This window comes from Sphingomonas sp. P4_G3 (assembly GCF_056401105.1).
Genome location: NZ_JBFUJZ010000012.1, coordinates 1 through 53888 on the forward strand (window position 1 = coordinate 1; position 53888 = coordinate 53888).

At 65.7% G+C, this 53888-nt stretch carries 59 protein-coding genes (1 of these 59 running past the window's edge); 31 read left to right on the forward strand and 28 right to left on the reverse strand.

Features of this window, described 5'->3' with window-relative positions; genetic code table 11:
• Both AC1DQQ_RS20070 and rarD read left to right on the forward strand, forming a co-directional pair.
• On the forward strand, nucleotides 1–364 hold a 364-nt coding region (locus AC1DQQ_RS20070), incomplete at its 5' end, for a M10 family metallopeptidase C-terminal domain-containing protein (RefSeq protein ID WP_478046556.1).
• 443 nt (nucleotides 365–807) lie between these two features.
• Nucleotides 808–1689, forward strand: a complete 882-nt coding sequence (rarD, locus tag AC1DQQ_RS20075) for an EamA family transporter RarD (RefSeq protein ID WP_478046557.1) — start codon at nucleotides 808–810, stop codon at nucleotides 1687–1689.
• 99 nt (nucleotides 1690–1788) lie between these two features.
• Here rarD and AC1DQQ_RS20080 read toward each other — a convergent pair whose 3' ends face one another.
• Together AC1DQQ_RS20080 and AC1DQQ_RS20085 are read right to left on the reverse strand one after the other, a co-directional pair.
• Nucleotides 1789–3093, reverse strand: coding sequence for an MFS transporter (locus AC1DQQ_RS20080; protein WP_478046558.1), 1305 nt, complete (start codon nucleotides 3091–3093; stop codon nucleotides 1789–1791).
• A complete protein-coding gene (locus AC1DQQ_RS20085) occupies nucleotides 3090–3413 on the reverse strand; it encodes an antibiotic biosynthesis monooxygenase family protein (protein WP_478046559.1) in 324 nt (107 codons plus the stop codon). The genes AC1DQQ_RS20080 and AC1DQQ_RS20085 overlap by 4 nt, the downstream gene beginning before the upstream one ends.
• A gap of 132 nt (nucleotides 3414–3545) precedes the next feature.
• On the opposite strand from AC1DQQ_RS20085, the gene AC1DQQ_RS20090 reads away from it, so the two are divergent.
• Nucleotides 3546–4160, forward strand: coding sequence for a class I SAM-dependent methyltransferase (locus AC1DQQ_RS20090; protein ID WP_478032458.1), 615 nt, complete (start codon nucleotides 3546–3548; stop codon nucleotides 4158–4160).
• 42 nt (nucleotides 4161–4202) lie between these two features.
• On the opposite strand, the gene AC1DQQ_RS20095 is transcribed toward AC1DQQ_RS20090, so the two are convergent.
• Together AC1DQQ_RS20095 and AC1DQQ_RS20100 are read right to left on the reverse strand one after the other, a co-directional pair.
• On the reverse strand, nucleotides 4203–4619 hold the full coding sequence (locus tag AC1DQQ_RS20095; protein ID WP_478041278.1) for a GFA family protein: 417 nt from the start codon (nucleotides 4617–4619) through the stop codon (nucleotides 4203–4205).
• Nucleotides 4616–5779, reverse strand: a complete 1164-nt coding sequence (locus AC1DQQ_RS20100; RefSeq protein ID WP_478041279.1) for a phospholipase D-like domain-containing protein — start codon at nucleotides 5777–5779, stop codon at nucleotides 4616–4618. The genes AC1DQQ_RS20095 and AC1DQQ_RS20100 overlap by 4 nt, the downstream gene beginning before the upstream one ends.
• Before the next feature lie 156 nt (nucleotides 5780–5935).
• Between AC1DQQ_RS20100 and rpoZ the strand changes: the two genes are divergently transcribed.
• Nucleotides 5936–6280: a DNA-directed RNA polymerase subunit omega gene (gene rpoZ / locus AC1DQQ_RS20105; RefSeq protein WP_066584135.1), complete on the forward strand. Its 345-nt coding sequence runs from the start codon at nucleotides 5936–5938 to the stop codon at nucleotides 6278–6280.
• A gap of 135 nt (nucleotides 6281–6415) precedes the next feature.
• On the opposite strand, the gene AC1DQQ_RS20110 is transcribed toward rpoZ, so the two are convergent.
• Nucleotides 6416–7576, reverse strand: a complete 1161-nt coding sequence (locus AC1DQQ_RS20110; protein ID WP_478046560.1) for an aminotransferase — start codon at nucleotides 7574–7576, stop codon at nucleotides 6416–6418.
• A 115-nt stretch (nucleotides 7577–7691) separates the two neighbouring features.
• On the opposite strand from AC1DQQ_RS20110, the gene AC1DQQ_RS20115 reads away from it, so the two are divergent.
• From AC1DQQ_RS20115 to AC1DQQ_RS20135, 5 genes are all read left to right on the forward strand, one after another.
• Nucleotides 7692–8765, forward strand: coding sequence for a type III polyketide synthase (locus AC1DQQ_RS20115; RefSeq protein WP_478046561.1), 1074 nt, complete (start codon nucleotides 7692–7694; stop codon nucleotides 8763–8765).
• Nucleotides 8762–9451, forward strand: a complete 690-nt coding sequence (locus AC1DQQ_RS20120) for a methyltransferase domain-containing protein (protein ID WP_478046562.1) — start codon at nucleotides 8762–8764, stop codon at nucleotides 9449–9451. The genes AC1DQQ_RS20115 and AC1DQQ_RS20120 overlap by 4 nt, the downstream gene beginning before the upstream one ends.
• Entirely contained in the window at nucleotides 9430–10536 is a 1107-nt protein-coding gene (locus AC1DQQ_RS20125) for an NAD(P)/FAD-dependent oxidoreductase (RefSeq protein WP_478046563.1), read from the forward strand. The genes AC1DQQ_RS20120 and AC1DQQ_RS20125 overlap by 22 nt, the downstream gene beginning before the upstream one ends.
• Before the next feature lie 25 nt (nucleotides 10537–10561).
• Nucleotides 10562–10960, forward strand: a complete 399-nt coding sequence (gene msrB / locus AC1DQQ_RS20130) for a peptide-methionine (R)-S-oxide reductase MsrB (protein WP_478046564.1) — start codon at nucleotides 10562–10564, stop codon at nucleotides 10958–10960.
• A 71-nt stretch (nucleotides 10961–11031) separates the two neighbouring features.
• Entirely contained in the window at nucleotides 11032–13179 is a 2148-nt protein-coding gene (locus AC1DQQ_RS20135; RefSeq protein WP_478046565.1) for a transglycosylase domain-containing protein, read from the forward strand.
• Here AC1DQQ_RS20135 and AC1DQQ_RS20140 read toward each other — a convergent pair.
• Genes AC1DQQ_RS20140 through AC1DQQ_RS20150 form a run of 3 tightly spaced genes read right to left on the reverse strand, consistent with a single transcriptional unit; the run spans nucleotide 13155 to nucleotide 14850 of the window.
• Nucleotides 13155–13784: a M48 family metallopeptidase gene (locus tag AC1DQQ_RS20140; RefSeq protein WP_478046619.1), complete on the reverse strand. Its 630-nt coding sequence runs from the start codon at nucleotides 13782–13784 to the stop codon at nucleotides 13155–13157. The two genes, AC1DQQ_RS20135 and AC1DQQ_RS20140, sit on opposite strands and share 25 nt — an antisense overlap.
• A 41-nt stretch (nucleotides 13785–13825) precedes the next feature.
• Entirely contained in the window at nucleotides 13826–14263 is a 438-nt protein-coding gene (locus tag AC1DQQ_RS20145; protein WP_066819991.1) for a YcgN family cysteine cluster protein, read from the reverse strand.
• Nucleotides 14260–14850 carry an SCO family protein gene (locus AC1DQQ_RS20150; RefSeq protein WP_478032445.1) on the reverse strand — a complete coding sequence of 197 codons (591 nt, stop codon included), beginning with the start codon at nucleotides 14848–14850 and terminating at the stop codon, nucleotides 14260–14262. Before AC1DQQ_RS20150 ends, AC1DQQ_RS20145 begins: the two co-directional genes overlap by 4 nt.
• Nucleotides 14851–14923: 73 nt before the next feature.
• Between AC1DQQ_RS20150 and AC1DQQ_RS20155 the strand changes: the two genes are divergently transcribed.
• Nucleotides 14924–15547 (forward strand): ankyrin repeat domain-containing protein, encoded by a 624-nt coding sequence (locus AC1DQQ_RS20155; RefSeq protein ID WP_478046566.1) that lies wholly within the window; start codon nucleotides 14924–14926, stop codon nucleotides 15545–15547.
• Nucleotides 15548–15715: 168 nt separating this feature from the next.
• Here the strand turns inward: AC1DQQ_RS20155 and AC1DQQ_RS20160 are convergent, their stop codons facing one another.
• The 5 genes from AC1DQQ_RS20160 to nadB form a co-directional block, all read right to left on the reverse strand.
• Nucleotides 15716–17284, reverse strand: a complete 1569-nt coding sequence (locus AC1DQQ_RS20160; protein ID WP_478046567.1) for a lipopolysaccharide biosynthesis protein — start codon at nucleotides 17282–17284, stop codon at nucleotides 15716–15718.
• Between the two features lie 42 nt (nucleotides 17285–17326).
• Nucleotides 17327–20110 carry a DNA polymerase I gene (gene polA, locus AC1DQQ_RS20165; RefSeq protein ID WP_478041285.1) on the reverse strand — a complete coding sequence of 928 codons (2784 nt, stop codon included), beginning with the start codon at nucleotides 20108–20110 and terminating at the stop codon, nucleotides 17327–17329.
• 250 nt (nucleotides 20111–20360) lie between these two features.
• Nucleotides 20361–21053, reverse strand: a complete 693-nt coding sequence (locus tag AC1DQQ_RS20170) for a 2OG-Fe(II) oxygenase (RefSeq protein ID WP_478032440.1) — start codon at nucleotides 21051–21053, stop codon at nucleotides 20361–20363.
• A 56-nt stretch (nucleotides 21054–21109) separates the two neighbouring features.
• A complete protein-coding gene (bla, locus tag AC1DQQ_RS20175; RefSeq protein WP_478041287.1) occupies nucleotides 21110–22174 on the reverse strand; it encodes a class A beta-lactamase in 1065 nt (354 codons plus the stop codon).
• Nucleotides 22175–22357: 183 nt separating this feature from the next.
• Nucleotides 22358–23944 (reverse strand): L-aspartate oxidase, encoded by a 1587-nt coding sequence (nadB, locus tag AC1DQQ_RS20180; RefSeq protein ID WP_478046568.1) that lies wholly within the window; start codon nucleotides 23942–23944, stop codon nucleotides 22358–22360.
• Between the two features lie 95 nt (nucleotides 23945–24039).
• Here nadB and AC1DQQ_RS20185 point away from each other — a divergent pair, with 95 nt between their 5' ends.
• Nucleotides 24040–24462: a nuclear transport factor 2 family protein gene (locus AC1DQQ_RS20185; RefSeq protein WP_478041289.1), complete on the forward strand. Its 423-nt coding sequence runs from the start codon at nucleotides 24040–24042 to the stop codon at nucleotides 24460–24462.
• Here the strand turns inward: AC1DQQ_RS20185 and AC1DQQ_RS20190 are convergent.
• Complete coding sequence (locus AC1DQQ_RS20190; RefSeq protein ID WP_478046569.1) at nucleotides 24459–25385, reverse strand: ABC transporter ATP-binding protein; 927 nt, start codon at nucleotides 25383–25385, stop codon at nucleotides 24459–24461. The two genes, AC1DQQ_RS20185 and AC1DQQ_RS20190, sit on opposite strands and share 4 nt — an antisense overlap.
• Nucleotides 25386–25471: 86 nt before the next feature.
• Here AC1DQQ_RS20190 and AC1DQQ_RS20195 point away from each other — a divergent pair, with 86 nt between their 5' ends.
• Nucleotides 25472–26038 carry a hypothetical protein gene (locus AC1DQQ_RS20195; RefSeq protein ID WP_478046570.1) on the forward strand — a complete coding sequence of 189 codons (567 nt, stop codon included), beginning with the start codon at nucleotides 25472–25474 and terminating at the stop codon, nucleotides 26036–26038.
• Here the strand turns inward: AC1DQQ_RS20195 and AC1DQQ_RS20200 are convergent.
• Complete coding sequence (locus AC1DQQ_RS20200; protein WP_478046571.1) at nucleotides 26031–26651, reverse strand: hypothetical protein; 621 nt, start codon at nucleotides 26649–26651, stop codon at nucleotides 26031–26033. The genes AC1DQQ_RS20195 and AC1DQQ_RS20200 overlap by 8 nt on opposite strands.
• 84 nt (nucleotides 26652–26735) lie before the next feature.
• On the opposite strand from AC1DQQ_RS20200, the gene AC1DQQ_RS20205 reads away from it, so the two are divergent.
• The 5 genes from AC1DQQ_RS20205 (at nucleotide 26736) to AC1DQQ_RS20225 (ending at nucleotide 30488) form a co-directional block, all read left to right on the forward strand.
• Complete coding sequence (locus AC1DQQ_RS20205; RefSeq protein ID WP_478032547.1) at nucleotides 26736–26969, forward strand: zinc-finger domain-containing protein; 234 nt, start codon at nucleotides 26736–26738, stop codon at nucleotides 26967–26969.
• A gap of 50 nt (nucleotides 26970–27019) precedes the next feature.
• Nucleotides 27020–28447: a metalloprotease TldD gene (gene tldD / locus AC1DQQ_RS20210; RefSeq protein WP_478032430.1), complete on the forward strand. Its 1428-nt coding sequence runs from the start codon at nucleotides 27020–27022 to the stop codon at nucleotides 28445–28447.
• The gene (locus AC1DQQ_RS20215) at nucleotides 28444–28929 is read left to right on the forward strand and encodes a hypothetical protein (protein ID WP_478046572.1); all 486 of its coding nucleotides are present in this window, start codon (nucleotides 28444–28446) and stop codon (nucleotides 28927–28929) included. Before tldD ends, AC1DQQ_RS20215 begins: the two co-directional genes overlap by 4 nt.
• A 90-nt stretch (nucleotides 28930–29019) precedes the next feature.
• Nucleotides 29020–29547: a dihydrofolate reductase family protein gene (locus tag AC1DQQ_RS20220; RefSeq protein WP_478046573.1), complete on the forward strand. Its 528-nt coding sequence runs from the start codon at nucleotides 29020–29022 to the stop codon at nucleotides 29545–29547.
• Complete coding sequence (locus AC1DQQ_RS20225) at nucleotides 29544–30488, forward strand: DUF5996 family protein (RefSeq protein WP_478046574.1); 945 nt, start codon at nucleotides 29544–29546, stop codon at nucleotides 30486–30488. The genes AC1DQQ_RS20220 and AC1DQQ_RS20225 overlap by 4 nt, the downstream gene beginning before the upstream one ends.
• Before the next feature lie 33 nt (nucleotides 30489–30521).
• Here AC1DQQ_RS20225 and AC1DQQ_RS20230 read toward each other — a convergent pair whose 3' ends face one another.
• Nucleotides 30522–31871, reverse strand: a complete 1350-nt coding sequence (locus AC1DQQ_RS20230) for a DUF1552 domain-containing protein (protein ID WP_478046575.1) — start codon at nucleotides 31869–31871, stop codon at nucleotides 30522–30524.
• A gap of 142 nt (nucleotides 31872–32013) precedes the next feature.
• Here AC1DQQ_RS20230 and AC1DQQ_RS20235 point away from each other — a divergent pair, with 142 nt between their 5' ends.
• The 5 genes from AC1DQQ_RS20235 to AC1DQQ_RS20255 all read left to right on the forward strand — a co-directional run bounded on the left by AC1DQQ_RS20235 (nucleotide 32014) and on the right by AC1DQQ_RS20255 (nucleotide 35657).
• Nucleotides 32014–32733, forward strand: coding sequence for an AraC family transcriptional regulator (locus AC1DQQ_RS20235; protein WP_478046576.1), 720 nt, complete (start codon nucleotides 32014–32016; stop codon nucleotides 32731–32733).
• 157 nt (nucleotides 32734–32890) lie between these two features.
• Nucleotides 32891–33472 (forward strand): pyridoxamine 5'-phosphate oxidase family protein, encoded by a 582-nt coding sequence (locus AC1DQQ_RS20240; protein WP_478032423.1) that lies wholly within the window; start codon nucleotides 32891–32893, stop codon nucleotides 33470–33472.
• Nucleotides 33469–33684: a putative signal transducing protein gene (locus AC1DQQ_RS20245; RefSeq protein ID WP_478046577.1), complete on the forward strand. Its 216-nt coding sequence runs from the start codon at nucleotides 33469–33471 to the stop codon at nucleotides 33682–33684. The genes AC1DQQ_RS20240 and AC1DQQ_RS20245 overlap by 4 nt, the downstream gene beginning before the upstream one ends.
• A 142-nt stretch (nucleotides 33685–33826) precedes the next feature.
• Nucleotides 33827–34165: a P-II family nitrogen regulator gene (locus AC1DQQ_RS20250; protein ID WP_478032421.1), complete on the forward strand. Its 339-nt coding sequence runs from the start codon at nucleotides 33827–33829 to the stop codon at nucleotides 34163–34165.
• A 13-nt stretch (nucleotides 34166–34178) separates the two neighbouring features.
• The gene (locus tag AC1DQQ_RS20255; RefSeq protein ID WP_478041302.1) at nucleotides 34179–35657 is read left to right on the forward strand and encodes an ammonium transporter; all 1479 of its coding nucleotides are present in this window, start codon (nucleotides 34179–34181) and stop codon (nucleotides 35655–35657) included.
• 308 nt (nucleotides 35658–35965) lie between these two features.
• Here the strand turns inward: AC1DQQ_RS20255 and AC1DQQ_RS20260 are convergent, their stop codons facing one another.
• Genes AC1DQQ_RS20260 through AC1DQQ_RS20270 form a run of 3 tightly spaced genes read right to left on the reverse strand, consistent with a single transcriptional unit; the run spans nucleotide 35966 to nucleotide 38263 of the window.
• Nucleotides 35966–37492 (reverse strand): tryptophan halogenase family protein, encoded by a 1527-nt coding sequence (locus AC1DQQ_RS20260; protein WP_478046578.1) that lies wholly within the window; start codon nucleotides 37490–37492, stop codon nucleotides 35966–35968.
• Nucleotides 37493–37510: 18 nt separating this feature from the next.
• On the reverse strand, nucleotides 37511–38002 hold the full coding sequence (locus tag AC1DQQ_RS20265) for a PIN domain-containing protein (protein WP_478046579.1): 492 nt from the start codon (nucleotides 38000–38002) through the stop codon (nucleotides 37511–37513).
• A complete protein-coding gene (locus AC1DQQ_RS20270; protein ID WP_478046580.1) occupies nucleotides 38003–38263 on the reverse strand; it encodes a type II toxin-antitoxin system Phd/YefM family antitoxin in 261 nt (86 codons plus the stop codon). It abuts the gene before it with no gap.
• 210 nt (nucleotides 38264–38473) lie between these two features.
• Here AC1DQQ_RS20270 and AC1DQQ_RS20275 point away from each other — a divergent pair, with 210 nt between their 5' ends.
• Together AC1DQQ_RS20275 and AC1DQQ_RS20280 are read left to right on the forward strand one after the other, a co-directional pair.
• A complete protein-coding gene (locus tag AC1DQQ_RS20275; protein WP_478046581.1) occupies nucleotides 38474–39868 on the forward strand; it encodes a cation:proton antiporter in 1395 nt (464 codons plus the stop codon).
• Between the two features lie 5 nt (nucleotides 39869–39873).
• Nucleotides 39874–41097: an alginate export family protein gene (locus AC1DQQ_RS20280; RefSeq protein ID WP_478046582.1), complete on the forward strand. Its 1224-nt coding sequence runs from the start codon at nucleotides 39874–39876 to the stop codon at nucleotides 41095–41097.
• Nucleotides 41098–41258: 161 nt separating this feature from the next.
• Here AC1DQQ_RS20280 and AC1DQQ_RS20285 read toward each other — a convergent pair whose 3' ends face one another.
• From AC1DQQ_RS20285 to recQ, 5 genes are read right to left on the reverse strand one after another with little or no spacing between them, the layout of a single operon-like run.
• The gene (locus tag AC1DQQ_RS20285; protein ID WP_478046583.1) at nucleotides 41259–42848 is read right to left on the reverse strand and encodes a GMC family oxidoreductase; all 1590 of its coding nucleotides are present in this window, start codon (nucleotides 42846–42848) and stop codon (nucleotides 41259–41261) included.
• Complete coding sequence (locus AC1DQQ_RS20290) at nucleotides 42758–43780, reverse strand: sterol desaturase family protein (RefSeq protein WP_478046584.1); 1023 nt, start codon at nucleotides 43778–43780, stop codon at nucleotides 42758–42760. Before AC1DQQ_RS20290 ends, AC1DQQ_RS20285 begins: the two co-directional genes overlap by 91 nt.
• A 24-nt stretch (nucleotides 43781–43804) precedes the next feature.
• Entirely contained in the window at nucleotides 43805–44203 is a 399-nt protein-coding gene (locus AC1DQQ_RS20295) for a hypothetical protein (RefSeq protein ID WP_478046585.1), read from the reverse strand.
• Nucleotides 44200–44628: a protein tyrosine phosphatase family protein gene (locus AC1DQQ_RS20300; RefSeq protein ID WP_478046586.1), complete on the reverse strand. Its 429-nt coding sequence runs from the start codon at nucleotides 44626–44628 to the stop codon at nucleotides 44200–44202. The genes AC1DQQ_RS20295 and AC1DQQ_RS20300 overlap by 4 nt, the downstream gene beginning before the upstream one ends.
• Nucleotides 44629–44663: 35 nt before the next feature.
• Nucleotides 44664–46454 (reverse strand): DNA helicase RecQ, encoded by a 1791-nt coding sequence (recQ, locus tag AC1DQQ_RS20305; protein WP_478046587.1) that lies wholly within the window; start codon nucleotides 46452–46454, stop codon nucleotides 44664–44666.
• 404 nt (nucleotides 46455–46858) lie between these two features.
• On the opposite strand from recQ, the gene AC1DQQ_RS20310 reads away from it, so the two are divergent.
• Nucleotides 46859–47146: a GNAT family N-acetyltransferase gene (locus AC1DQQ_RS20310; protein ID WP_478032407.1), complete on the forward strand. Its 288-nt coding sequence runs from the start codon at nucleotides 46859–46861 to the stop codon at nucleotides 47144–47146.
• Nucleotides 47147–47155: 9 nt separating this feature from the next.
• Complete coding sequence (gene ung / locus AC1DQQ_RS20315; RefSeq protein ID WP_478046588.1) at nucleotides 47156–47854, forward strand: uracil-DNA glycosylase; 699 nt, start codon at nucleotides 47156–47158, stop codon at nucleotides 47852–47854.
• Between the two features lie 72 nt (nucleotides 47855–47926).
• Here the strand turns inward: ung and AC1DQQ_RS20320 are convergent, their stop codons facing one another.
• On the reverse strand, nucleotides 47927–48427 hold the full coding sequence (locus AC1DQQ_RS20320; RefSeq protein ID WP_478046589.1) for a hypothetical protein: 501 nt from the start codon (nucleotides 48425–48427) through the stop codon (nucleotides 47927–47929).
• 513 nt (nucleotides 48428–48940) lie between these two features.
• Between AC1DQQ_RS20320 and AC1DQQ_RS20325 the strand changes: the two genes are divergently transcribed.
• Nucleotides 48941–49390: a hypothetical protein gene (locus tag AC1DQQ_RS20325; protein WP_478046590.1), complete on the forward strand. Its 450-nt coding sequence runs from the start codon at nucleotides 48941–48943 to the stop codon at nucleotides 49388–49390.
• Between the two features lie 604 nt (nucleotides 49391–49994).
• Here the strand turns inward: AC1DQQ_RS20325 and AC1DQQ_RS20330 are convergent.
• Both AC1DQQ_RS20330 and AC1DQQ_RS20335 read right to left on the reverse strand, forming a co-directional pair.
• On the reverse strand, nucleotides 49995–50558 hold the full coding sequence (locus AC1DQQ_RS20330) for an SOS response-associated peptidase (RefSeq protein WP_478046591.1): 564 nt from the start codon (nucleotides 50556–50558) through the stop codon (nucleotides 49995–49997).
• Nucleotides 50559–50593: 35 nt separating this feature from the next.
• Nucleotides 50594–51133 (reverse strand): 2'-5' RNA ligase family protein, encoded by a 540-nt coding sequence (locus AC1DQQ_RS20335; RefSeq protein ID WP_478046592.1) that lies wholly within the window; start codon nucleotides 51131–51133, stop codon nucleotides 50594–50596.
• A 62-nt stretch (nucleotides 51134–51195) separates the two neighbouring features.
• Here AC1DQQ_RS20335 and AC1DQQ_RS20340 point away from each other — a divergent pair, with 62 nt between their 5' ends.
• A complete protein-coding gene (locus AC1DQQ_RS20340) occupies nucleotides 51196–51624 on the forward strand; it encodes a VOC family protein (protein WP_478046593.1) in 429 nt (142 codons plus the stop codon).
• Between the two features lie 78 nt (nucleotides 51625–51702).
• A complete protein-coding gene (locus AC1DQQ_RS20345; protein ID WP_478046594.1) occupies nucleotides 51703–52017 on the forward strand; it encodes a hypothetical protein in 315 nt (104 codons plus the stop codon).
• Nucleotides 52018–52171: 154 nt separating this feature from the next.
• On the opposite strand, the gene AC1DQQ_RS20350 is transcribed toward AC1DQQ_RS20345, so the two are convergent.
• Nucleotides 52172–52660, reverse strand: coding sequence for a hypothetical protein (locus tag AC1DQQ_RS20350; protein ID WP_478032404.1), 489 nt, complete (start codon nucleotides 52658–52660; stop codon nucleotides 52172–52174).
• A 162-nt stretch (nucleotides 52661–52822) separates the two neighbouring features.
• On the opposite strand from AC1DQQ_RS20350, the gene AC1DQQ_RS20355 reads away from it, so the two are divergent.
• Nucleotides 52823–53548, forward strand: coding sequence for a hypothetical protein (locus AC1DQQ_RS20355; protein WP_478032403.1), 726 nt, complete (start codon nucleotides 52823–52825; stop codon nucleotides 53546–53548).
• Between the two features lie 29 nt (nucleotides 53549–53577).
• On the forward strand, nucleotides 53578–53888 hold the 5' portion of the coding sequence (locus tag AC1DQQ_RS20360; protein WP_478032402.1) for a hypothetical protein. Its footprint extends 100 nt past the window's final position; the window shows 311 of its 411 coding nt (coding positions 1–311); the start codon lies at nucleotides 53578–53580; the stop codon falls past the right edge of the window.

Genomic DNA, 53888 nt, shown 5'->3' on the forward strand with positions numbered 1-53888 from the left:
CTATGGCGGCAACGACACGCTGTTCGGCGGCGGTGGTGCCGACAAGTTCGTGTTCGCCCACGGCACCGGCCAGGACAGTATCGGCGACTTCGTCACAGGGACCGACAAGATCGACCTCACCGCTATCGGCTTTGCCAGCTACCAGGACGTGATCAACGCCACGCACGATGTCGGCGGCAATGCGGTGATCGCCCTCGGCAATGGCGACCAGCTGACCTTGACCGGGGTCACTACCGCGCAACTCCATTCGGGCGACTTCATCGGGGTCGGCAACAGCGCGGCGGCGGTCCAGATGCAGCTCTTTGCCGCGGCCACGCACGCCGACACGCCGTCGCTGAATCAGATGGATCATCATACGCTATGATCGACGCGCGCATGACCGACGACGTTTTCGCTTACGGCCGCTAGAGCATCGCGCGGAAAAGTGAGAACCGGGTTTCCACGAAAAGCGATGTGACCACAAATATTTAGAGCATGTGCCCGATTTAGAAATCGGGGACGCCGCTCTAGGCGCGTACTCAGTCAGTGCGTGGACGCTTCGACGTCGCCCAACAATATCCCATCAGCACCAGGCACGCCCGCCCGCCATCAAATAGGGTAGCGAGTGCCAATATTCGTACAGCCGACGGGGTCGGCATCGGTCAGAAAATATCCGGTCGTCTCGCTGAGAGGCGACCGGATCGCCGAATTCGTTACGCGCCGGCAGCCATCGCCGGCGTTCCCAAAGCGGCGCAAAAAGCTTTTCTACTGCGCAGCGCCGGCTTCCTGCCCTCGCCACGCCGCATCATATCGGCCACACGCGCCGGCATGAACCGTCGCGTCAATCCCGGCATCCTGTACGGCGTCGCGGCCTATGCGACCTGGGGCCTGCTCCCGGCTTTCCTCAAGCTGCTCAAGCCGCTCCCCGCGCCCGATATCCTCGCGCACCGCATCCTGTGGTCGCTGCTCCTGCTCGGCGTGCTGGCGGTGGCGCTGCGGCATGGGCCGGCGCTGCGCAAGATCGTTGCTACCCGCAAGCTGATCCTCGCGCTCTCCGCCTCGTCGCTGCTTATCGGGGTCAATTGGCTGGTCTATATCATCGCGATCAACAACGAGCAGGTCGCGCAGGCGAGCTTGGGCTATTTCATCAATCCATTGGTCAATGTGCTGCTCGGCACAATCGTGCTGCGTGAGCGGCTCGGCCGGATTGAGATCGTCGCGGTAGGACTGGCGGCGTGCGGGGTCGCTTTCCTGGCATGGGAAGAAGGTGGCGTGCCGGTGATCCCGCTGACCCTGGCCTTCTCGTTCGGGCTATATGGACTGGTGCGCAAGGTGACTCCGGTCGACGCGATCGACGGATTGCTGGTCGAAACCGCGATCCTGGCACCGCCCTCCTTAGCCTGGCTGCTGTTTGCCGGCACCTCGCTCGCCGGCGGACCGGCCTGGCCGCTGCTCCCCGCCTCGGGGCTGCTGACGGCGACGCCGCTGATCCTGTTCGCTGCCGCGGCGCGGCGCGTGCGGCTGACCGATCTCGGGCTGATCCAATATATGGCGCCGACGCTGCAGTTGATCCTGGCGGTCGCAGTCTATGGCGAAATATTGGTGCCGGCGCAGTGGGCAGCATTTGCGCTGATCTGGGTCGCGCTGGCGATCTATGCCGTTGGCGCAACCCTGTCCGCGCGCCGAGCGGGAGTGGCGATTCCCGACTAGAGCGGAGTGCGTGATTTCTGAATCACGCACTCCGCTCTAGTTATTTGTTGTCGCATCGCTTTTTGCAGAAAACCGGTACCCACTTTTCCGTGCGATGCTCTAGGCGGTCCGGACAGACGGCTTCAGCGCCATCCAGCAATATCCCAGCAGCGCCAAACACGCCGCGCCGGCGGTCAGATAGGGCAGCGAGTGCCAGAACTCGTACAACCCCACCCCGATCGACGGTCCGAGCACGAAACTGGCGCCGTTGATCGAGGTGACCTTGCCAGCGACCGAGCCCTGCGCCGCCGATCCGACCGCGAGCGACGATCCGGCGGTGAAGGCGGGGCGGGTGAAGCCGAAGCCGATGCTCGCCAGGGCATAAGCGGTCGCTAGGCCGTAGAGCGACGTGGCAAGACCAGTCAGCGCACACCCTGCCGCCGCGATCGCGAGCCCGATCAGCATCATCAGGCGCGGCGTCAGGTTGAATAGCGGGATCAATCCCCATTGCACGAGCAACGCCGCACCAGCGCCCATGATCAACACGAGTCCGGTCGGCTGCAGCGCCTCGGCCGGAGGCAAATGAAGACGGTCGATTACCAGAAAGCCGATCGCCTGCCCCGTCATCGCCTGGGCATGGCCGAACACCAGCCCGGCGATCATCCAGGCACGGACGCGCGGATCGAGGAAGCCGACTTCCTCGACATGCTGTCCGGTCGCGGCGGTGATGCTCGCACCCGAGGACTGGCCGCCGATCGAGGGATAGGCATTGGCGGCGCCATGCGCGGCGGGATCGTCCATCGCCGCTTCGTTGCGATCGTTGGGCAGCATGCGCAGCACGGCGAGAAACATCCCCGCTCCGAACAAGGCGAACAGGAACGCCGGACCGGACAGGCCGATCTCCACCCCGCCGACGCTGCCGAGCAGCAGATAGGGCGCGATCGCCGGCCCCAGGATGGTGCCGAGCCCGAACGCCGACCCGAGCAAGGTCAGCGCCTTGGTCCGTTCCTCGCGCGTCGTGCGTCCGGCGACGATCGCCTGCACCGCCGGCGGCGCCGCCGCACCGAACGTGCCGTAGATCAGCCGGCCGACGATGAAGAGCATGAACGCCGCGGTCCCGCCGATCCAGCCATTGATCCCTGCCGCCAGGAAGAGTCCGCACAAGGTCAGCGAGATGGTGAACCCGCCGACCCCCAGCAGGATCATCGACCGCCGCCCGCGCCGGTCCGATCGGCTCGCCCAGAACGGTGCGGCGATTACCCATAACAAGGCCGAGACGGAGAAAGCGGCGGCGACCGCATTGTCGCGGACATGAAGCGAGCGCCCGATCGCGGGCAGGACCGATTGCAAGGCGGTGTTCCCCGCCGCGATCGTCAGCATCACGGTGAACAACAAGGCGAAGTCGCGGTCGAACTTCGCCGTCATTCCTTCTCCCAATCGTAGCTGCGCCCGACTTCGGCGACATGGAGCGAATACCAGCGGTACCAGCGCCCGCGTCCGGCATCGCGAATCTCGCCGTGCCGCGCGTGCTGGCGCCAGGCGATCGCTGCCACCTCGTCCGCCCAATAGCTGACCGTGATGCCGATTCCATCGGTGCCCCGCGCGCTGTCGATGCCGCGATAGCCGGGTTGCGCGGCGGCCAGCGCGTTGGCTTCTGCCGCCGCGGCGACATAGCCTTCGGGATCCTCTCCGGTGACCTCGGACACGAAGATCACCGCGATTGTTCCGGGGGCGAACGTCGTCATTAAGCTGCCGATGGACCCGCGCGCGAGGCGACGCAACCCGTCGCCGACACCTAAAGGCTTGATCAGGCGTTACAGCTTTGCGACAGGGGTTTCCGGTCGCGTACGATTTGGCGCACAGCTACAAGGAATCTCATGTCCCAGCCCCGCTTCGCTCTCGACAATGCGGAGACGCGCGCGCGCAAGCTCCCCTCTCCCTGGGCAATGTTCCTCAGCGGGTTCTTCAAACGGCCCGTGATGGTCGGCTCGATCATCGCCTCGTCCAAGGCGCAGATCAACGCGATGCTCAAGGTGCCCGACTGGCCCAAGGTCAAATTGTTCGTCGAATACGGCCCCGGCGTCGGCACGTTCAGCCAGGCGATTCTCGACCGTCTGCCGGCCGACGGCACCTATATCGCGATCGATACCAATCCGGATTTCATCGACTATCTCCGGATCAAGTTCACCGATTCGCGCTTCATCCCGGTCCATGGTTCGGCCGCCGACGTCGAAAAGATCATCGCCGAACACGGCTTCGAACAAGCCGATTACGTGCTGTCCGGCCTTCCCTTTTCGACCTTGCCCAAGGGTGTCGCCCCCGCCATCGCCGCCGCGACGCACCGCGTGCTCAAGACCGGCGGCGCCTTCCTGGTCTATCAATTCCGTCCCAAGGTCCGCGACTTCCTCGAACCGCATTGGGACCGGATCGACTATTCGATCGAATGGTGGAACATCCCGCCCTCGCACAATTTCTTCGCGTGGAAGGACTAAGGGCGCGGCCTTCGCTTCTGACCGGCTGGTTCGCTGGCAACGTTAACGGCGCGCCGACGGATTGCCTTCGAAGCTGACGACATGGTCGGGCAGGTTCACCCAGCGATGCCCTTCGCTGGACCACACAGCCTGGTCGGGAATCACGAAATCAGGGTCGGCGAAGCCGCCATAGGCGACCCCAACCAGCGCCGGCATCCGTGCCGGGTACCAGAACAAATTGGACCCGCAGGCCTGGCAGAAGCGGAAATCGACCGCGAACCCGCTTGCCGAAGGGCGGACATAACTCGCCGCCTCGCCCTGCACGGCGACCTGGGCCCGATCGTAGAAGACCGCGACGCTGAACGCGCTGCCGGTGCGGCGCTGGCATTGCTGGCAATGGCATAACGAGACTTTGCGCGGCTCGCCCGAGCAGGCGACGCTCAGCGCCCCGCAATGGCAGCTGGCGACCCGCTCGCTCATTTCCGCAATCGCCGCTCGGGTCCGAAATTGAGGCTCCGCGTGACGTTGTAGTCGAGCACGGTCATGACGAAGAACGCCGCCGCCTGCTTGATCCGCGTCCACCAGCCGGTGCGCGACTGGTAAAGCTCGGGCGTGATCCGCTCCGAGTCGGCGATCTCGCCATCGATATAGGCCCGGACATGAGCGGCGAACGCCTTGTCCTCGACGCGCAGCATCAGCTCGAGGTTCAGGAACAGGCTGCGAATGTCGTAATTGGCCGAGCCGATATAGACAGTGTCGTCGATCACGAAGAGCTTGGTGTGGAGCTTGGTCGGCTGATATTCGTAGATCTCGACGCCTTTCCTGAGCAGCCCCGCATAAGTGAAGCGCGACGCCCAGATCGCGGCGCCATGATCGTTCTTCGACGCCAGCACGACGCGCGCGACGCCGCGCATGCCGATCCGGTCGAGCCGGCGCAGCATTCCCGGGCTCGGCGCGAAATAGGCGCTGATCAGGTCGACCCGCATCGCGCGCTCGAGATCGGCGCGCATCGCCTTGGCCCAGGGCGAAGGCTTGCGCGTCGGGCCGCCGAACAGCCAGCGCGTCCCGCCATCGGGTTCGCTCCATTTCGCCAGCAACGCGCGCAGCGTTCGGAGCGGCGCCTGATCGTGCTTCGCCCAGCGATCGAGCGCATCGAAATAGCCGGTCAAATGCGCAGCCGAGGGGCCCTCGATATAGAAGCCGAGATCGCGCCAGGCTTGCTCTTCGTTGGTGCCGAAATAACTGTCCTGGATGTTGAACCCGCCGATGATCACCCGCGCCTCGTCGGCCAGAGCGAGCTTCTGGTGGTTGCGTAACAGATAGCGCCGCCCGAGCCGCGGCACGAAGCGGCAGACGTCGATCCCGGCATGTTTGAGCGGATCGAAGAAGCGGTGATTCTCGGCATGCTCGCTGCCCAGGCCATCGACGATCAGCTTGACCGCGACCCCGCGCGCCGCCGCCTCGATCAGTGCCTGGCGCACCCTCGCCCCGGCATCGTCGTCGACATAGATATAATAGAGGATCCGCAGCGATCGCTCGGCCCCGTCGATCAGGTCGAGCAATGCCGTCAGCCGCTCGGGCCCCTCGGTGATGAGTCGGAGCGTGTCGCCGTCGATCGTGAAGCTGGGTTCGCCGGCCATCGCGCCTCTATTGGAGCGCGACGCCGCGCGGGGCAAGCGCGCGGCTCGGTTCTCGATGGCAACAAGCGGAAAACCCGATTTTCTTGACTCTTCACGCGCCATTGCCCTAAGCGCCAAGGCTTCCCATCTTGGTGTTTTGCTGAAGGAAAGCGTTTCATGGCGCGCGTCACTGTCGAAGATTGCGTCGACAAGGTTTCGAACCGTTTCGATCTGGTGCTGTTCGCGGCCCAGCGCGCCCGCCAGATTTCGGGCGGCGCCGACCTCACCATCGATCGCGACCGCGATAAAAACCCGGTCGTGGCCTTGCGCGAAATCGCCGAGGAAACGGTGCGCCCCGATCATCTGCAGGACGCGGTGATCAGCGGCATGCAGAAGGTCCAGGTCGACGACGACGACACGCCGGACGAAATCGGCTCGCTGTCGCAGTCGGCCGAGGCCCTCCGCCTCACCGCCGCCGCGCCGCCGCGCAACCAGAATCTGGGTGGGGATTATGATGGTTGAGCACGAGGCCCGGATTTAGCGAACGCTAAATCCGGACAAGCCGAGTGCCGGCCGGCGGGCAGAGCCCGACCGACGTCGCGGCTCCGCCGCGACGGCCTGGCAGAGATAAGAGGCCTGCGGAGCGATCCGCGGGCCTTATTCTTGCCCAAGCGCCTTCCGGAACCCCGCCATCCGCTCGATCGCCGCGTCCAGCGTCGCATCGCTCTTGGCGAAGCACAGCCGCACGACATTGGTCACCGGGTCTGCGGCATAAAAGGCCGAGACCGGGATCGCCGCTACTCCCGCTTCGTCGAGCAGGCGGTTGCAGAAGGTGACGTCGTCGAGCGCGACGCCCGAGGCGGTCAGGTCGATCGAGATGAAATAGGTCGCCGCCGACGGCAAGGTGACATAGCCCGCCTCGCGCAATCCCGCCGCGAGCCGATCGCGCGAGCGCTGGAAGCCGGCGCGCTCCTTGTCGAACCAGGCCTTGTCCTTGCCGAGCCCATAAGCCGCGGCCCATTGGAGATTGGGGGGCGTCGTGAAGGTCAGGAACTGGTGCGCCTTGGCCAGGCCGCCCGCGAGGCCGGGCGCGGCGCACATCCAGCCGACTTTCCACCCGGTCAGCGCGAACATCTTGCCCGCAGAGCCGATCTTGACCGTGCGCTCGCGCATGCCGGGTTGGCCGATCAGCGGGACGTGGCGCGCGCCGTCGAACACCAATTCTTCCCACACCTCGTCACAGATCGCGATCAGGTCGCGCTCGATGCAGAATCGCGCGATCACCGCGAGTTCCTCGGCGCCGATCATCGAAGCCGAAGGGTTGAGCGGGCTGTTGAGCACCAGCAGCCGGGTCTTGGGCGACCACGCGCCTTCCAGCATGTCGGCAGTGACGCGCCAGTCGGGCGGACTCAGCCGGACCAACTTCGCCACGCCGCCGGCGCGTTCGACCAGCGGGAGATAGGCGTCGTAGAGCGGCTGAAACAGGATCACTTCGTCGCCCGGCGAGACCAGGGCGAGCAACGCCGCGGCGATCGCCTCGGTCGCGCCTGAGGTGACCACCACCTCGTCGGGCGACAGATCGAGCCCCTGATGCTCGGCATAATGCGCGGCGATTGCCTGGCGCAGTTCGGGCACGCCGATCATCGGCGGATATTGGTTCGATTTCTCGACCAGCGCTTTCGCCGCTGCGTCGATGATATCGGCCGGCCCCTGCGCCTCTGGAAACCCCTGGCCCAGGTTGATCGCCCCGGTCGCCCGTGCGCGCGCTGACATGGCTTCGAAGATTGTCGTGCCCATGCTGGCGTAAATCGGGTTCATGCAAGCCTGATAGCGGCGCAGCGCAGGCGGAGCAAAACTCCACGGCATCTGTTAATGTGGCGTACAGGTTACGAGGCACTAACCCGGTGTCCCTTGCCCCGAAAGGTCGCCAATCGTGCCCGGCAACGTCTATCTCAACGCAATCGGCACCGCGGTGCCGGATCATGAAGCGCATAGCGCGTTCATCGGTTGGGCTCAGCCCAAGATCGCCGACCCGCGCCTGGCCAAATTGTTCGGCCGGATGGTCGCGCGGTCGGGGATCGAGCATCGCTGGACCGTGCTGCCGCGCGCCGACGATGGCGGATCGCCGATCGGCCCGGGCGGGTTCTACGAAGGCGGTTTCATGCCCGGCACCGATGCCCGGATGCGCATCTATGCCGAGGCCGCGCCGACGCTGAGCCTGGCAGCGATCGATCGGCTCGCCGACCAGGTCGAGATCGACCGCATCACGCATCTGGTGGTCGCGAGCTGCACCGGCTTCGTCGCGCCGGGCGTCGATCAGGTGGTCGCGCGCCGGCTCGGCCTGGCGCCGTCGGTCGAGCGGCTGCTGGTCGGGTTCATGGGCTGCTACGCCGCTGTCGCCGCGTTGCGCAGCGCGCGGCACATCGTGCGGTCCGAACCGGGCGCGCGCGTGCTGGTGGTATGCGTCGAACTCTGCTCGCTCCACCTCCAGGATACCGGCGAGATCGAAAAGCTGCTGGCGATGCTTCAGTTCGGCGACGGCGCGGGCGCCGCGCTGGTGACGAGCGATGCCGCCGGCTTCGAACTCGAGGCGCCGTTCGCCACTACACTCCCCGATTCGGATCGACTGATCCGCTGGGACATCACCGACAAGGGGTTCGAGATGCATTTGTCGGGCAAGGTCCCGCAACGCATCGCGCAAGGCCTCGCCGATCCCGACTTCGCCGCCGCCGCGCTCGGCGGGCGCGATGTCGAGGCGATCGACGGCTGGGCAGTGCATGCCGGCGGACGCTCGATCTTAGACGCGGTTGAGACCGCTTATCATCTGCCGCAGGGCGCACTCTGGGCATCGCGCGAGACGCTGCACGATTATGGCAACATGTCGTCAGCGACCCTGATGTTCGCGCTGGGCAAGATGCTCAAGGGGCCGCGCATCGGCCAGGGCATCGCGCTGGCGTTCGGCCCGGGATTGGCGGCCGAAGGGTTCGGGTTCCGGAGCGCGGCGTGAGCCTGAACCAACGCGCCATCGCCGATGAGCTGATGGACGCCGACGACCTCGACGCGGCGACCTATGCCGCCGTGGTCGGCGATCTCGCCAAGGTCAATGTCGTGACGATGGCGGCGCGGCCGACTCTGTCGTTCGTCGAGCGCGCGCTTCACGGCCGCACGGCGTTCAAATTGCTCGATGTCGGGTTCGGCGACGGCGACATGCTGCGCATGATCGCGCGCTGGGCAGCGAAGCGCGGCATCGCGGCCGAGCTGGTCGGCGTCGACCTCAACCCGCGCAGCGAAGCGGCGGCGCGGCAGCATAGCGCGCCCGACACGAGGATCCGCTGGATCACCGGCGATTATGCCGATCTCGCCGGCCAGGGCTGGGACATGGTGATCTCCAGCCTGGTCGCGCATCATATGACGCACGACCAGCTGGTCGCTTTTCTGCGCTTCATGCAGGCCGAGGCGCGGATGGGTTGGCTGGTCAACGATCTCCACCGTCACGGTTTCGCGCATTGGGGATTCCCGGTCCTCGCCCGCACGTTCGGCTGGCATCGCATCGTCCGGCTCGACGGCACCTTGTCGATCGCGCGATCCTATCGTCCCGGCGAATGGCCGCCGATCCTGGCCGAAGCAGGTATCACCGACGCGCGCGTCTATCGCGCTTTCCCCTTTCGCCTGTGCGTCGAACGCCTGCGCTGATCGTCGGCGGCGGGCCGGCAGGCGCGGTCACGGCGCTGCTGCTGGCGCGGGCGGGCGTGCCGCATCTGCTGGTCGAGCGCGGCGCCGAGACCGGCGACGCCTTGTGCGGCGGCTTCCTGAGCTGGCGGACGCTCGAGGCACTCGATCGGCTCGGCATCCGCCGCGAGGCGCTCAATCGCGACGAGATCCGCCGACTGCGGCTGTTTGCCGGCGCGCGTCAGGCCGAAGCATGGTTGCCGCGCCCGGCGCTGGCGGTGTCGCGCCGGCGGCTCGATACCTTACTGCTCGATCATGCGATCACCGCCGGTGCGGTGGTCGAGCGCGGCGTCGCGGTACGTGCGCTCGAAGGAGATTACCTGCGTCTGGCCGACGACAGCGAAATCGCCGCCGACGCCTTGTTCCTCGCCACGGGCAAGCACGATTTGCGCGGGCTGGCACGTGGTGCCGAGCGCGGCCAGGACCCGACTTTGGGCCTGCGCGTCCGGCTGGGGCCGAGCGGCGCGCTCGACCGGATGGTTGGCGATACGATCGAGCTGCATCTGTTCGATCGCGGCTATGCCGGGATCGCACGGCAGGAGGACGGCACGGTCAATCTGTGCATGGCGGTGCACCGGTCGCGGCTGAGCGCGGCGGGATCGCGCGATCAACTGCTCGCCGCGCTGGCGATCGAATCGCCGCGGCTGGGCGAGCGCCTGGCCCATCGCGCCAGCGCGGCGTCGATCGACGCGGTCGCCAACGTCCCTTATGGCTGGCGCGCAGTGAACGGTACGGCCGGGCTGTTCCGGCTCGGTGATCAGGCGGCGTGCATTCCCAGCCTGGCGGGCGAAGGCATGGGAATCGCGATCGAAAGCGGCACGCGGGCGGCGGCCGAGTATCTGCGCCAAGGCCCGGCCGGCGCGATCGCCTATCAACAGCGGCTCGCCCGCGACCTGACGACGCCGTTCGCCATCGCCAACCGTATCCGCGCCGCCGCCGAGCGCCCCGCCTGGGCGAGCGCGCTGACCGCGGCGGTCCGGCTGGCGCCGCAACTGGCCGGAATCGCCGCCCGGCTAACCCGGATCAACCACAAGCCGCTTGACGCATGATCGCAGCGTAACGATCTTCCAGTGCATGGAACATCTCTCGCTCTCCGAAACCGAATGGCGCAAGCGCCTGACCCCCGAGCAATATCATGTGCTGCGCGAGGCGGGGACCGAACGCGCCTTTGCCGGCATCTATAACGACAACAAGGCCGACGGCATCTATGACTGCGCGGCGTGCGGGCTCGATCTGTTCGACAGCGCCGACAAATATGATTCGGGATCGGGCTGGCCGAGCTTCACCCAGCCGATCGCCGAGGACCATGTCACCAATCACAGCGATACCAGCCATGGCATGACGCGCACCGAAACGCGCTGCGCACGGTGCGACAGCCATCTCGGCCATGTCTTCCCCGACGGGCCGCCGCCGACGGGTCTGCGCTATTGCATGAACTCGATCAGCCTCGATTTCCGCCCGCGTGCGGATTGATTGGCGCGGCGAACCGCGTGAACCGGCGCTTGTCGACACTCGGTTAACCCTCTAAGCCCTCGCCCATAACGATGGCCAAGGCGTCCAAAATTGTCCCCCGCTGGCGCCGCTGGCTCGTGCTGGGCCTGCGCCTTACCGGCGTCGCCGCCTTGCTCGGGATCATTGCGCTCGTCGTCACCGTCTATGTGACCGAATCGCAGCTGCCGAGTTTCGACGAGCTGAAATCCTCGCCCAACGGCCAGATGATCCGGGTGCTGGCCGATGACGGCACCCCGATCGTCAGCCTGGGGCCGAGCTATGGCGAATGGCTGCCCTACGCCCAGATCCCGCAAGTGATGAAGGATGCGATGGTCGCGGTCGAGGATCGCCGCTTCCGCAACCATCCGGGCGTCGATCCGATCGGCGTGGCTCGTTCGTTCCAGGTGCGCGTCCAACAGGGGCATTGGACCCAGGGCGGGTCGACGATCACCCAGCAGCTGGCGCGCAACATCTTCCTGTCGTCGACCAAGAAGTTCGGCCGCAAGGCGCGCGAGATGGTGCTGGCACTGGCGCTGGAGCGCAAATTCTCCAAGGACCAGGTGCTCGAACTCTATCTCAACAAGGTCTATTTCGGCGGCGGCGCGTACGGCATCGACGCCGCCAGCCGCAAATTCTTCGGCCATGGCGCCGGCCAATTGACCCTGGGCGAAGCGGCGATCATCGCCGGATTGGTCAAGGCGCCGTCGCATTATTCGCCCACCGCCGATGCCCAGGCCGCGGTCGACCGCGCCGGCGTGGTGATCGGCCTGATGAAGGAAACCGGCAAGATCTCGGCCGCCGAAGCCGCCGCGGTCGATCCCAAGACGGTCAAGCTCGCGCCCGAGCCCAATCAGAACAGTGTGCGCTATTTCACCGACTGGGCGCTGCCCCAGCTCGAAAATCTGATCGACGAGCCGACGCGCCCGCTCGAAGTGTGGACGACGATCGACATCCGCATGCAGAAAGCGGCCGATGCCGCGATCGCCGGCTACGCCCCCGGCAACGCGCAAGGCGCGCTGATCAGCCTCGATCGCGATGGCGCGGTGCGCGCGATGGTCGGCGGCAAGGATTATGTCACGTCGAACTATAATCGCGGCGTGACCGCGCTGCGCCAGCCGGGATCGTCGTTCAAATTGTTCGTCTATCTGGCGGCGCTCGAGGCGGGGCATCGGCCGAGCGACCGCGTGGTCGATGAGCCGGTGACGATCAACGGCTGGAGCCCGCGCAATTCGTCGGGCCGCAATGCCGGCGAAATGGATATCCGCACGGCGTTTGCGTATTCGGTCAACACCGTGGCGGCCAAGATCGGCCAGGAAGTCGGCTTTTCGACCGTCGCCGACATGGCGCGCCGCTTCGGCATCTCGACCCCGATCTCGACCGTGCCGTCGATGGTGCTGGGATCGAACGACGTCCGCCTGATCGACATGACTCGCGCCTTTGCCAGCGTCGGCAACAAGGGCGTGGCGGTGACCCCCTACGGGATCACCAAGGTCACCTCGATGGGCGAGACGATCTATAATCACGAAGTCGACCGCAGCCATGTGCTGGTCGCGCCCTATGTCGCCGCCGAGATGACCGACCTGTTGCAGACCGCGGTCGCCACCGGCACCGGCAAGGCGGCGCAGATCGGGCGTCCCGTCGCGGGCAAGACGGGTACGACCAGCTCGAACAAGGACGGCTGGTTCCTGGGCTTTTCCTCGGGCCTGACGACCGGCGTGTGGATGGGCCGCGACGACGCCAAGTCTATTCCTGGCCTTCAGGGCGGCACCTTGCCCGCGCGCGCCTTTGCGGCGTTCATGAAGGTCGCCACCGCCGGCCGGCCGGTCGAAGCGTTCGACACCCAGGTGACCTTGCCCGAATGGCAGCTCGACAACGAAAGCGACTTCGGTCAGCCCGACAACGGCTTGTTCGTCGACCCCGACGGCAATCCCATTCCACCCGACCAGATCGCTCCCGATGCGCCAATCGGCGGGGGTGACGCGGGCGAGCCGCCGCAGAGTGAAAATGACCCGCCGCAGACAGCGCCCGACGCCGCCGACGATGGTGTGCAACGGCCCGACGATCGGCTCGACCGCAAATGGATCGATCGCATGACCGGCGGCTCGGGCACCGATCCGAACCGGCCCAAACGTGTCGTTCCGAACGGATCGGCCCCGGCCGATCGCCCGCGTGAGGTTCAGCCGCCCCGCCCGACCCAGTGAAGCGTCGCGCCGTGGCGCCGTAACCAGGCGCGCGCCGGTGCGGGATCTGCCTCAAGCAATTGCCGGTAGGCGGCGTGGAACGCCGGCGAATGGTCCATATGCAGCCGATGCGCGACTTCGTGCGCGACGGTCGAGCGGCGGACATAGGGCGGCGCGCAGATCAGCCGCCAGCTATAGCGGATCGCGCCGGTCGAGGCGCAGCTGCCCCAGCGGCCTTTCGGGTCGGCGACGGTAACGCGACTGACGATGACGCCGGCCTTGGCCGCGAATTCGGCGGTTTCTTCGGTCAGGACGGCGAGCGCGCGACGCTTGAGCCAGGCCTCGATCCTACGTGACAGGCCTTCAATCGGCCCGCCGCAAACCAGCCGTCCGTCGATCAGCGCGACGGTACGCGACCGGTCAGGAGACCAGTCGACGGTCACCTCAACACCCTCGATCGGGATCTCCGCCCCCTGCAAGAACGGCCGCCCCTCGGGCAGTTTCGCCCGTTGCGCGTCGATCCAGCCGCGATGGTCATTGGCCCAGGCCATTGCCTGTTTGAGCGAGGCACGCGGGGGAATGGTCAGCCGCACGCGCCCGCTCGTCGGATCGACCGACAACCGCATCCGCCGGGCGCGGGCATGGCGGACGACGTCGAGATCGCCGGTCACAGCTTGCGATCGACCAGATGGAATTCGAGCTCGCCGGCATCGTCCTCGCTGACCGTCCAGCCGCGCGTCGATTCGCCGGCACGATGCACCGCCTCGCGGTCGCCGCTGACGAGATAATGCCAATCGGGAAGCTTCTCGCCATTGGCGCGCAGACGATAGGCGCAGGTCGAGGGCAGCCAATCGGTGGTATAGACGTTCTTGACCGTCAGCCGTACGCAATCGGGCACATAGGCGCGGCGATTGCGGTAATCCTTGCACTGGCCGGCGCGGCGATCGAGCATCCGGCACGCGACATTGGTCGGATGGAGTTCGCCGGTCTCCTCATCCTCGAGCTTGTGGATGCAGCATTTGCCGCAGCCGTCGCACAACGCCTCCCACTGGCCGCGATCGAGCTCGGCCAATGTCTTGGTTTCCCAGAATCTATCGGTCGTCACGGGTTGGTCTTCACCCAGCGCTTGATTTCATCGGCGGTCGCCTGCGCGCCCTGCTCGGTCGGCAGCAAAGCGAGCGGCTTGCCGCTGCTGTCCATCAGATAGGCGGCGTTGGAATGTTCGACCAGATAGCCGCCATTGGGGGTGGTCTTACCCTTGGACGAGAACACGCCATATTCAGTCTTGATCGTGTCGATCGCCGCCGCGCTCCCGGTCATGCCGACGAAGCGCGGATAGAAAGCGCTGACGAATTGCTTGACCACCGCCGGCGTGTCGCGATCGGGATCGACCGTCACGAACACCGGCACCACCCTGGCCGACAGCGCGGCATCTTTCTTGTCGAGCAGCCGCATCGCCGCGCCGATCGTCTGCGCCGTGGTCGGGCAGACATCGGGGCAATAAGTGTATCCGAAATACATGATGCGATATTTGCCCGCGAACGCCTTCTCGGTGATCGCCCGGCCGTCCTGATCGATCAGCTGGAACGGGCCGCCGATCTTGGCGCCCGCCAGCGGGGGGTCGGCTGGGGCGGCGTTCGAGCAGGCGGCGAGCGCCAACAGCAGCGAAATCGGAAGCAAACGCAGGTTCATCGCAGCGCCAGCCTTGATCTTTTACGGGCGGCTACGCAAGTTGATCCCGACTTTTCGCGCAGGGCATTACATCATGATCGCACGTCTCTCCCGCATTGCGTCTATCGGGGCGCTCGCCGGCGCGCTGGCCGTCACCGCCCTTCCCGCCGCGGCGCAGCTCGCCAGCGGCTCGCCCGGCTATCAATTCCTCGACGCGGTCAAGAACGACAAGGGCAACGACGTCGAATCGATCCTGGCCAAGCCGGGGTCGCGGATCATCGACACCCAGGACCCGTCGAGCGGCGAAGGCGCGCTGCACATCGTCGTGCGTCGCGACGATTCGCGGTACGTCTCCTATCTGCTGGCCAAGGGCGCCAATCCCAATATCAAGAACCGACAGGGCGATACCCCGCTGCTGCTCGCGGTCGATCGCGGTTATGGCGACCTGATCCCTCTCCTGCTCAAGGGCAAGGCCAACCCAAATCTGGCCGGCGATGGCGGGCAGACCCCATTGATCAAGGCAGTGTTGCGCCGCGACGAACAGATGGTGCGCGACCTGATCGAGGGCGGCGCCGATCCCGACAAGCGCGATTACATGGCGGGTAAATCGGCGCGCGATTACGCCAATGGCGATGCGCGCAGCCCCGGCATGATCAAGCTGTTCGCCGATTTGCCGGCAGCCCCCAAGCGCGGCGTGTCCGGCCCGACGCTCCGTTGAATCGAAACCGCGCCCAAAATCGTTTTGCGATCAGCTTTAACCGTCATGCCGGACTTGTTCCGGCATCCAACGTGCGACACCGGCTGGATTCCGTGGTGGAGAGTTGGACCCCGACACAAGGCCGGGGTGACGATTCAGTTTGGCGGCATTTAACTCTAAAATCGCCGCTCAGGTAACCGATGCCGAGGCACCCGCCCCGGGCAGTTTCTTGAACAACGCCCGATCCTCGGGGCGGAATGCCCATTTCCACAGCACGAACAGATAGGTCACCAGGATCGCGGGCTCGCCGAGCGAGAGCTCGACCCATTCGTAGCTTTTGGGCAGCGAGGTGAACGCCGTCCCGACCAGGATGGTGACGGCCGCGGTCCCGAGCAGCGACCAGCGCCATCCCGCCACGCGCGCCTTCAACAGCCGGGCGAGGAAGTTGGACTTGATCACCGACCCGACGCTCAGCGCGATGAGCAAGGCGATCGCGACGCTCACCCCCTGGACCGAATCGCGCGTGCCGAATTCCGCTAGCACGGAATGGTCCCAGTCGATCGAGCGCATCACCGCGACCAGCGTGAAGCTCAGCACGATCTGAAGCACCAGCACGCCGATCGAGATCATCAGGTTGCGATGTCGCGCGATATAGACCAGCGCCGATTCGCACACCGCGCCGGTCGAAGCGAACACTTCCGCCCATAACAGGAAGGCAAGCGCGGCGGTGCCGGCGACGAATTGCTTGCCGACCAGCCCCATCACCGCCTCGCCCGGGATCGATCCCATCAGCGCCAGGCATGCCTGCAACGCCATGATCCAGAAACCGACCTGGCGCACCTGGTCGGCGATCGCCGCCTTGTCGTCGCGCGCCAGGCTGGTGGCGATGACCGGCCCGAGGATCGGGTCGAAGCTGGTCTTGAGCTTTTGCGGCAGCGAGGCGACCTGTTGCGCCATATAATAGATGCCGACGATCGCCGGTGGAAACAGCAGCCCCAGGATGAAACGGTCGACATTGCGCGTCGCCCATTCGATCGCGTCGGCGCCCGCCAGCGGCGCGTTACGCCGCGCCAGCGTCGCCACCCGCGCCACTTGCGGCGTCCAGCCATGCGGCAGGCCGTAGCTGCGGATCAGCGGGATCAACGACGCGATCATCGCCGCCACCATCGACAGCATATAGGCGAGCACCAGCCCGTCGCGCGCATTGACGAAGTAGAAGCCGAGCGCGGCGATCGAGATCGTCCACGGCTCGACCACCGCGCGCGCGGTGACGCTCGCCTTGATATTGTGACGATAGGCCAAAGCCGAGAGCGCGACGTCGGACCAGGCGCTGGCGACGATGATGCACGGCAATAGCCGCTCGATCAGGGTGATCTCGCCATGCGGGTACATCACGCGCGGCAAGGCGATCAGCACCGCGCCGGCAATGGTCGAGGCGAGCATCGCCACCGCCATCCCGTCCCACACGACATGCGGATGCGGGCGCTCGGTGGTGGCCAGCGCCTGGGCCAGCCCACGCTTCAACCCGAGCGTCGCGATCAACGCGGCGAGTTCGACCACCACCAGCGCGAGCGCGAACCGCCCGACCGCATCGGGTCCGTAGAGCCGTCCGGCGACGAACAGGAACGGCAAGCGTGCGACCAGCCGCAGCGCGAACCCGCCGATATTGGTCCGCCCGCCCTTGGCCAGCACGGCCAGGTCGTCGGCCGGACCGGTTGGGGGCACGACCGGCGCGGCGGCGGCAGCGTCAGTCGACACGCGCCACCCCTTCAGCCATGCGTCCGGCAAGCGCGGAATCGATCAATGCGCGGCGCCCCAGCTGGCGCCGGTGCCAATCTCGACCGCGAGCGGCACCGACAGCGGCACGGCCGGCTCCGCCGCCGTCGCCATGACGCGTTCGATCACCGGCTTGGCCGCCTCGACCTCGCTCTCGGGCACTTCGAACACGAGTTCGTCATGGACCTGGAGGAGCATCTTCGTGCCGGTCAGGCCGGCATCGGCCAAAGCCGGCCCCATCCGCGCCATCGCGCGCTTGATGATGTCGGCGCTGGTACCCTGGATCGGCGCGTTGATCGCGGCGCGTTCGGCGCCCTGGCGGACGTGCTGGATCGGCGCACGGATCTGCGGGAACCAGGTCTTCCGACCGAACAGGGTCTCGGTATAGCCCTTTTGCCGCACGCCCTCGAGCGTCTCGTTGATATAGGAGGAGATGCCGGGGAAGCGGTCGAAATAGCGCGAGATCATCGCCTGCGCTTCCTCCGCGTCGATCTCCAGCCGGGCGGCGAGGCCCCAGCGCGAAATGCCGTAGAGGATGGCGAAATTGATCGTCTTGGCGCGGCCGCGCGTATCGCGATTGACCTCGCCGAACAGCTCCTTGGCGGTCGCGGCGTGAATGTCCTCGCCGCGCAGGAAGGCATCGCGGAGCGGCGGCACGTCGGCCATGTGCGCCGCCAGCCTGAGCTCGATCTGCGAATAGTCGGCCGCCAGAATGACGTTGCCCGGTTCCGCAACGAAGGCGTCGCGGATCTGCCGGCCGATCTCGGTGCGGATCGGGATGTTCTGGAGGTTGGGGTCGGTCGAGGACAGCCGCCCGGTCTGCGCGCCGGTCAGCGAATAGCTGGTGTGGACGCGCCCGGTGTCGCGATCGATCTGCTGCTGCAGCGCGTCGGTATAGGTCGATTTGAGCTTCGACAGCTGGCGCCAGTCGAGCACCAGCCCGGCGATCGCCACGCCCTCGGCCTTCATCTTCTCGAGCACAGTGACGTCGGTCGAATAGGCGCCCGACTTGCCTTTCTTGCCGCCCTTCAATCCCATCTTGTCGAACAGGATCGCGCCGAGCTGCTGGGTCGATCCGATCTGGAACGGCTGCCCGGCCTCGGCCTGGATCTCTTCCTCCAGCCGCGCCATTTCCTGCGCGAAGCGGCTCGACAGGCGCGACAGCTGGTCGCGATCGACCTTGATCCCGGCGCGCTCCATCGCGGCGACGACCGGGATGATCGGGCGATCGACCATTTCGTACACGCGCGTCGCGCCTTCATACGCCAATCGCGGCTTGAACCGCGTCCATAGCCGCCAGGTCACGTCGGCATCCTCGCCGCCATAGCGCGTCGCCTGGTCGAGCGGCACCTGGGCGAAGCTGATCGCTTTCTTGCCGCTGCCGGTCACGTCCTTAAAGCTGATGCAGCTATGTTCGAGCACGGCATGCGCCACCTCGTCCATGCCGTGGCCGCTGAGCGACTGGCCGGCATCGAGGTCGAAGCTCATCACCATCGTATCGTCGATCGGCGAGACCGGCAGGCCGTGGCGGATCAGCACGTTGATGTCGTATTTGATATTGTGCCCGATCTTGAGCACGCCGGGCGCGGTGAACAGCGGCTTGAGGCGGCTCACCACCTCGGCTAGCGGCAGCTGCGGCGGGACTTCGCCGAACATGTCGTCGCTGCTCTTGTGTCCGATCGGGATGTAGCAGGCGCGTCCCGGCGCGGTGGCGAGGCAGATGCCGACCAGATTGGCCGCCATGCTGTCGAGCGAATCGGTTTCGGTGTCGATCGCGATCGTGCCGCTGGCATGGCTTTCGGCGATCCACGCCTCGAGCCGGTCGATACTCGTCACGGTTTCATAAGCGTCGCAATTGACCGGCGGCAGCTCGATGAAATCGGGCGTGACCGGCCCGGCCGTCGCGACCGCCGCGGCGACCGGATCGGGCTGCTCGCGGCCCGGCGCGTGCGCCGCCATCCGCGACAGCAAGGTCTTGAATCCCTGATCCTCGAGGAACGCGCGCAACGGCTCGGGCGGGATGCCCTCGAGCTTGAGCTCGTCCAGCGTGTGCGGCACCGCGGTATTGGTGTGCAGCGCGACCAGCTTGCGCGACAGCCGGGCCATTTCCTCATGCTCGATCAGGTTGTCGCGCATCTTGCTGGGCTTCATGCCCGGTGCGGCGGCCAGCACCGCGTCGAGATTGTCGAATTCGACGATCAGCTTGGCCGCGGTCTTGGCGCCGATGCCAGGCACGCCGGGGACGTTGTCGACCGCATCGCCCATCAGCGCCAGCACGTCGCCCAATTGGTCTGGGCGCACGCCGAACTTGGTCTCGACATATTCCGGGCCGCGGCGTTCGTTCTTCATCGTGTCGAGCATGTCGACGCCCGGCTGGATGAGCTGCATCAGGTCCTTGTCGGAACTGACGATGGTCACGTCCCACCCGGCCTCGACCGCGCGGCAGGTATAAGTGGCGATGATGTCGTCGGCCTCGAACCCCTCTTCCTCGATGCACGGCAGCGAGAAAGCGCGGGTCGCCTCGCGGATCAGCGGGAATTGCGGGATCAGATCCTCGGGCGGCGGCGGACGCTGCGCCTTGTATTTGTCATAGAGGTCGTTGCGGAACGTGTGCGACCCCTTGTCGAGCACGACCGCGAGGTGCGTCGGCCCCTCCGCCTTGTCGAGCGCATCGGCGAGCTTCCACAGCATCGCGGTATAGCCATAGACCGCGCCCGCCGGCGTGCCATGGCGGTTCGTCAGCGGAGGAAGCTGGTGATAGGCGCGGAAGATATAGCCCGAGCCGTCGACGAGATAGAGATGAGGCATCGTCGGAGGAGATAGCGTGGCGCACGCGTAGGAACAAATGGTTAGGTTGGCGGAGGGCATTCGCTAACCGGGGTGTGGCGGACAAGCCATCCTTGTCTCCGCCGTCACCCCGGGCTTGTGCCGGGGTCCACCGGGAGGCGAACGCGAGGCAAGCGGTTCCAGCCCCGAGATCGAGGCACTATGGACCCCGGCACAAGGCCGGGGTGACGCTGGAGAGGGTGCGAGGAGGGCCCCTTTTCCAAGGCTGCAACTAAGCCGCGTCGTGGAAGATGATCCCCAGCGTATGCCGCCGTCCCGACCGCAACGTGCTGACGCCATGACGCATCGCCACGCGATAGTCGCCCCGCGTGCCCGCGACCGGCCGATGGTTGACCGCGAACACCACCGCATCGCCCTGGCCGAGCGGCACCACCTCGACTCGCGACTGCATACGCGGCCGCTGTTCGGTCAGAACGAAGTCGCCGCCGGCGAAATCGTCGCCCGGCCGCGACAGCAGGATCGCGACCTGGAGCGGGAAGACGTGCTCGCCATACAGATCCTGATGCAGGCAATTATAGTCGCCGGGCCCATAGCGCAGCAGCAATGGCGTCGGCCGCGTCTGACCCGCTTCGTGGCACCGTGCGAGGAAATCCGTATGGTCGGCGGGAAAGCGCGTCGGCAGGCCGAGCCGTTCGTGCCAGCGATTGGCGATCGGCGCGAGGCGCGGATAGAGCGCCGAGCGCAGCCCGGCGACCGGATCGGGCAGCGGATAGCGATAGTAACGATATTCGCCGCGCCCGAAGCCATGGCGCGCCATTACCACATGGCTGCGGAACTGCGCCGGCTGGTCATAGCCGGCGGCAATCCGCACGCAGCTGTCGGTGTCGAGCAGGCCAGGCAGGATCGCCCAGCCGCGCGCGTCAAGCTCGCCGGCGAGCGTCGTCCAATCGTGATCGTTGTTCATGGAACAGCCCATAGGGCGCGGCCTTGCCGGACCGCGCCCCGGGGATTGCGGTCAAATCACCAATGGTGGTTGGTCACCACGCCCAGCACGACCGCCTGCATCAATTGCTGGCGCTCGGGGATGGTCTTGGGCGTGTCGCCAATCATCACGGCGATGGCATAGGCCTTGCCATTGGGCGCGATCAGGAAACCGACATCGTTATAGCCCGCGGTCCGTCCGCTGAAGTCCTGACCGGTCCCGGTCTTGTGCCCGAAGGTCCAGCCTTCCGGAACCGCGCCGCGCAGGCGCGCGCGCCCGGTGCGCGACGATTCCATCGTCGCCATCAGATATTGGGTCGAATTCGGCGAGAGCAAGTCGCCCTTCTTGAGACGGGCGAGCGCGGTGACGATCGCGCGCGGTGCGGCGCCGTCGGGCGGATCGGCGACATAGCGTTCGAACGCGTCCATCCGGGTCGAGGCGGGGATTTTCGCGCGCGCCGCTTCGAACGAGCGGCCGGTCGAATATTGCGGCTTCCATTCGAGCCCGGCGGTGAAGCTCTGCAACAGGCGCTCGCCGGGACCGAAGCGGATATCGGCGATCCCCTTCTTGGTCAGGAAGGCGCGCACCGCGGTCGGCCCGCCGGCCAGCCGCAACAGACAATCATTGGCGGTATTGTCGCTCTGCGTCAGCGCGCGCTGCAGCAACTCACCGACGGTGGTCTTGTAGCCGTCGTCCTTGACCAATGCCGCGATCGGCTGGTGGAACAACGTGAGGTCGTCCTTGCGCACCGTATAAGGGTCATCGAGCGTCAATTTGCCCTGATCGCGCAGGTCGAGCACGGTCATCGCCACCCATAGCTTCGACACGCTCTGCTGCGGCAATTTCAGGTCGCCGTTCGACGTGACCGTCCAGCCATCGTCGATGCTCATCACCGCGATGCCGACCTTGCCGCCGAAATCGCGAGTCAGCGAGGGCACCAACGCGGTCAGCGCCGCGGGCGCCAGCACTGCCGGCCTGGCCGTCGGGATCGGCTGCACCACTTCGCGCGGCGGCGCATACGCCACCGGCGGCGCGAAGCTGCGCGAGACCCTGCCGGACTGACTGTCGGAGACGCAGCCCGCAATCGCGAGGCCGACGATCACACCAAACGCTATCTTACCAATACGCTGCACAGAAAGACCCATGACCCCCGCCCGTGTTTTTCTCGACGATGAGAGTATCGCAGGAAAACGGTTGCGGAATCCCTGATATAGGGTCTCCGCGATGAACCGCACCTGAAAAGCGGCGGAGCGAGCAACCAACCCGCTGAGAATCCGTGGATTCCCTTAAGGGACCAATACGGTGTCGACCGCCACCGGCAAAGTTTCGGGATAATCGAGCGTGTAATGGAGCCCGCGTGATTCGTGGCGATGGAGCGCCGAGCGCACGATCAGGTCCGATGTCTGGAGCAGATTTCTGAGCTCGATCAGGTCCGGCGTCACCCGGAAATGGCCGTAATAATCCTCGATCTCGCCGGTCAGCATCTTGATCCGGTGCGCGGCACGTTCGAGCCTTTTGGTGGTGCGGACGATACCGACATAATTCCACATGAAGCGGCGGATCTCGGTCCAGTTCTGCTTGATCACCACCTCTTCGTCCGAATCGGTCACGCGGCTTTCGTCCCATGGCCGGATCGCGGGCGGTGGCGGCAGATCGTCCCAATGCGTGTTGATGTGCCGGGCACAGGCCTCACCGAACACGAAACATTCGAGCAGCGAGTTGGACGCCAGGCGATTGGCGCCGTGCAGCCCCGATTCGGTGCACTCGCCCGCAGCATAGAGGTGCGGCAAGTCGGTGCGGCCATCGAGATCGATCACGATCCCGCCGCAGGTATAATGCTGCGCCGGCACGACCGGGATCGGCTCCTTCGTCATGTCGATGCCCAGGCCCTTGAGCTTCTCATAGATCGTCGGGAAGTGGTGCGTGACGAACTCGGCGCCCATATGGCTGATGTCGAGATGGACGTAATCGAGCCCGAGCCGCTTGATTTCATGGTCGATCGCGCGCGCCACGATATCGCGCGGCGCGAGTTCGGCGCGCGGATCGAAATCGGGCATGAAGCGATAGCCGGTCTCGGGAATCTTGAGCTGTCCGCCCTCGCCGCGCACCGCCTCGGTGATCAGGAAGTTCTTGACGTCGAGATTGTACAGGCAGGTCGGGTGGAACTGCATCATCTCCATGTTCGAGATGCGGCAGCCGGCGCGCCACGCCATCGCGATACCGTCGCCGGTCGCGCCGCGCGGCGCGGTCGAGAACAGATAGGTCCGCCCCGCCCCGCCGGTCGCCAGGATCGTCGCATTGGCGGTGAACAATTCGACCCGCCCGGTCGCGCGGTTGACCGCATAGACGCCCCAGATATTGCCCGCGCCCGAATAGCGCTGCTCATGCTTCGAGGTGGCGAGGTCGACCACCACCATGTCGGGGACCAATGTGATATTGTCGTGCGCCTGGGCTGCGTGGAGCAACGCCTCTTGAACGGCCCAGCCGGTGGCGTCGTTGACATGGACGATGCGGCGATGGCTGTGCCCGCCTTCGCGCGTCAGATGGAGGTCGCCGCCTTCCTTGTTGAACGGCACGCCGAGTTCGATCAGCCGCTCGATCGCGCGCGGCGCGTTCTCGACGACGAATTCGACCGTCTTGCGGTCGTTCAACCCCGCGCCGGCGATCATCGTATCCTCGATATGGCTGTCGAACGTATCGCCCGGCTCGAGCACCGCGGCGATCCCGCCCTGCGCCCAGGCAGTCGACCCCTCGGCCAGCCCGCCCTTGGCAAGCACAGTGACGCGAAAACGGTCGGCAAGGTTGAGCGCGGCGGTGAGCCCGGCGGCGCCGGAGCCGATGATCAGGACGTCGGACGTATGCGGGTCGGTCACATGGGTCTCCGCTGCGGAATAAACCGGCCTAGTCGCGGAACGGGCGCTTTTGCAAATTCCGCCGCGTGATACAGTCGGCCGGTGAGGAGAGGGTGATGGGGGATCCGGCACAGGAAGTGGAGCGCGCCGCGACTCGCTGGATGCAGGCATGGGTGACGCTTGACCGCGCGATACTCGAAGACAGCCTGGCTCAGGATTTCACCCTCACCGTTTCGGCTTTTCCAACGCGCCCGATGGCGCGGCAGACATGGCTGGCGACCTGCGACCGCTATCGCTGTTCGCGCTTCGCCTATCGCGACGTCCAGGTCCGCGCGATCGGAGAAGGCCTCGCGGTGATGTCCTCGATCGCCGAGCAGGAGGCGGAGCTCGATGGTCACGACCGGTCGGGCGCGTTCTGGCTGACCGACCTTTGGCGCCTTGAGAGCGACGGCGCATGGCGTGTCTTCGCGCGGTTCAGCAGCTATCCCGAGCCGGGTCGCGCCTCGGCCGAGGCCCTCGCCGCCTTGCAAAACACTTAGGCCAGGTTCGACGCCCGTGTCAGATTGAGGAACACATCCTCAAGATCGGGCTCCTTGGTCGAGACGTCGATGATCGCGAACCCGTCCTTCTGCACCGCATCGAGCACCTGGCCGGCATTGGCGAGATCCTTGCGATAGGTGATTTCGAGCACGCGATCGCCCTTCAGCTCGACCTTCTGGAAGCAGCTCGCTTGCGGCGTGATCGCGATATCGCGATCGACGGTCACCGCGACGACCTTTTCCTGCGCCATGCCGATCAGGTCGCGGGTCGGCTCGTTGGCGATCACCTTGCCGTGATTGATGATCGCGATGCGGTCGCACAATTGCTCGGCTTCCTCGAGATAATGCGTCGTCAGTACGATCGTCACGCCGCGCTCGTTGAGCTGGCGGACATAAGCCCAGAGCTGCTGGCGGAGTTCGACGTCGACGCCGGCGGTTGGCTCGTCGAGGACAAGCACGGGCGGCGAATGGACCATCGCCTTGGCCACCATCAACCGGCGCTTCATGCCGCCCGACAAGGTACGCGAATAAGCCTTGGCCTTGTCCTCGAGGTGCACCGCGCGGAGCAATTCCATCGAGATGCGCTTGTTCTTCGGCACGCCGTACAGGCCGGCAGTGATCTCCAGCGTCTCGAGCGGGGTGAAGAAGGGATCGAAGGTGATCTCCTGGTTGACGATCCCGATCGAATATTTGGCGTTGCGCGGATGCTCGTCGATATCGAAGCCCCAGATCTCCGCCTTGCCGCCGGTCTTGTTGACCAGTCCGGCGAGGATGTTGATCAAGGTCGACTTGCCCGCGCCGTTGGGGCCGAGCAGCCCGAACACCGATCCGCGCGGCACCTCGAAACTGACGCCGTCCAGGGCTTGTTTGCCCCCCGCATAGGTCTTGCAAAGCTGGTCGATTACGATCGCGGCGTCGGTCATAGCCGGGACTTAGGCGCGCGAACCCGCTCCGCCAAGCCTCGGCGCTGCTATGCCCGCGCAATCGTTGCGCCTAGAGCATTCCCAGAATGAGCGCCTTCGTCCTCGCCGACCCCGGCATCGCCATGGCATTGCTGACCGGGCGCAAGACCGAGATGCGCGTGCCGACGCACAGCCCGCTGGCCTCGGTCGCGCCCGGCGATCGCATCCAGGTGCGCGAGGCATGCATCCCGGCGCGGATCGTCGGCGGCAGGCTCCACGCGACCGACCGCCGCCGCGCGGAGCTGGTGGTGTTCGCCGACGGCTGGCGGCAATATCGCGACGGCCGCCACGAGCGCGGGCGGCGCCCGACCGACAGCTACAGCCAGTGGATCGGCGCGATGTACATGCCGGACTGGGCAACCCGGCTGACACTGGCAGTGGACTCGGTGCGACCGGGACGATTGCGCGAGATGACTAGAATGGAGGCGCGGGCGGAAGGCGCGATTCCCCTGCTTGCCGGCCTGCTGTGGCGCTGGCCCGGCTCGGTCGGGGGCCGGTATCTCGACCCGCGCCGGGCGTTTCAGGCGTATTGGGACATGCTTCATGCGCCCGGCGACCACTGGGCGGACGATCCCGAAGTCGTGACGATGGCCTTCGCCGTCGAACTCAGTTGACTGCCGGGGTAGCCAAGGCGGGGGCGATGCTTAGCGTCTGTTCGGTGGTGACCGACGTACCGGCCACCTTGTCGGTCACGGTCGCGACGACGCGATAATCGCCGAACGGCCCTTCCGAATCGACGCCGTAACCGAGCGCGCCGTCGCCGATCATCGGCTTCTTGGGATCGGTCGGCGCGGCCTTGTTCCACACCACGACGCCTTTGTTATCCTCGTTGACCGTGCCGTCGGGCCGATTGATCACGAAATCGGCGACGATGTCGCACTTGCCGTCGGCATCGGCCTTGCAGCCGCGGAAGATCAACATGGTGAAGAGCGGCTTGTCGGCGACCGTGCGGGTGGTTTCGTTCTTGGCGCCATCGCCAATCTTCCAGGCGGCGATGAAGGCGGCGGCGTCGGCCGCGGCGACCTGCATGACGCCGAACCCGTCCTTTTCCGCGATGTTGAGCGCCGGCGGCGGGAGTTTGGTCCTCGCCTTCGGCTTTGCTTTGGCCTTGGCGGCGGGCTTGCCCGGCGCCGGCTTGGCGGCGGACTTGGTCGCGGCTTGGGGAACGGCGGCGGCCGGGACCGCCACGATCAAAGCGGCGATCGCCGCAAGCTTTACAAGGATCATGGCCTTATCGTGCGTCGCGGGGTCGAGCTTGGCAAGGCAGCAGGAGAGATTGATGCGCCCGACGCGCCTTGCTATCGCGCCAGCATGATCGCACCGCCCGAAACCATCCGCGTCTCCCATCCCCGCGTCGCCTGCGACGGCGCGACCGACATTCCGGGCGGCGCAGCCCTGGGCCATCCGCGCGTGTTCCTGCAGATCGACGAGGCCGGCTATGTCGATTGCGGCTATTGCGACCGCCGCTTCGTGCTGATCGGCGGCCCGGCCGATGGCGCCGACCAGAGCGAACTTCCGGACCATCCGGCGGGGGCTTCACTTTAAGGCCAACGCAGCAGCGTGACACAGGCCAATGCCTGCCTATATTGGCCGGCATGACCAGCCCAGCCGACCCCCGCCAGTTCCTGTACCGTGACCAGCTCGACCCCGAAGAGGCCAAAAGGCTGACCGCGACAGCGCTCGACCATGCCGATGATGGTGAGCTCTATCTGCAATATGCGCGGTCCGAAGCGTTCGGGTTCGACGACGGGCGGCTGAAGACCGCGAGCTACGACACGCATTCGGGATTCGGCCTGCGCGCGGTGTCGGGCGAGACCACTGCCTTTGCCCATGCAAACGAGATCAGCGCGGCCGCCATCCTGCGCGCGTCGGAGACGATGGCGCTGATCGATCCGTCGACCGGCCCCAAGGCGCCGCCGCCGCAGCACACCAATCGCCACCTCTATACCGATGCCGATCCGCTCGATTTGATCCCGTTCGCCGACAAGGTGAACCTGTGCCAGACGATCGACGCCGCCGCGCGCGCCCGCGATCCGCGCGTCGCCCAGGTTTCGGTCGGCTTGTCGGGGTCGTGGAACGTGATCGAAGTGGTGCGCCCCGACGGCTTCACCGCGACCGATGTGCGGCCTTTGGTGCGCCTCAACGTCTCGATCGTGGTCGAGCATGACGGCCGCCGCGAGACCGGCACGTTCGGGATCGGCGGGCGCTATCTCTACGAGTCGCTGTTCGAGCCCGCGACCTGGAACCGCGCGATCGACGAGGCGCTGGCGCAGGCGTTGGTCAATCTCGATTCGGTCGCCGCCCCCGCCGGCGAGATGACCGTGCTGCTCGGGCCGGGCTGGCCGGGCGTGCTGCTCCACGAAGCGATCGGCCATGGGCTCGAAGGCGATTTCAACCGCAAGGGCACCAGCGCTTTCTCCGGCCGGATCGGCGAGCGCGTCGCGGCGCCCGGCGTCACCGTGGTCGATGACGGATCGATCAACGCACGTCGCGGGTCGCTATCGATCGACGACGAAGGCACGCCGACGCGCGAGAATATCCTGATCGAGGACGGCATCCTCAAGGGCTATATCCAGGACCGCCTCAACGCGCGGCTGATGGGCGTCGAGCCGACCGGCAACGGCCGCCGCGAATCGTTCGCGCACGCGCCGATGCCGCGCATGACCAACACCTTCATGAAGGGCGGCAAGGATGATCCCGCCGAGCTGCTCAGCCGGGTCAAGAAAGGCATTTTCGCCAAATCGTTCGGCGGCGGACAGGTCGACATCGTGTCGGGCAAGTTCGTGTTCAGCTGTACCGAGGCCTATCTGATCGAGAACGGCAAATTGGGCGCGCCGATCAAGGGCGCGACGCTGATCGGCGACGGGCCGAGCGTGCTGACCAAGGTGACCGGCATCGGCAACGACTTCGCGCTCGACGAAGGCGTCGGCATGTGCGGCAAGGGCGGGCAGAGCGTGCCGGCAGGCGTCGGCCAGCCGACCTTGCTGGTCTCCGGGCTGACCGTCGGCGGCACCGCGATGTGAGGATCGACGTCGCGACGATCCTGGACGCGCCTGCCGAGCGGGTGTGGGAAGAGGTCCGCAAGCCCGCGGCGCTCGACCATGTCGCCTCGCCGCTCCAGGCCTTCGTTCCGATCGATCCCGCCGTCCCGCCCGCGCGCTGGGAAACCGGCCGCTACCTCTATCGGTTGATGCTGTTCGAGCGGATTCCGATCGGCACGCAATATATCGGCATCGAATTCCCGCCCGACCGCGGCGACGGCGTCCTCAGGATGCGCGACAATGGCAGCGGCGACCGCATCCGCATGTGGGATCACATGATCGAGCTCACCCCGCGCGCCGACGGCCGGACCGACTATCGCGACACCGTTGAAATCCATGCCGGGCTGGGCACGTTCACCGCCTGGCTGTTCGCGCTGGTCTTCTACCGCCATCGTCAGCGGCGCTGGCGAGCTTTGGCCGCGAGTGGCTTCGATTATGGAACCGGCGCGACGCCGATCGGATGACCGCATCGGTCGGAGGGCTTACCGCGGATCGCGCGACACTGTACCCCCTGCCATATCAGGGATGGCGAGCACGGGGCAGCGGAGGTGACGATGACAGCATCGGTTTTTGTCGGCGCCAGCGTGGATGGGTTCATCGCGCGCGCCGATGGCGGGCTCGACTGGCTGCCCGCGGGCGGCGGCGAACCGCATGGCTATGACGAATTCATGGCCGGCGTCGACGCGATCGTGATCGGCCGCAACACGTTCGAGATCGTGCTCGGCTTCGATCCCTGGCCCTATGGCGACAAGCGCGTGGTCGTGCTGAGCAGCCGCCCGCTCGATTTGTCGGTGGTGCGCGGCGGCCGGGTCGAGCAACGGGCCGGCGATCCCGCCACGATCATCGCCGACCTCGCCGCCGACGGGGCGGCCAATCTCTATATCGACGGCGGGATCACGATTCAGCGCTTTCTGCGCGCGGGGGTGATCGAGCGCCTTATCGTTACCCGCGTTCCGGTGCTGATCGGCGAGGGAATTCCGCTGTTCGGGTCGCTCGATCGCGACATCCGCCTCAGCCACATCGCGACCCGCTCCTATCCGAGCGGGCTGGTGCAAAGCGAATACAGGATCGGCCAGGCATGAGCGCCGCCGATAGCGACTGGCCGCAGCTCGACTGGGCCACCTGGCGCGAGACCGCGATCGGGCTGCAATTGCGCTGCCAGATCGTCGGCAAGGTCCGGCTCGCGCTGACGCCGTGGCTCAACCATAGTTGGCACGTCCCCTTTTACCTCACCGCGCGCGGCTGGACGACCTCGGCGATCCCGTGCGGGAGCCGCATCCTGCAGATCGACTTCGACCTGATCGGCGACGAAGTACTATTCGCCACGAGCGACGGCGTGACTCGATCGATCAAGCTGGCGGCGGGGACGATCGCCGATTTCCATGGCGAGGTCGTCGCGACGCTTAAGGCGCTGGGCGCCGCGTCGGATTTCGACGGCAGCCCGAGCGAGATGCCTGGCTATCCGCGCTTCGCCGAGGATCGCGAGCAGCGCCCGTATGACGCCGAGGCAGCGCGCGATTTCTGGCGCGCACTGATCCATGTGCGCCGCGTCTTCTACCAGTTCCGCACCGGCTTCCTCGGCAAGGCGAGCCCGATCCATCTGTTCTGGGGCAGCTTCGACCTCGCCGCGACGCGCTTTTCGGGTCGCTCCGCGCCGAAACATCCCGGCGGCATGCCGGGCCTGCCCGATGACGTCGCCTGCGAGGCGTACAGCCATGAGGAAGCCAGCGTCGGCTTCTGGCCGGGCAGCGACGCCTTCCCGCACGCGGCTTTCTACGCTTATGCCTATCCCGAACCCGCCGGCTATGCCGCGGCACCCGTCGAGCCCGAACAGGCCGCGTGGAACGCCGACATGCGCGAGTTCATCCTGCCCTACGCCGCGGTTCGCGCCGCGCCCGATCCCGACGCCGCGTTGCTCGCTTTCTGCCAATCGACCTATGACGCCGCCGCCGATCTGGCGGCGTGGGACCGCGATGCCCTCGAATGCCCGCTCGGCCACCCGCGGGTGCCGCGCATGGTCTGACCGGCCTGCATTTGTCGCCGTCCGCCGTCGGGATCAGACCGCCAGGACGCCGCCGCTATCGCCGACCCGCCTGACCGGCACATCGAGCAGGCCGAGCGTCGTCCGCAGCAGATTGGCGAAAGGCGTCCCGGGCGCGCAGACCATATGTCGCCCTCCCGCCAAGGCGCCGTCGGCGTGGCCCGCCAGGAAAACCGGCAGGAAGTCATGGGCGTGGACATGCGAATCGCCCATCGGGCTGCCGTAAAGCACCAGCGACCGATCGAGCAGGTTCGCTTCTCCGTCGCCGGTCCGTTCGAGACCCGCGATCAAGTCGGCGACCCGGCCGACGTGGAACGCGTTCAGCCGCGCATAGGCGTCGATCCGCTCGGGCTCCTGGCGATGGTGAGAAGCCGCGTGGAACGGCGTCGTCACGCCGCTTTCGGGATAGATGCGCTGGCTGCGATCCAGCCCGAGCTTGATCGTCGCGACACGGGTCAGGTCGCTCGCAAACGCCAGCCGCACCAGATCGCCGAGAATGCGCACATGTTCGGAGAATGTGGGCGGATCGCCCGTCCGGCCGCTCGGATCGGCATGCGTCGCGATCTCGAAATCGCGAATCCGCCGCTCGAGATCGCGAATGTCGTCGAGATGCGCGATGAGCCGTTGGCGATCCTCGCCGCCAAGATCGCCTTGCAGCCGCCGCGCGGGATCGATCAGGGTATCGAGAATGCTGGCGCCGTTCGCGGCACCGCCGCGACCTGCGCCGAACAGCTTGGCGAATACCTTGCCCGGCGACACTTCCGGCAGGGCCGGCATATGCGCGTCTGCCCAGCTGATGGCGTGGCGATAGGCGGGACTATAGCCTTGCGGCCAGATCGGATCGGGCGGCTCGTCGAGACTCTCGACGGTCAGTTCGAGCGAACCGACCCGCGTCTTGCCCCGGAGCGACCGCGCGAAGATCTGGTCGATCGACGCACCCGCATGGATCTTGCCTTCGGCGCTTCGTACCGGATGCGCGCCGGTCAGGAAGGCGGCGGACGAGCGCGCATGATCGACCCCATCGCCATCCTCGGCGGGCGACAGCGATCCGGCGGGCCGCAATTCGGTATTGCTGACGATCGTCACCTGCTCGCGAAACGGCGCCAGCGCCGCGAGGCTCGGCGTCAACGCGAACCCGCACCCGTCGGCGGCAGGCGACCAGAGATTGCGCGCGCGGCCATAAACGGTACTGCCCGCCGCGCCGTGCACCATCTCGATCGCGAGCAATCGCGGTTGCCTCGGCCGACCGCGCGCCGCCGACGACGCGCTGAGCGGGACCATGGCATGCAGGAACGGCAAGGCCACCGCGGCGCCCATCCCGCACAGCATGGTCCGGCGCGGCAATACGCCTCGAACAACCGACATCATCGACTCCTTCCGACGCGGTTCGTCGGCACCGGGGCGATGCTACGCTTTTCCCTTCGGCAATCTTTCGATAAATCGACAATCGATGTCGAATGATCGCCAATCGTCGCTCGGAGCCGAGAGAGCCGGACGGGAAGCGGCGGTGACGAGCTTCGCGCGGGATTATGCATCGGGCGATACGATCGCGACGCACGCACACGACCGCGATCAATTGGTCTATGCCTCGTCGGGCGTCATGACCGTGCGCACCGCGGAAGGGACCTGGGTTACGCCGCCGCATCGCGCGGTCTGGATTCCCGCCGGTATCCCCCATGCCATCGCCATGTCGGGTCAGGTCGCCATGCGGACGCTCTATTTCCGGCCCGCGCGCATTCCTGGGCTGCCGCGCAAATGCTGCGTCGTCGGCGTCCCCAACCTCGTCAAGGAGCTCATCCTGCACGCCTGCGCGCATGGCGCCGACCGCCATGTCGGCGCGCTCCTCGCGCATCAATTGCGCGCCTTGCCGACGCTCGCACTCGAACTGCCGATGCCGTCCGACGTCAGGGCGCGGCGCGTGGCCGAACGGCTCGCCGTCGCGCCGGGCGCCGAAACTCAATTGGCATCCCTCTGCCGCGACGCGGGGGCGAGCCGTCGGACGATCGAACGGCTCTTTCTGGCAGAAACGGGCCTTTCGCTCGGCCGCTGGCGCCAGCAATCGCGCCTGATGCACGCGGTTCGTTCGCTCGGCGGCGGGGAGAGCGTCACCGCGGTCGCGCTCGACGCCGGCTACAGCACGCCGAGCGCGTTCACCGTCGCCTTTCGCAAGGCGTTCGGGGCCACGCCGACGGCCTATTTCGCTGCGCCTGATCGGGGCACGCGCTAGAGGGGCCGGGGCGGAATCCGGCGCACTCATCGGCCGGGCCGATCGGATGCGGCTGCTGCGAATGGTCTAGACCGCCACCCCAGCGAAAGCTGGGGTCTCATGCAATCATATGATACGGCTTGAGATCCCAGCTTTCGCTGGGATGACAGGATAGAGAATGGCCGAATTCTTCGATGCGCTGAGCGACCAGCATATCGCCTTCGTCGAGCGTCAGCCTGTGTTCTTCGTCGCCACCGCCGCGGCGGATGCGCGCGTCAACCTCAGCCCCAAGGGAATGGATTCGTTCCGCGTCCTGTCCCCCAATCGCGTCGCCTATCTCGACGTCCAGGGGTCGGGCAACGAGACCAATGCGCATCTGATCGCCGATGGGCGCATCACGATCATGTTCTGCGCGTTCGACAATCCCGCGCTGATCCTGCGCCTCTACGGCCACGGCCGCCCGGTGCTGCCGCAGGACGCCGACTGGAATGAGCATGCCCGGCCTTTCGACCTGCTCCCCGGCACGCGGCAGATCTTCGTCATCGAGATCGATCAGGTCCAGACCAGCTGCGGCTGGGGCGTCCCGCATATGAGCTTCGAGCGCGAGCGCGACACGCTGAGCAAATATCACCGCCAATATGGCGAGGAAGTGCGCCAGGCCAAATATGCGGTGCGGCTGAAGAGCATCGATGGCCTGCCGGTGCGCAACCCGACAATGGGACCGCCCCCGAACCAGCAGCAGGAACAGCAACAGCAATGAGCTTGGTCGAACTCGGCGGCTATTCGTACCCGGAAGCACATATCATCGTTGGCCGGCTCGAATCCGAAGGCATTCCGGCGATCGCGTTCGACGCCGGCACGCACATGGCCGAGGGATCATTCCGGCTGATCCCGGTGCGCGTAATGGTCGACGAGGACGATCTGGCGCTGGCGCAGCGGCTGCTTAAAGAATGGGCAGATGATTCTGCCTGAAAAATAAGCACTCCTTCGCGGCTGCACAAATTTTAACGTCTCCGTAACATTTCATTGCGCGATTCCGCTTGTAAACACGTGAAATCGACTCTGGCACGCCCCTTGCGAGGCAGCATTCCGGGACAAAACGGAAAGGGGCGCGATGAAACTCGTCATTGCCATCATCAAACCGTTCAAGCTCGACGAGGTGCGCGAAGCACTGTCGGGCGTGGGCGTCGCGGGTATGACCGTGACCGAGGTGAAGGGGTTCGGCCGACAAAAGGGCCAGACCGAGATTTACCGCGGTGCCGAATACAGCACGAACATGGTGCCGAAGATCAAGATCGAGGTTGCCTGCGCCACCGACATGGCTGGCGCAGTGATCGAGGCGATCCAGGCATCCGCCAACACCGGCGCCATCGGCGACGGCAAGATCTTCGTGCTCGACGTCGGTCAGGCGGTGCGCATCCGCACCGGCGAAACCGATGACAGCGCTCTCTGAGATGGGGGGAATGATGAAACAATCGACCAAGATGCTGGCCGGATTGGGAGCCGTGGGCGTTGCTGCGCTGATGTGCCACCCGGCCTTTGCCCAGGCCGTGGCCGCTGCGCCCGCGCCTGCCGCCACACCTGCCATTGCCACGCCGTCGCTCGCCAATATGAACAAGGGCGACAATACCTGGATGCTGGTGTCGACTCTGCTGGTGCTGATGATGTCGGTACCCGGCCTGGCCTTGTTCTATGGCGGCCTGGTCCGCACCAAGAACATGCTGTCGGTGCTGACCCAGGTGCTGATGATCGTCTGCATGGTCGGCCTGATCTGGGTGTGCTGGGGCTATTCGGAGACGTTCACGACGTACAGCCCATTCGTCGGCAATCCCTTCACCAAATTGTTCCTGAAGGGCGTCGATGCCAATGCCGCCGCGGCGACCTTCTCGAACGGCGTCTATATTCCGGAACTGACCTATGTCCTGTTCCAGATGACGTTCGCGATGATCACCCCGGCCTTGTTCGTCGGATCGGTGGCGGAGCGGATCAAATTCTCGCCGCTGATGCTGTTCGTCGCGCTATGGGCGACCTTCATCTATTTCCCGATCGCGCACATGGTCTGGTATTGGGACGGGCCCGACGCCCTCGCCGCTGCCGCGCTCAAGGGCAAGGACGCGCTCGCCGCCGTCACCGGTGAATCGGGATATCTCTACAACAAGGGGGCGCTCGACTTCGCGGGCGGCACCGTCGTCCACATCAACGCCGGTATCACCGGCCTGGTGATGTGCCTGCTGCTCGGCAAGCGTCTCGGCTATCCGAACGAGCCGATGCCGCCGCACTCGCTGACCATGACCATGATCGGCGCGTCTTTGCTGTGGGTGGGCTGGTTCGGCTTCAACGCCGGCTCGAACCTCGAAGCGTCGTCGATCGCCTCGGTTGCCTTCATGAACACGATGATCGCCACCGCCGCTGCCGGCATGAGCTGGCTGCTGACCGAACAGATCGTGCGCGGCAAGCCGTCGTTGCTCGGTGCCGCCTCGGGTGTCGTCGCCGGCCTGGTCGCCGTCACCCCGGCCTCGGGTTATGCCGGCACGATGGGCTCGGTGATCCTCGGCCTGATGGTCTCGCCGATCTGCTTCTTCTTCGTCAGCTACGTGAAGTCGAAGTTCAAATATGACGACTCGCTCGACGTGTTCGGCGTCCACTGCATCGGCGGTATCACCGGCGCGCTGATGACCGGCATCCTCGCCAATCCGACGCTGGGTGGTCAGGGCGTTGCCGACTATACGACCAAGCCTGGCACGTTGATCGTGGCACCCTATGACTGGGTCGCCCAGTTGTGGATCCAGGCCCAGGCCGTCGGGCTCACGCTCGTCTGGTCGGGCGTCGGCGCCGCCATCCTCTACGTCATCATCGACAAGCTCTGGGGCTTCCGGGTCTCCGAAGAAGTCGAGCGGGAAGGCCTCGACATCGCCGAGCATGGCGAGCGGGCTTACCACTACTGACAAGATCGGGGCGCCGGTCGATCCGGCGCCCCCACGATGTTCCTCCTGCGGACGACCTGGGCCGGTGACGAAAGTCACCGGCCCTCTTTTCAAGCTTCAAATGCAAATGCATTTGAAGCGCAGCCCCGGCGAAGGCCGGGGCCTCGTGCGTCAGGCAATGTCCTTCGTCACACCCGGGCTCGTCCCGGGGTCCACCGTGTCGCTCCGCCAACGGCCGATGGTGCGCGGGACGGTGGATGCCGGCACAAGGCCGGCATGACGGGTAAGCCGAGTGTGATCAGCCCTGACCTCCCTTCCGAGGAGGGGAATCAGCCCTGATTGATCTGCCGGATCAGCTCGCGATGCGACGGCAGGTCGTCGACCGCCTGATCGCCGAAATGCCGGATGCGGGCGAACACGGTCGCCGCGCGGCGATTGTCCGGCATGCCGCCCCCGGGCGGATCGGTGCGAAAGCCCATGCCGTAGAGAATGTACTGATAGTTGAAATAGGCGAAGGTCTCGACGTCGAGCATGAAGTCGAACCGGCTGGGCGGGCGCGAGCGCCAGCGATCGAGCATCTCCTTGAGCGCGTCGGGGATCGAACTCGGGTCGGCATTGTCGCGCCAGAACGGCTCGTCGCGCCGGCTGAGGCAATAATGCAGCTTGAGGAAATTGACGATATTGTCGAACCGCGCGGTCATCAGCGCGTTGAAGCGATCCGCCGAGGCGTCGACCAGCCCACTTGGCGGGAGCAATTCGGCGATCATCGCCGCGGCGGCTTCGATCAATACGATCCCGGTCGATTCGAGCGGCTCGAGAAACCCCGCCGCCATCCCGACCGCGACGCAATTGCCGACCCATTGGCGGCGGCGATAGCCGGGGTCGAAGGTGATCAATCGCGCGTCGGCGGCAAGCTCGGGCTGGCCGATATAATTGCCCAGGATGTCGCGGGCACGCGCTTCGTCGACATGGTCGCTCGAATAGACTGAACCGACGCCGCGCAGGTCGCGCAGCCCGATATCCCAGATCCAGCCCGCCTCGTGCGCCGCCGCGATCGTATAGCTGGGGAGTGGCGCGTCGGGGTCGCCGCGCGGCACGCGGCAGGCAAGCGCACGGTCGGTGAACAGGTAGCGGCGCACCGAGACGAACGGCTCGTCGAGCGCCTTGCCGATCAGCTCGGCGCGCAGCCCGGTGCAATCGACGAACAGATCGGCGGTCAGCGTCCCCGAGCGTTCGAAGTCGAGACTTTCGATCGTCCCGCGCTCGCTCAGCTTCGCACCGAGCAAGCAATCCTCGACATGAGCCACGCCCAGGCTCCGTGCGCGATCGGCGAGCAGCCGCGCCAGCGCCGCCGCGTCGAAATGATAAGCGTAATTGAGCGGGGCGGCGAACCCATCCTCCTCGGCACGCTTCGGTCCGCGGCGCTCTTCGGCGACGCGGTGCTGGATCGTCACCGCCTCCGCGAAAGGCGGGCGGGTCGCCTCGTCCTCGGCCAGCCATAGCGACACCAGGCTGGCGTCGGGCGCATAAAGCGGCGCTTCGAACGGATGGAAATAATGATCGTGCGCGCCCGGCGCCGGGGTGCGCACCCAGTCGTCGAACCGCACGCCTTGCTTGAACGTCGCGCCGGTCGCGCGGATGAAATCGCGTTCGTCGATATCGAGGAATTGCAGCGTCGTGCGGATCGTCGGGAACGCGCCCTCACCGACGCCGACGATGCCGATATCGGGCGATTCGACCAAGGTGATCGACAGATCGGGGCGATTGGCGATGTCGAGGAACTTGGCAAGATAGGCAGCCGTCAGCCAGCCTGCGGTGCCGCCGCCGACGATCAGGATGCTGCGCTTTCCCTCCATATTCCTTCGCTACCGTCCTTAACTGCGCACGAACAGGCCCTTGATCCACGCCGGCGCCGCACGCGATGCCTGACGCCAGTCGCCGTCCCTCGCATCGACGACGTAGCGTGACGGGTCGAATAGCTTGACCCGTCCCGCCTTGAACGCACGCGGCCGCAAGGTCGCCAGGGTCAGGCCGTGTTCGAGCGCGGTGGCGGCGAGCAGCCCGTCGCGTTGATCGGCATAATCGAGCACGGCGGCGCGGCGGACGATCGCGGCGTCGATCGCGAGCACGCGGCCGTCGAACGCGCGCGTCACCTGATCGTCGAGCCAGGCGCGCCACAAGGCGCCCGCCGCGCGATCCTTGCGCGCGGAGCGGGCGGCGATGCCCTCGAGTTCGTGGAGGGTGATCGCCGAGATGAATAGGCTCTGCGGCGCGGTTCCCGATGCCCAATCGGTCAACCCGGGATTGGCACGCCCTCCACGCGCGTCGCGCAGCGCGACCACCACCGGCGTGTCGAGCAAGTGCATTCAGCGCTCGCCATCGCGATGGCGCCAGGGATCGGCACGCGGCGACAGGTCGTTTTCCGGCAAGGCGTTGGTCGGCCCATTGGGCGCGGCGAGCAGGTCGACGATCGTCTCGCTCTGCCCCGACAGCCGGCGGAACGCCTCCATGCTCATCAGCACATGCGTCGGCCGCCCGCGGTCAGTGACGAACACCGGTTCGAATCGCGCCAGTCGCTTCGCCTGGCTGACGTCCTGATTGAATTCGCGGCTGGAAACGACTCGCATTTTGGGTGCTCGCTCGGCCTGATTGGGCTACTGATTATGTAGGTACGTTACTACGTTGTAGCGGGCCCGCAACACTTTTCCCCCGACGGTCGAAAAAGTGACGCCGCCGACCGGCAAGCGCGCAAAAAGCCCATTGCTAACGTTACCAATCGGCTTTCCCTTGCCCGTGACATGGCCCGCTCAGGGTCGGAATGGGGATGGGGAAAGCGCATGCCGCAGCAAGGTGTGATCGACAGTCTGATATCGACGGTAACGGGAATCCTGGCGCCGCATGGCCCGGCGGTAGGGGCGATAGCCAAGAGCTACACGCCGGGCGATTTCAGCGTTCATTTCTTCCTGCAGCTGGCGGTGATCCTGCTCGCGTGCCGCGTGGTCGGCTGGGCGGGACAGAAATTGCTCGGCCAGCCGCAAGTGGTGGGCGAGATGATCGCCGGCGTCATCCTCGGGCCGTCACTGCTCGGGCTGCTGTTCCCCGATTTCCAGCTCGCCCTGTTCCCCAAGGAAACGCGCAACGTGCTCTATGCCGGCGCGCAGCTCGGCGTTGGCCTGTACATGTTCATGGTCGGCCTGACGCTCAACCTCGATCATTTCAAGGCCAAGGCGAAGAGCGCGGCCGGGGTGTCGGCGGCGGGCATCGTCGTGCCGTTCCTGCTCGCCGCGCTGATCACGCCGATGCTGCTGACCGTGCCGGGGCTGTTCGCGCCGGGCATCAGCAACGCCAATGCGACCTTGTTCATGGGTGCGTGCATCGCGTTGACCGCTTTCCCGATGCTCGCCCGCATCATCAACGAGCGTGGCCTCGCCAATTCGTCGCTCGGCACCTTGTCGCTGACCGCGGGTGCGTTCGACGATGCCACGTCCTGGTGCGTGCTGGCGGTGGTGCTGGCGACGTTCGGGGCGGGTCCCGGCGTCGCGGTGCTCGCGATCGGCGGGGCGATTCTCTACACTGCGTTCATGCTGCTTTACGGCCGGCGCCTGCTCGCGCCGCTCGGCCGCGCGGTCGAGGCGCGTGGCGAGATGACCACCACCGTGCTCGCCATCACGATGATGCTGTTCTGCCTGTCGGCGTTCGTGATGGACGCGATCGGCATCCACGCGATCTTCGGCGGCTTCCTGCTCGGCGTGTGCATGCCGCGCGGCCTCTTCGTCGAGGAATTGAAGCGCAAGGTCGAGCCGCTCGCGGTCGTCCTGCTGCTGCCGATGTTCTTCACTTATTCGGGGCTCAACACCCGAATGGACATGGTCAATTCGGTCGAATTGGTGCTGATCGCGCTCGGCGTGCTGGCGGTGTCGATCCTGGCGAAGTTCGGCGCCTGCTGGGCAGCGGCGCGGCTGTCGGGCGAGGACAATCGCACCGCATTGGGCATCGGCGCGCTGATGAACTCGCGCGGGCTGATGGAGCTGATCATCATCAACATCGGGCTGCAGAAGGGCATTATCGGCCCGACCCTGTTCTCGATGCTGGTGCTGATGGCGATCGTCACGACGATGATGGCCGGGCCGTTGTTCGAGATCGTCTATGGCCGCAAGGCGCGCGCCGACGGAGAGCTCGGCGCGCTGAACACGCCCGAGCGTGGCGCCCTGGTGATCGACGCGGCGGAGTAAGCTTCATGCATCGCTGCACCTTGCGGGCGCTCGCGCTCGCCGCCACCGGCTTGGCTGCGTCCGGCGCGCAGGCCCAGGACATCACGCTCAAGCCGCTGATCGATGCGCGGCTGCGCTACGAACATGTCGACCAGGCCGGCATCGCCGACAGCGCGGACGCGGTCACGCTCCGGATTCGGAGCGGCGTCCAGGCGAGCACCGGGCCGTTCAGCGCGCTGGTCGAGGCGGAGGGAAATATTCCTTTCACCACCAGCTACAATGACGGGTTCAACGGCCGCGCGCTGCCGACCGTACCCGATCCCGGCAATATCGAGCTCAATCGCGCCCAGCTGAGCTATGCCGACAAGGGGCTGAAGCTGACCGCCGGGCGGCAAGTGCTCGACGTCGCCGACCAGCGCTTCGTCGGGCCAGCGGCGTGGCGGCAGAACGAACAGACGTTCGACGCCGTGCGCGTGCAATATTCGGGGCTGGGTGGGCTGAAAGGCCTGATCGTCGACGCGGCTTATTCCTGGTCGGTGCGCACGGTGAACGGCATCCAGGGCACGCCCACGCGGCCGCAATCGATCGGCGGCGACAATTACTTCGGGACCATTGGCTACGCGACGCCGGTCGGCACGCTGTCGGGCTTCGCCTATCTAGTCGACCAGGATTCGGCGACGCTGTCGGGCTTCCGCCTGTCGAGCCAGACTTATGGCGTGCGTTTCGCCGGCAGCCGGCCGCTGTCGAAGGACCTGAAGCTCGGCTATATCGCGAGCTATGCTCGGCAGAGCGACTATGCGCGCAATCCCAACCATTATGCCGCGACCTACTGGCTGGGCGAAGCGAGCCTGGCGGGCAAGGTGCTGAGCGCGACCGCCGGCTATGAAGTGCTCGGTGCGGACAAGGGCGTCGCGCTGACCAGCGTACAGACCCCACTCGCCTCGTTCTTCAAGTTCCAGGGCTGGGACAGCAAGTTCACGGTCACGCCGCCCAACGGGTTGCGCGACGCCTATGCGACGGTCGGCGCCAATTGGAAGGGTCAGGGCTGGGTGTCGAGTTACGGGCTTGGCGCGACGTATCACCATTTCGACAGCGACCGGTTGTCGCTGCATTATGGCGATGAGCTGGACGTGATCGCCTCGGCCAAGGTCAAGCGCTACGCCTTTGCCGCGCGTTTCGCGCATTACCGCGCCGACGCGTTCGCGACCGATACCGACAAGGTCTTCCTGACGGTCGACTGGGTGTACTGAGTTCCCTCCCCTCCCTGAAAGGGAGGGGATTAAGGGGTGGGTGTAGCGTCGGCCGAGGCTCGATGCCTCGTCCGACGCTGTTTTGGCAGCCGGTGAATGAGTCTTTTTGGGCGCGCAGACGCGCGCACCCACCCCCAACCCCTCCCTTTCAGGGAGGGGAGTCAGCTCGCCAAATCCGCCTTCACGAAATCGGCGCAACGTTCCCCGATCATGATCGATGGCGCGTTGGTGTTGCCGCTGATCAGCTTGGGCATGATCGATGCGTCGGCGACGTAGAGGCCGCCGACCCCGCGCACGCGCAGCTTGGGATCGCACACCGCACCGGCGTCCGATCCCATTCGCGCGGTGCCGACCGGGTGATAGACGGTATCGGCACGCGCGCGGATCAACCGCTCCAGCGCATCATCGTCGCCAAAATCGATCGGATAGCGGTCCTTGCCGCGATGCCGGCTGAGCGGCGGGGCGTTGAGGATGCGGTACATCGTGCGCACCCCCGCCTTCATCACTGCCATGTCGCGCGGATCGGTCAGGAAGGCAGGGTCGATCAACGGGCTTTCGCGCGGATCGGGCGAGGCGAGCCGGACGGTGCCGTGGCTTTCCGGCCGCAGCACGCAGACATGGCACGAAAAGCCATGCGCCTTGACCTTGGTCCGGCCGTGATCCTCGAGCACCACCGGCACGAAATGCAGCTGGACGTCGGGCGCCGGTGCATCGGGCATCACGGTCAGGAAACCGCCAGCCTCGGCGAACGGCGTGGTCATCACCCCCGACCGGCTCTTCAACCAGCGGATCACCCCGCCCGCCATGCTGAGCGTCCCAGCCAGCGAACTGCCAAGGAAGAAGCGACCCGGCACTTCATAGGCCGCGACGTAATCGACATGGTCCTGCAGATTGGCGCCGACATCGGGCCGGTCGACCGCGACCGTCAGGCCGTTGGCGGCGAGGTGCGCGGCGGGACCGATCCCCGACAGCATCAGCAATTGCGGCGTTCCGAACACCCCGCCCGCCAGCACCACCGCCTTGCGCGCGCGGATGACATGGCGTTCGTTGCCGCGGGCGTAGGCGACGCCCCAGGCCTTGCCGTGTTCGAACAGCACGCGTTCGGCCAATGCCTGGGTCACGACGTGGAAATTGGCCCGCGACAGTGCCGGCTCGACATAAGCGCGGCTCGACGTCCAGCGCTCGCCATTCTTCTGCGTCACCTGATAGAGGCCGACGCCGTCCTGGCGCGCACCGTTGAAATCCTCGTTGCGCGGAACCTGTAGCATCGCCGCGGCCTCGACGAATTCGAGGCTGCCGGGATGAGGCCAATGCTGGTCGGACACGCTGAGCGGCCCATCGCCGCCGTGGAAAGCATCCGCCCCGCGCTCATTGCCCTCGGACCGTTTGAACGCCGGCAGCACGTCGGCATAGGACCAGCCGTCGCAGCCCATCGCTGCCCAATTGTCGTAATCCCAGGCATTGCCGCGCAGATAAAGCATCGCGTTGATCGCGCTCGACCCGCCCAGCCCCTTGCCGCGCGGCTGATAGCCGCGGCGGCCATTGAGCCCCGGCTGCGGCACGGTTTCGAGCCGCCAATTGGTCTTGTCGTTCTGGAAGGCCATGAAGCCGGGCACGCGTGTCCTGAGCCCGGTGTTTCGCCCGCCCGCCTCGAGCAACGCTACGGTATGGCGGCCGTCCTCGCTGAGCCGTCCGGCCGCCGCGGCGCCGCCCGATCCTCCCCCGACGACGACGATATCGGCTTCGTCCACTCAGCATTCTCCCGCTCGCGCTCGCGTTGTTCCCAAAGAGCTTTGATAGTTTCCGATGTCTCGCGGCTGCCGTCGTGGCTCCAACCCGGCGGCTTGGCGATGTAATTCCATTTGGCCTTGAGCCCCGGCGCCGACCACACGTCCCTGGCGATCCCGACCCATTCGTGGAACGCCGCCCAGATCAGGTTGAAGCTGCCGAGATTCTTGACGATGCCGTAGCGCGGCGCCTCGTCGTCGCGCTCGGGCTCGAACGTGCCGAGCCAGCGGTCCCAGACGATGAACACCCCGGCATAATTCTTGTCGAGATAGCGCGGGTTGGTCGCATGGTGGACGCGATGGTGCGACGGCGTGTTCATCACCGCCTCGAACCAGCGCGGCATCCGCCCGATCACTTCGGTGTGGATCCAGAACTGATAGATCAGATTCACCCCGCCGACGAAGATCACCATCGCCGGCGGAAACACCAGGAATAATGGCAGCCGGAAGATGAAGGCGATCGAGAGGAACCCGGTCCAGGTCTGCCGCAGCGCGGTCGACAGGTTATAATGCTGCGAGCTGTGATGGATGACGTGGCTCGCCCAGAACCAGCGCACGCGATGCGCCGAGCGGTGGAACAGATAATAAGCGAAATCGTCGATCACGAAGCACAAAGCGAACCAATACCAGGCCCAGGGATTGGGCAAGGTCACGATCCGGAAATGGCCGTAGAGCCAGGTCGCCATCGCATAGATCAGTCCGGCGGTGATCGCCCCCGCGACAGTGCTGCCGGTGCCGAGCGCGAGGCTGGTCAGCGTGTCCTTGGGCTCGTAGCGGCTTTTGTCCCTGACCCGGGCGACCAGCATCTCGGCCAGCACCAGCAGCACGAAGCCGGGCACGGCGAGCGAGACGATGTCGGGCAAGTGCGGCGCGGTCATCAACATCCTCAGGGGCATATTTACCCCTCATCCGCGGCTTGCTTACACTAGTGTAAGTGGCGCTTCCAGACCCCGAACCTGATCGGCGGTGATGCCGAACAACGTGACCGGTCCGAACAGTTTCTCGCCGGTATCGACGGTCGCGCCCTCGACCGCTTCGCGCACCCGGAGCGGGGGAACCAGCCGGCGCACCGCGACCTTGGCGCCGTGGCGCTTGATCACCGCGATCGTGCCCTGCCCCTGGACCAGCGCCGCGCTGCCATCGCCTGAGATCAGCGCACGGCCGCCCTCGAACCCGGCCAATGCCTCTTCGGCGAAGCGGCGGGCATCCTCCTCGGTGGCGATCCGGCTCTCGCCCAGCTTGAGCCAGCGCGCAAACCCGGCCAGCGCCAGGATCGCGACGATCGACCCTGCGAGCTGGACGAGCTGGGCGTGGGTCACGCCTGCGCCTTCAACTGATCGAGCAACGGGCGGAGGCCGTCGAGATTATACCCCGCGCCGGCGCCCCTCGCGATCAACTCGTCGGGATCGGCGCCGTTCCTGGCCTGAGCCAGAGCCCAGAGGTTGCATGACCGCGTGCCCGATCGGCAGAAGGCGAGCACCGGGCCGTCGGCACCCGCCAGCACCTCGGCCATCGCCTCGATCTGCGGATAGCTGAAGCCGGCATGGGTGATCGGGATCGCCGTGTAGGTCAGCCCTGCCGCCTCCGCGGCCGCGCGGATCGCGTCCCCCGGAATCTGGCCGGCTTCCTCGTCATCGGGGCGGTTGTTGACGATCCCGGTGAAGCCGGCCGCCTTGATCGCCGCCACGTCCTCGACCGCGATCTGCGGTGCTACCGAAATATTGTCGTCAACTTTGCGGATCATCGTCACTGGACCTCATCGTTGTTCGGGAAACAGACTCACGCGGCTTCCCGGATGACTTGCAGGAAGGCGTCACCATAAGCGTCGAGCTTGCGTTCGCCCACGCCCGAAATCGTGCCGAGCGCGGCGCGGCTGTCGGGTTTGAGCTCGGCCATCGCGCGCAGCACCGAATCGTGGAAGATGACATAAGGCGGGACGCTCGCGTCCCTGGCGAGCTCGCGGCGCTTCTCGCGCAGCGCCTCGAACAAGGGATCGCCCACCGGATTGGCGCCGCCCGCGGTCGAACCGCCACGGCGCCGCCGTTCGCGCTTGGGCGGCAGGACGAGTTCGACTTTCTCGCCGCCTTTGAGGATCGCGCGCGCGCCCGGCCCGAATTCGAGCCCGCCATGCGGATTGGTGCGCAGCGCATCGCGGACCTGGAGCGCGCGGCCGACCGGACGGAGCAAGGCGGCTTCCTCGCCATCGACGATGCCGAATACCGACAAAGCCTCGTGCCCGTTCATCAGGCTGCGCTCGCTCGACTGGCCGGTCAGGATCGCTTCGACATAGCCGCTGCCGAAACTCTGCCCGGTGCGGAACACCGCCGAGAGATATTTCTGCGCGACGGTGGTCGCGTCGACCGCGGCGGGCGGGGCGAGGCAATTGTCGCAATTGCCGCAGCGATCGGGCACGTCACGCTCGTCGAAATGCCCGAGCAGCAGCTTGCGGCGGCATCCCGCGGTTTCGACCAAGGCGCCAAGCGCGTTGAGCCGGATGCGCTCGCCTGGTTGCCGTGCGCTTTCGACCTCGCCGATCCGCTGGCGCGCTTTGGCGAAATCCTCGGCGCCCCAGAATAGATGCGCGATCGCGGGGTCGCCGTCGCGCCCGGCGCGGCCGGTCTCCTGATAATAAGCCTCGATCGACTTGGGCAGCCCGGCATGCGCGACGAAGCGGACGTCGGGCTTGTCGATGCCCATGCCGAACGCCACCGTGGCGACAATCACCATGTCCTCCGACGCGACGAAATCGGCCTGGTTCTTCGCCCGCACGCGCGGTTCGAGCCCGGCGTGATAAGCGCGGGTCGGGCGCCCGGTCTTGGCCAAAGCCTCGGCCAGTTTCTCGGTGCCGGCGCGCGTCTGGGCGTAAACGATGCCGGGGCCTGGCGTTTCGGCGATCAGATCGGCGATCTGACGCGTGGTATTGTCGCGCGGGCTGATCGCATAGCGGATATTTGGCCGGTCGAACCCGGCGACGATCAGCCCGTCCTTGGGAATCCCGAGCTGCTCGAGGATGTCAGCGCGGGTATGCGCATCGGCGGTCGCGGTCAGCGCGAGCCGCGGGACACCGGGAAATTTGTCGAGCAGCGGGCGCAGCAGGCGATAATCGGGGCGGAAATCGTGCCCCCATTCGCTGACGCAATGCGCTTCGTCGATCGCGAACAAGGCGACGCGTCCGCGCTCGAGCAAATCGTGGAAATCGCTGCCCGAGGCGCGCTCTGGGGCGATGTAGAGCAGGTCGAGCTCGCCATCGAGGAAGCGTCCGCGCGTTTCCGCGCGATTCTCATCGACGCTGGTCAGGGTCGCGGCGCGGATGCCGACCGCTTCCGCCGCGCGCAACTGATCGTGCATCAACGCGATCAGCGGGCTGACGACAACGCAGGTGCCGTCGAGCATCACTGCCGGTAATTGGTAGCAAAGCGACTTGCCGGCCCCGGTCGGCATCACCGCGAGCGTATTCTCCCCCGCCAGCACACGCGACACTACCGATTCCTGCACGCCGCGAAACGCAGGGAAGCCAAAAGTCGAGTGGAGAACGCTAGCGGGATCGGTCACGGCGGCGGATGTAGCCATGCACGGGTCAGACTTCCATCAAATCGCGGCCGATGACGAGCCGCCCGGCGAAATTCCGGCGTACCGCGGCGATAGGCGTCTGGAAATCGGCCCTTTTTCGTGGACGTTCGTTGATTGGAATAAGCTTCTCGATCGACAAGGCACGTGAAGCCCCTCTCCCGCGTGCGGGAGAGGGAGGGGCCCGCCGCGAAGCGGTGGGAGGGTGAGGGTCTTCTTTTGTCCTGCCGTCTGCTTGGAAGAAGAAAGAAGACCCTCACCCAACCCTCTCCCGCACGCGGGAGAGGGCTTAACGGCAACGGTTTGCAATCGATATGATGCGGCGAGCGCGGCAAGAACGGTGCGGCGGTTGGGTTGCATGGCGCGGTGCTACCGTTAAGCGGAATGGACAGCAGCGGAGAACAAGAATGGCCGAGAATATAGTCGTCGACAATCGCGCCGAGAACGAATTCGAGCTCGAGGTCGATGGCCATCGCGCGATCGCGGCATACCAGCTGGAAGGCGACACGATCACTTTCACGCATACCCTGGTGCCCAAGAAGCTCGAAGGGCGCGGGGTCGGATCGAAGCTGATCCGCGCGGCGCTCGATTCGGCGCGCGACCGCGGGCTCAAGGTCATCCCGATCTGCCCGTTCGTGAAGGCGTTCATCGAGCGCCATCCCGAATATCGGGCGCTGGTCGAACGCGCGGACTGAGGCCAAGCGATGAGCGAGCCCAAACTCCACCCGAGCTGGCTCGAACCGCTGCGCGGCGAGTTCGCCAGCGATTATATGGCGAGCCTGCGCGCCTTCCTGGTCGCCGAGAAAGCGGCGGGCAAGGCGATCTTTCCCAAGGGACCCGAATGGTTCCGCGCGCTCGATTTGACGCCGCTGGAGAATGTCCGCGTCGTCATCCTCGGGCAGGACCCCTATCACGGCCCCGGCCAGGCGCACGGCCTGTGTTTTTCGGTCAAGCCGGGGACGCGCACGCCGCCGAGCCTGGTCAACATCTACAAGGAAATGGAGGCCGATCTCGGCATTCCGCCGGCGCGGCACGGCTTTCTCGAACATTGGGCCGAGCAGGGCGTGCTGCTGTTGAACGCGGTGCTGACCGTGCAGATGGGAATGGCGGCGTCGCATCAGGGGCGCGGCTGGGAACGCTTTACCGACGCGGTGATCCGCTTGGTCAATGCGCGCGAAAAGCCGGTCGTGTTCATGCTGTGGGGCAGCCACGCGCAGAAGAAAGCGGCGTTCGTCGAATCGGTCGAGCGCGGCGGGCGGCATTTGGTGCTGCGCGCGCCGCATCCCTCGCCTTTGTCGGCGCATACCGGCTTTCTCGGCTGTCGCCATTTCTCCAAGGCCAATGCGTTTCTCGAAGCGCATGGCGAGAAACCGATCGATTGGGCGTTGCCGGCGATCGGGTGAGACCGACCTGACGTGCCGACCCACTAAATCCCCCAATTGCAAACGGGGCCTATAAACGTGCTTGACCCACTCTTAGGTGCGTGCCCGCGCTTGCGCGTCGTTTTCGGCAAGTGCTTTCGGATGGGCGCGGAAGTGGATCGCTATAGAGCCTTGGCACGCGTCGCATCCGTATTTCGCTTCATTGCCATGGATGCCCTTCAATTGAAGGAAGCTCTTGCGGCTGTTGATGAAGCAGTTTGCACAAAGATAATGGGGCTCTTGGCCGTTCTCCATTCCAACCTTCATCACGTAGGCAATCGCGCCCCGATAAACGTCGCGGGCTTCATAGCGCTCCATCTCTCCCGACCAGTCTTTCAGGCGCACAATTTCCTGTTCCAGCGCGTCTATGCGCTTCAGGCTCGCCGAATACTCGCGTTCCGCCGCACTCAGAGCGTTTTGGGCCTCTATGACATTCCGCTGGATATCAATGACGGCTTGGTTTCGCTCGACCTCCGTTTTCAAAGCGAAGATGCCCTTCGCAATGTCGAGCGCGGCCTTCGTGCCCGCGTAGCCCGCCTGAATCTCTGCGATCATGAAACCCCTCCCGAGTCGTTGGGAGGGACCATAGTCTAAAGGCGGCCGCAATCCCCATGCGGATGCCGCGCTTTTTCATGCCTCAGTGCTTTGTGTATCTGGTCATAGCCATCCATCCGATCGAACCCCGTGGCGATAGCTATCTTGTTCCATGCGGTGCGGGAGTAGGTTGCCCGCATATAGCTCCCTTGCGGGTTGCCGATCCACGGCTTCTGACACTCCCGCCAGAACTCCGTGAACGGTTCTAGGTCACCATTGGAATGCTCGTATAGGAACGCCAACAACGCCCGGAGCCCTAGGCTCGGCTGTATCGGCCTGCCGCTGGCGCGCTCTGTGATATCGTAGAGCGCACACATACCCAGATAGATCGCCCGCTCTGTCTCGATTCGCATCATGAGAACATATACGGAACGAGCGGGCAGAACAAATGTCGATCCCTTGTGAGTTATCTCACAGGGGGGGCCTTGTGTAAGCGGGACCTTGCGAGTATGGCTTGGCAAGATTGGAACCGCCATGCTCTATAACCTGGATGAAATGGAAGACCGGTTGGCAGCCTTGGATGCTGAGCGCGAGCCCTTGTTGGCGCTTATCGCAGCCGCACGCGCCTATGAGGGTACGGTTGGGAAGGTAGTCAAACAGACACGAAGCGTGACGATTAGGGATAGTCGTGGTGCCCCGTCTATAACCTCGCAGACCGTCGCGGTGGTCAATTCGCTCATTGCCGAGAAGGGCGCGCCTGTGCCTACCCGGGACGTGGTAGCGGAAATGTCGCGGCGCGGCTTGCCGGTGCCCGACAAGAATCCCCTCAATGTGATTTCAGCGCGGCTGTCTAGTCAGCGCAGCCTCAAGGGCCGACGCGATATGGGCTGGTGGCCGATAGACAAGCCGTGGCCCGACGCGGGGCGCGGGGAATCAGACACTTTGCCCGGCTTGCAAGGTGAAACTCGGGAGGCGCCGATGTGATAGCTAACGCATAAGGGTGTCGAGAGGCCCTAATACGAGAAAGGCCAGCGCGAGGCTGGCCTAACCCGTAACCCACTCTCGGAGGCAAATATGCCCTCGTGAAGGATCGCTGTGGAGCTTTCCCTTCGCATATTTCGCCTCCGGGAGCAACCGGAGAACCGACAATGATCATTGTTCGGGGGCACTTCCGCGTGCGGCGATTCCGCATCGTGAAGGTAAGACCTTACCACCGCCGCCGCTAATCTAGCTTCGGCTTCTCGTGCCGTTTCGACGGCTTATCGTCGAATTTAACGGAGGGCGGGGATCGCTCAGACGGTCCCCGCTTTTCCTTTGATCGAACGTGCGGGCAAGGTGGCGATAGCGGCTGTGTTCGTCGGTCGAAAACCTTGGCGCGGGGAGCGACAATAGCGTGCGACACCGTCCAGCGTGGGAGCAGCAGTGCTGTCGATTACCGAGGCGACAACCTTGCGTCCGGAGCCATTGGAGCGATAATGGAATACTTGCCAGCCGTGCCGTGCAGGTTGTTCGGGTCGCCTTGTGACGGCTGACAACCTTGCCACTACGTGGGGCTCATCAATCTCATGTATATAGGTCAGCGGGCGCTCTAGGCCGCAGCTACATTCAGCGTTCCGCCCGGCGACGGTGCCAGGAATGGCGCGGCGTCGGCAGTCGGATCGAGCCATCCTTCCCACGCCGCCGGTGCGAGCACGACGACTTGCCGGCTGTGGTACGGCGCAACATCGGGTCCGGGCTCGGTGGTCAGCATCGTGAACGCCTCCCCGGCCGAGCTCTCGCGCCAGATGCCCGCGATGGCGAAAACGCCGACATCGGGCAGCGTGAACAGCCAGCGGTCCTTGCGCTTCTGCTTCGGGTCCGCGGGCGTGGTAAATTCGTAGAAGCCGTCGGTGACGATCAGACAGCGATTGGTGCCGAACGCACGCCCTTCGGAGCGGAAGTTGTAGACCGGTTTGCCGGTCGGCCCGGGCCAGCTCCAGCGGCGCTGGACGAGTTCCCACGACGGGGCAGCGCCTAGCCGCACGATCGGCGCCATGTCGGTGATGCGAATGTCGCCCGGGCGGAAATTGGGAACGCCTTCGGGATAGGCCATTGCGCGCGCCAGTTGGGCGATCGCGGCCGGCGCTTTTTCCAGGCGGTAAAGGTTGCACATCGCCCCGTACTAGCACGGTACGCCGCCCCAACCAGTTACTGGAACAGCGGTATTTCGGGCGCGAGCGGCCATCTGCCCATCATCTTTTCAGCACCCGTGTCGCAGCAATGATCGACCAGCACCAATTCCTCGACTTGCCACAGGATCGGATCGATCGCGCGCGAAAAGGCCGCGTCGTCGCGATAGCCGAGCGTCATGTGCGGATTGAACGTCCAGCCATCGCGCGGCTCCAGCCCGGCATCGGTCACCCGCTCGCGGATCGCGCGCTGCAGCAAGGCGAGTCCGGTCGAGCGGCCATTGGGCCGGAGCGCCACCGACCGCGTCGTCCCGACCACGCGCCCCATCGACAGCAGGAACCCCGGCATGTCGATATCGTTACCCACCGCGATCAGCCGGTCGACGAGCATTTCGGGCAGGCCGATATGATCGTTGAATATCTCCATCGTGACATGGAGATGCTCGCTGCGAACCGGGCGGCCGGGACAATGAAGCCGGCGCGCCGCCTCGATCGCGGGAATGGCGTGCATCGCCGGCTTGATGGCGAAGAACAGGCGGTGAAGCGTTTGCACGAGCATAGCGGGTCCTCCGAATCGGGTTATATGTTCATGATATGTTCTTGCATCGAAGGAGTCGACTCATGACCGACACGAATGCCAATCGCGGTGCCTTCCATCATATCGACCTGAGCGTCAGCGACGTCGCCGCGGCCAGGCGCGTCTATGCGCCAATGCTCGATTTCCTCGGCTATACGATGGTCAAGGATCGGCCAGACGGCTGCGAATGGGATTTGAAGGGACGCGAGCCGTTCGGCGCCTCGCTGGGCATTCGCGTCGCGACCAACGGCGGATCGCACGACCGCTATGCGCCGGGCCTCCACCATCTCGCCTGGCGGGTCGAGAGCCGCGAGGCGGTCGACGCCGCGCATGCCCTGCTGGTCGAACACGGCATCCCGGTGCTCGATCCGCCGGCGCATTATCCCGAATATTCGGGCGATTATTATGCCGTCTTCTTCGCCGATCCCGATGGGCTTAAGCTGGAGATCGTCCACGCGCCGGGCTGGATCTGACCGGTTCGGCCAGACCGAAGGGTGAGGCGCAGCGGTTCGTTGATCCTCGCGGGGACGATACCCCAGAGGAGAAGTGACATGCGTACCAAGCTCTTTTGCGCCGCGCTGATCGGCCTGACCGCACTGACCGCCGCCGCCCCGGCCGGGGCACGGATCAACCAGCGCCAACATCGCCAGCAACAGCGCATCGCCAACGGCGTCAATTCGGGCCAGCTCAACGCCCGCGAAACCTATCGGCTCGAGCGCCGCGAAGGCCATATCGCCCGCTACGAAGCACGCAGCCGCGCCGACGGCGGCGGGCTGAGCGGTCGCGAACGCTATCGCATCGAACGGATGCAGGACCGCACCAGCCGCGCCATCTATCGCCAGAAGCACGACGCGCAGGTCCGCTGAGCTAACTCTCTAAGCCCCTCCCCTTCAGGGGAGGGGATGGGGGTGGGGGACGTCTCACAGAGTGCACCGCCTGCGGCACTGCCCCACCCCAACCCCTCCCCTGAAGGGGAGGGGCTAGCTCGCCATCTTTAGAGCGCGGCAGTCGCTCTGGACGTCAGGCGGCGGGGCGCCGTAGCGTGCGCCACGCAAAATAGAGGATCACGACCGCGACCACGGCTTGCGTCGCCAGTACGGCGGGTTCGTTGCCGAGCGGCGCCAGCGCGTGCAGCGCCGGGACCTTCTGATAGCTCTGCACCACCAGCACGACCATGTTGAGCCATTGCGCGAACAGAGCGGTCATCAGGAACACGCGCCGCCATCCGCCCGCGAGCTTGCGCCCGTACAAAGCGTAGAGCGCGATCGCGAGGACGACCAGCGACACCACGCCGAAAATGAACGGCGGTCCGATCGGCTTGGGCGGAAACAGGAAACCGGTGACGCTGGTCAGGATGGTGAAGACCAGGAACAGGCCGTTGATCAGCGACAGCCAGCGCCCGCCGGTCAAGGCGGCGAAGAAGACCAGCCCGGCGACGATGCCGATCAGGCTGATGATGACGTGCAATTCGGTAAAGGCCGGAAGCGACAGGCCGAGGATCGTGTTCATCGCGTTTCCCCAATCGATGACGATTCCAGCAGCTTAACCCAGCGCGCCCGGTTCGACGAGTCGAATCGATATCGCAACGATTCAGCGCCCCCAGACGGGGCTTCAGCCTATGTTTACCCGTTTTGGATATCCCCCCGATGTTCGAACCAAGGGGGGCAAGAGATGACCCGATCCGTCCGTCCGCTCGCGGTGCTGGCCGTCGCGCTGGCCGCCGTCATGCCCGCGGCGCCCGCCATGGCCGAGCCCAATTTCCGCATGCCGACCAGTTCCAGGATCGACCTGGTCCGCGACCTGCCCAACGAAGATCCGTTCGAGCATGACGGCCAATATTACGATCTGGGCTATCTCTATTCGACCGAGCGAGTGAACGGCGCCGACGTGGCGCGGACCGGACAGGGCTTCGTGCTCTATCACGACGATCGCTATATCAAGCTCGACCCGGAAAAGCTGAGCGCGGTCACGTTCGCACTGGGCGAGGATCCGACCAAAGACTATGTCCCGCCCGTCGCCGCCAGCCGCGGCCGGGTGGCGAGCGACGACGATAGCGCGCCGGCCGCCGGACAGCCGCTGCCCGATCGTTCGCCGACGCGGCGCGGATCGGGCGGGCTTGGCTTCGTCGCCGCGATCGTCGTGGTCGGCTTCTTCGCGATGCTGCGCTTCATGCTGCGATCGGCGTTGCGCGCCGCGCTGTCGCCGCTGTTCCGCCGCCCGGCGCGCCGGACCTTCGCCGAGGCCGATCCGTTCGAATCGCGAGTCAGCGCGCGGCTCGCCGAGCTGGAAAGCAGCGGCGGCGCCGGTCCGGCCGCCTCGACCTCGCCACCGGCCTATCAGCCGCAACCCGCGATGACCGCCCCGGCGGCGCGCGGGTTCGGCCGCAAGGGCCTGTGATCAACCAACCAGCCGGGAAATTCTCACCGATGCGCCTCCACCCCTTCTGCCTGATCGCGATCGCCGCCGCACCGCTCGCCGCCTGCGGCAATCCCAATGCCGTGTCGGTCAAGGCCGAGATCGCCAGTATCGAGCGCAAATGCTCGTACCGATCGGTGGTCGGAGAGCGGAAGGGCCGCCCGATCACCGAACGCATGGGCGAGATGCTGCCCTGCGACACGACCGACGAGTTCGAGGCGCTACGCGGGAATCCGGGCGAGCGCCGCAAGAACATCGTCGGCAAGGGCATTCTGACCGTCAGCTTCACCTCGCCCAAGGACCAGTCGTTCCAGACCGCGGA

Excerpts from the sequence above, each read along its gene's own strand:
- rarD (WP_478046557.1), top strand. The coding sequence starts at position 808 with ATGAACCGTCGCGTCAATCCCGGCATCCTGTACGGCGTCGCGGCCTAT.
- AC1DQQ_RS20080 (WP_478046558.1), bottom strand. The coding sequence starts at position 3,093 with ATGACGGCGAAGTTCGACCGCGACTTCGCCTTGTTGTTCACCGTGATG.
- AC1DQQ_RS20085 (WP_478046559.1), bottom strand. The coding sequence starts at position 3,413 with ATGACGACGTTCGCCCCCGGAACAATCGCGGTGATCTTCGTGTCCGAG.
- AC1DQQ_RS20090 (WP_478032458.1), top strand. The coding sequence starts at position 3,546 with ATGTCCCAGCCCCGCTTCGCTCTCGACAATGCGGAGACGCGCGCGCGC.
- AC1DQQ_RS20095 (WP_478041278.1), bottom strand. The coding sequence starts at position 4,619 with ATGAGCGAGCGGGTCGCCAGCTGCCATTGCGGGGCGCTGAGCGTCGCC.
- AC1DQQ_RS20100 (WP_478041279.1), bottom strand. The coding sequence starts at position 5,779 with ATGGCCGGCGAACCCAGCTTCACGATCGACGGCGACACGCTCCGACTC.
- rpoZ (WP_066584135.1), top strand. The coding sequence starts at position 5,936 with ATGGCGCGCGTCACTGTCGAAGATTGCGTCGACAAGGTTTCGAACCGT.
- AC1DQQ_RS20110 (WP_478046560.1), bottom strand. The coding sequence starts at position 7,576 with ATGAACCCGATTTACGCCAGCATGGGCACGACAATCTTCGAAGCCATG.
- msrB (WP_478046564.1), top strand. The coding sequence starts at position 10,562 with ATGGAACATCTCTCGCTCTCCGAAACCGAATGGCGCAAGCGCCTGACC.
- AC1DQQ_RS20135 (WP_478046565.1), top strand. The coding sequence starts at position 11,032 with ATGGCCAAGGCGTCCAAAATTGTCCCCCGCTGGCGCCGCTGGCTCGTG.
- AC1DQQ_RS20140 (WP_478046619.1), bottom strand. The coding sequence starts at position 13,784 with ATGCGGTTGTCGGTCGATCCGACGAGCGGGCGCGTGCGGCTGACCATT.
- AC1DQQ_RS20150 (WP_478032445.1), bottom strand. The coding sequence starts at position 14,850 with ATGAACCTGCGTTTGCTTCCGATTTCGCTGCTGTTGGCGCTCGCCGCC.
- AC1DQQ_RS20155 (WP_478046566.1), top strand. The coding sequence starts at position 14,924 with ATGATCGCACGTCTCTCCCGCATTGCGTCTATCGGGGCGCTCGCCGGC.
- polA (WP_478041285.1), bottom strand. The coding sequence starts at position 20,110 with ATGCCTCATCTCTATCTCGTCGACGGCTCGGGCTATATCTTCCGCGCC.
- AC1DQQ_RS20170 (WP_478032440.1), bottom strand. The coding sequence starts at position 21,053 with ATGAACAACGATCACGATTGGACGACGCTCGCCGGCGAGCTTGACGCG.
- AC1DQQ_RS20185 (WP_478041289.1), top strand. The coding sequence starts at position 24,040 with ATGGGGGATCCGGCACAGGAAGTGGAGCGCGCCGCGACTCGCTGGATG.
- AC1DQQ_RS20190 (WP_478046569.1), bottom strand. The coding sequence starts at position 25,385 with ATGACCGACGCCGCGATCGTAATCGACCAGCTTTGCAAGACCTATGCG.
- AC1DQQ_RS20195 (WP_478046570.1), top strand. The coding sequence starts at position 25,472 with ATGAGCGCCTTCGTCCTCGCCGACCCCGGCATCGCCATGGCATTGCTG.
- AC1DQQ_RS20200 (WP_478046571.1), bottom strand. The coding sequence starts at position 26,651 with ATGATCCTTGTAAAGCTTGCGGCGATCGCCGCTTTGATCGTGGCGGTC.
- AC1DQQ_RS20205 (WP_478032547.1), top strand. The coding sequence starts at position 26,736 with ATGATCGCACCGCCCGAAACCATCCGCGTCTCCCATCCCCGCGTCGCC.
- tldD (WP_478032430.1), top strand. The coding sequence starts at position 27,020 with ATGACCAGCCCAGCCGACCCCCGCCAGTTCCTGTACCGTGACCAGCTC.
- AC1DQQ_RS20220 (WP_478046573.1), top strand. The coding sequence starts at position 29,020 with ATGACAGCATCGGTTTTTGTCGGCGCCAGCGTGGATGGGTTCATCGCG.
- AC1DQQ_RS20225 (WP_478046574.1), top strand. The coding sequence starts at position 29,544 with ATGAGCGCCGCCGATAGCGACTGGCCGCAGCTCGACTGGGCCACCTGG.
- AC1DQQ_RS20230 (WP_478046575.1), bottom strand. The coding sequence starts at position 31,871 with ATGTCGGTTGTTCGAGGCGTATTGCCGCGCCGGACCATGCTGTGCGGG.
- AC1DQQ_RS20240 (WP_478032423.1), top strand. The coding sequence starts at position 32,891 with ATGGCCGAATTCTTCGATGCGCTGAGCGACCAGCATATCGCCTTCGTC.
- AC1DQQ_RS20245 (WP_478046577.1), top strand. The coding sequence starts at position 33,469 with ATGAGCTTGGTCGAACTCGGCGGCTATTCGTACCCGGAAGCACATATC.
- AC1DQQ_RS20250 (WP_478032421.1), top strand. The coding sequence starts at position 33,827 with ATGAAACTCGTCATTGCCATCATCAAACCGTTCAAGCTCGACGAGGTG.
- AC1DQQ_RS20255 (WP_478041302.1), top strand. The coding sequence starts at position 34,179 with ATGAAACAATCGACCAAGATGCTGGCCGGATTGGGAGCCGTGGGCGTT.
- AC1DQQ_RS20260 (WP_478046578.1), bottom strand. The coding sequence starts at position 37,492 with ATGGAGGGAAAGCGCAGCATCCTGATCGTCGGCGGCGGCACCGCAGGC.
- AC1DQQ_RS20265 (WP_478046579.1), bottom strand. The coding sequence starts at position 38,002 with ATGCACTTGCTCGACACGCCGGTGGTGGTCGCGCTGCGCGACGCGCGT.
- AC1DQQ_RS20270 (WP_478046580.1), bottom strand. The coding sequence starts at position 38,263 with ATGCGAGTCGTTTCCAGCCGCGAATTCAATCAGGACGTCAGCCAGGCG.
- AC1DQQ_RS20275 (WP_478046581.1), top strand. The coding sequence starts at position 38,474 with ATGCCGCAGCAAGGTGTGATCGACAGTCTGATATCGACGGTAACGGGA.
- AC1DQQ_RS20280 (WP_478046582.1), top strand. The coding sequence starts at position 39,874 with ATGCATCGCTGCACCTTGCGGGCGCTCGCGCTCGCCGCCACCGGCTTG.
- AC1DQQ_RS20290 (WP_478046584.1), bottom strand. The coding sequence starts at position 43,780 with ATGCCCCTGAGGATGTTGATGACCGCGCCGCACTTGCCCGACATCGTC.
- AC1DQQ_RS20300 (WP_478046586.1), bottom strand. The coding sequence starts at position 44,628 with ATGATCCGCAAAGTTGACGACAATATTTCGGTAGCACCGCAGATCGCG.
- recQ (WP_478046587.1), bottom strand. The coding sequence starts at position 46,454 with ATGGCTACATCCGCCGCCGTGACCGATCCCGCTAGCGTTCTCCACTCG.
- AC1DQQ_RS20310 (WP_478032407.1), top strand. The coding sequence starts at position 46,859 with ATGGCCGAGAATATAGTCGTCGACAATCGCGCCGAGAACGAATTCGAG.
- ung (WP_478046588.1), top strand. The coding sequence starts at position 47,156 with ATGAGCGAGCCCAAACTCCACCCGAGCTGGCTCGAACCGCTGCGCGGC.
- AC1DQQ_RS20320 (WP_478046589.1), bottom strand. The coding sequence starts at position 48,427 with ATGATCGCAGAGATTCAGGCGGGCTACGCGGGCACGAAGGCCGCGCTC.
- AC1DQQ_RS20325 (WP_478046590.1), top strand. The coding sequence starts at position 48,941 with ATGCTCTATAACCTGGATGAAATGGAAGACCGGTTGGCAGCCTTGGAT.
- AC1DQQ_RS20330 (WP_478046591.1), bottom strand. The coding sequence starts at position 50,558 with ATGTGCAACCTTTACCGCCTGGAAAAAGCGCCGGCCGCGATCGCCCAA.
- AC1DQQ_RS20335 (WP_478046592.1), bottom strand. The coding sequence starts at position 51,133 with ATGCTCGTGCAAACGCTTCACCGCCTGTTCTTCGCCATCAAGCCGGCG.
- AC1DQQ_RS20340 (WP_478046593.1), top strand. The coding sequence starts at position 51,196 with ATGACCGACACGAATGCCAATCGCGGTGCCTTCCATCATATCGACCTG.
- AC1DQQ_RS20345 (WP_478046594.1), top strand. The coding sequence starts at position 51,703 with ATGCGTACCAAGCTCTTTTGCGCCGCGCTGATCGGCCTGACCGCACTG.
- AC1DQQ_RS20350 (WP_478032404.1), bottom strand. The coding sequence starts at position 52,660 with ATGAACACGATCCTCGGCCTGTCGCTTCCGGCCTTTACCGAATTGCAC.
- AC1DQQ_RS20355 (WP_478032403.1), top strand. The coding sequence starts at position 52,823 with ATGACCCGATCCGTCCGTCCGCTCGCGGTGCTGGCCGTCGCGCTGGCC.